The organism is Mucilaginibacter humi (assembly GCF_013087555.1).
The window spans coordinates 1-51,987 of record NZ_JABFCR010000009.1 but is presented as its reverse complement, the minus strand read 5'-3'; the positions used below and the strand labels follow the sequence as shown (position 1 = coordinate 51,987).

General features: G+C 47.7%; 77 protein-coding genes and 10 pseudogenes. 44 read left to right on the top strand and 43 right to left on the bottom strand.

The genetic code is table 11. The features are described from left to right. Positions 1–407 precede the first annotated feature (407 nt). Complete coding sequence (locus tag HK413_RS03235) at positions 408–1,475, top strand: hypothetical protein (protein WP_175269118.1); 1,068 nt, start codon at positions 408–410, stop codon at positions 1,473–1,475. A gap of 26 nt (positions 1,476–1,501) precedes the next feature. Here the strand turns inward: HK413_RS03235 and HK413_RS03230 are convergent, their stop codons facing one another. The 8 genes from HK413_RS03230 to HK413_RS03195 form a co-directional block, all read right to left on the bottom strand. Beyond that, entirely contained in the window at positions 1,502–1,846 is a 345-nt protein-coding gene (locus tag HK413_RS03230; RefSeq protein WP_175269117.1) for a hypothetical protein, read from the bottom strand. A 100-nt stretch (positions 1,847–1,946) separates the two neighbouring features. Next, a complete protein-coding gene (locus HK413_RS03225) occupies positions 1,947–2,408 on the bottom strand; it encodes a hypothetical protein (protein WP_175269116.1) in 462 nt (153 codons plus the stop codon). A gap of 29 nt (positions 2,409–2,437) precedes the next feature. Next, on the bottom strand, positions 2,438–3,067 hold the full coding sequence (locus tag HK413_RS03220) for a hypothetical protein (protein WP_175269115.1): 630 nt from the start codon (positions 3,065–3,067) through the stop codon (positions 2,438–2,440). A 29-nt stretch (positions 3,068–3,096) separates the two neighbouring features. Continuing rightward, positions 3,097–3,657: a hypothetical protein gene (locus tag HK413_RS03215; RefSeq protein WP_175269114.1), complete on the bottom strand. Its 561-nt coding sequence runs from the start codon at positions 3,655–3,657 to the stop codon at positions 3,097–3,099. A gap of 3 nt (positions 3,658–3,660) precedes the next feature. Next, positions 3,661–4,989 carry a hypothetical protein gene (locus HK413_RS03210; protein ID WP_175269113.1) on the bottom strand — a complete coding sequence of 443 codons (1,329 nt, stop codon included), beginning with the start codon at positions 4,987–4,989 and terminating at the stop codon, positions 3,661–3,663. Between the two features lie 5 nt (positions 4,990–4,994). Beyond that, the gene (locus tag HK413_RS03205) at positions 4,995–5,183 is read right to left on the bottom strand and encodes a hypothetical protein (RefSeq protein WP_175269112.1); all 189 of its coding nucleotides are present in this window, start codon (positions 5,181–5,183) and stop codon (positions 4,995–4,997) included. Positions 5,184–5,193: 10 nt separating this feature from the next. Continuing rightward, entirely contained in the window at positions 5,194–5,475 is a 282-nt protein-coding gene (locus HK413_RS03200) for a hypothetical protein (RefSeq protein WP_175269111.1), read from the bottom strand. A 50-nt stretch (positions 5,476–5,525) separates the two neighbouring features. Next, the gene (locus tag HK413_RS03195; RefSeq protein WP_175269110.1) at positions 5,526–5,894 is read right to left on the bottom strand and encodes a hypothetical protein; all 369 of its coding nucleotides are present in this window, start codon (positions 5,892–5,894) and stop codon (positions 5,526–5,528) included. Positions 5,895–6,558: 664 nt separating this feature from the next. On the opposite strand from HK413_RS03195, the gene HK413_RS03190 reads away from it, so the two are divergent. From HK413_RS03190 to HK413_RS16425, 11 genes and pseudogenes are all read left to right on the top strand, one after another. After that, positions 6,559–7,011 (top strand): pyridoxamine 5'-phosphate oxidase family protein, encoded by a 453-nt coding sequence (locus HK413_RS03190; protein WP_175269109.1) that lies wholly within the window; start codon positions 6,559–6,561, stop codon positions 7,009–7,011. 128 nt (positions 7,012–7,139) lie between these two features. Continuing rightward, complete coding sequence (locus HK413_RS03185; protein WP_175269108.1) at positions 7,140–7,397, top strand: hypothetical protein; 258 nt, start codon at positions 7,140–7,142, stop codon at positions 7,395–7,397. Between the two features lie 230 nt (positions 7,398–7,627). Continuing rightward, on the top strand, positions 7,628–8,008 hold the full coding sequence (locus tag HK413_RS03180) for a hypothetical protein (RefSeq protein WP_175269107.1): 381 nt from the start codon (positions 7,628–7,630) through the stop codon (positions 8,006–8,008). A 144-nt stretch (positions 8,009–8,152) separates the two neighbouring features. Continuing rightward, positions 8,153–8,338, top strand: a complete 186-nt coding sequence (locus HK413_RS03175) for a hypothetical protein (RefSeq protein ID WP_175269106.1) — start codon at positions 8,153–8,155, stop codon at positions 8,336–8,338. Beyond that, a complete protein-coding gene (locus HK413_RS03170) occupies positions 8,328–9,098 on the top strand; it encodes an MlaE family ABC transporter permease (protein WP_175269105.1) in 771 nt (256 codons plus the stop codon). Before HK413_RS03175 ends, HK413_RS03170 begins: the two co-directional genes overlap by 11 nt. Positions 9,099–9,102: 4 nt before the next feature. Then, positions 9,103–9,390 carry an ATP-binding cassette domain-containing protein gene (locus HK413_RS20625; protein WP_317169240.1) on the top strand — a complete coding sequence of 96 codons (288 nt, stop codon included), beginning with the start codon at positions 9,103–9,105 and terminating at the stop codon, positions 9,388–9,390. 4 nt (positions 9,391–9,394) lie between these two features. Beyond that, positions 9,395–9,577: an ATP-binding cassette domain-containing protein gene (locus tag HK413_RS20620; RefSeq protein WP_317169239.1), complete on the top strand. Its 183-nt coding sequence runs from the start codon at positions 9,395–9,397 to the stop codon at positions 9,575–9,577. After that, positions 9,574–9,837, top strand: a complete 264-nt coding sequence (locus tag HK413_RS20615) for an ATP-binding cassette domain-containing protein (RefSeq protein WP_317169238.1) — start codon at positions 9,574–9,576, stop codon at positions 9,835–9,837. The genes HK413_RS20620 and HK413_RS20615 overlap by 4 nt, the downstream gene beginning before the upstream one ends. Positions 9,838–9,997: 160 nt before the next feature. Then, positions 9,998–10,129: pseudogene (locus tag HK413_RS16435) on the top strand (MlaD family protein); the annotation flags it as partial. Between the two features lie 132 nt (positions 10,130–10,261). Further along, entirely contained in the window at positions 10,262–10,588 is a 327-nt protein-coding gene (locus tag HK413_RS16430) for a hypothetical protein (protein WP_246229639.1), read from the top strand. Continuing rightward, positions 10,540–10,845, top strand: coding sequence for a hypothetical protein (locus tag HK413_RS16425; RefSeq protein WP_246229624.1), 306 nt, complete (start codon positions 10,540–10,542; stop codon positions 10,843–10,845). The genes HK413_RS16430 and HK413_RS16425 overlap by 49 nt, the downstream gene beginning before the upstream one ends. Positions 10,846–10,874: 29 nt before the next feature. Here HK413_RS16425 and HK413_RS03155 read toward each other — a convergent pair whose 3' ends face one another. The 7 genes and pseudogenes from HK413_RS03155 to HK413_RS03145 form a co-directional block, all read right to left on the bottom strand. Next, positions 10,875–11,450, bottom strand: a complete 576-nt coding sequence (locus HK413_RS03155) for an HdeD family acid-resistance protein (RefSeq protein ID WP_175269104.1) — start codon at positions 11,448–11,450, stop codon at positions 10,875–10,877. Continuing rightward, positions 11,432–11,779 (bottom strand): putative PEP-binding protein, encoded by a 348-nt coding sequence (locus HK413_RS14640; RefSeq protein WP_217452015.1) that lies wholly within the window; start codon positions 11,777–11,779, stop codon positions 11,432–11,434. Before HK413_RS14640 ends, HK413_RS03155 begins: the two co-directional genes overlap by 19 nt. Further along, positions 11,751–11,951: a hypothetical protein gene (locus tag HK413_RS14635; RefSeq protein WP_217452014.1), complete on the bottom strand. Its 201-nt coding sequence runs from the start codon at positions 11,949–11,951 to the stop codon at positions 11,751–11,753. The genes HK413_RS14640 and HK413_RS14635 overlap by 29 nt, the downstream gene beginning before the upstream one ends. A gap of 43 nt (positions 11,952–11,994) precedes the next feature. After that, the gene (locus HK413_RS14630) at positions 11,995–12,768 is read right to left on the bottom strand and encodes a PEP-utilizing enzyme (RefSeq protein WP_217452013.1); all 774 of its coding nucleotides are present in this window, start codon (positions 12,766–12,768) and stop codon (positions 11,995–11,997) included. Further along, positions 12,765–13,624 (bottom strand): annotated as a pseudogene (locus HK413_RS16420) (PEP/pyruvate-binding domain-containing protein). The gene HK413_RS14630 and the pseudogene HK413_RS16420 overlap by 4 nt, the downstream one beginning before the upstream one ends. Then, positions 13,624–13,824, bottom strand: a complete 201-nt coding sequence (locus HK413_RS19180) for a PEP/pyruvate-binding domain-containing protein (RefSeq protein ID WP_262886759.1) — start codon at positions 13,822–13,824, stop codon at positions 13,624–13,626. The pseudogene HK413_RS16420 and the gene HK413_RS19180 overlap by 1 nt, the downstream one beginning before the upstream one ends. A 30-nt stretch (positions 13,825–13,854) precedes the next feature. Next, a pseudogene (locus HK413_RS03145) lies at positions 13,855–14,612 on the bottom strand (SDR family oxidoreductase). 160 nt (positions 14,613–14,772) lie between these two features. On the opposite strand from HK413_RS03145, the gene HK413_RS03140 reads away from it, so the two are divergent. The 4 genes from HK413_RS03140 (at position 14,773) to HK413_RS22565 (ending at position 17,404) form a co-directional block, all read left to right on the top strand. Further along, positions 14,773–15,354 carry a Crp/Fnr family transcriptional regulator gene (locus HK413_RS03140; RefSeq protein ID WP_217452008.1) on the top strand — a complete coding sequence of 194 codons (582 nt, stop codon included), beginning with the start codon at positions 14,773–14,775 and terminating at the stop codon, positions 15,352–15,354. A gap of 52 nt (positions 15,355–15,406) precedes the next feature. Then, complete coding sequence (locus HK413_RS03135) at positions 15,407–15,910, top strand: cupin domain-containing protein (protein ID WP_175269102.1); 504 nt, start codon at positions 15,407–15,409, stop codon at positions 15,908–15,910. 76 nt (positions 15,911–15,986) lie between these two features. After that, on the top strand, positions 15,987–16,889 hold the full coding sequence (locus HK413_RS14605) for an MBL fold metallo-hydrolase (RefSeq protein WP_217452007.1): 903 nt from the start codon (positions 15,987–15,989) through the stop codon (positions 16,887–16,889). A gap of 56 nt (positions 16,890–16,945) precedes the next feature. After that, complete coding sequence (locus HK413_RS22565; RefSeq protein ID WP_246229623.1) at positions 16,946–17,404, top strand: MBL fold metallo-hydrolase RNA specificity domain-containing protein; 459 nt, start codon at positions 16,946–16,948, stop codon at positions 17,402–17,404. Here the strand turns inward: HK413_RS22565 and HK413_RS03125 are convergent. From HK413_RS03125 to HK413_RS03115, 3 genes are all read right to left on the bottom strand, one after another. Further along, the gene (locus tag HK413_RS03125) at positions 17,343–17,777 is read right to left on the bottom strand and encodes a sensor histidine kinase (RefSeq protein WP_175269101.1); all 435 of its coding nucleotides are present in this window, start codon (positions 17,775–17,777) and stop codon (positions 17,343–17,345) included. The genes HK413_RS22565 and HK413_RS03125 overlap by 62 nt on opposite strands. 70 nt (positions 17,778–17,847) lie before the next feature. Next, a complete protein-coding gene (locus HK413_RS21910) occupies positions 17,848–18,033 on the bottom strand; it encodes a histidine kinase dimerization/phospho-acceptor domain-containing protein (RefSeq protein ID WP_394353120.1) in 186 nt (61 codons plus the stop codon). 234 nt (positions 18,034–18,267) lie between these two features. Then, positions 18,268–18,417 carry a PAS domain-containing protein gene (locus tag HK413_RS03115; protein WP_175269099.1) on the bottom strand — a complete coding sequence of 50 codons (150 nt, stop codon included), beginning with the start codon at positions 18,415–18,417 and terminating at the stop codon, positions 18,268–18,270. Positions 18,418–18,736: 319 nt separating this feature from the next. Here HK413_RS03115 and HK413_RS16410 point away from each other — a divergent pair, with 319 nt between their 5' ends. From HK413_RS16410 to HK413_RS03075, 11 genes are all read left to right on the top strand, one after another. Next, on the top strand, positions 18,737–19,183 hold the full coding sequence (locus HK413_RS16410; protein WP_246229621.1) for an efflux RND transporter periplasmic adaptor subunit: 447 nt from the start codon (positions 18,737–18,739) through the stop codon (positions 19,181–19,183). Beyond that, positions 19,111–19,752, top strand: a complete 642-nt coding sequence (locus tag HK413_RS03110) for an efflux RND transporter periplasmic adaptor subunit (protein WP_317169242.1) — start codon at positions 19,111–19,113, stop codon at positions 19,750–19,752. Before HK413_RS16410 ends, HK413_RS03110 begins: the two co-directional genes overlap by 73 nt. Positions 19,753–19,757: 5 nt before the next feature. Then, positions 19,758–20,402 carry an ABC transporter permease gene (locus HK413_RS14590; RefSeq protein ID WP_217452004.1) on the top strand — a complete coding sequence of 215 codons (645 nt, stop codon included), beginning with the start codon at positions 19,758–19,760 and terminating at the stop codon, positions 20,400–20,402. Further along, positions 20,320–21,009: an ABC transporter permease gene (locus HK413_RS14585; protein ID WP_217452003.1), complete on the top strand. Its 690-nt coding sequence runs from the start codon at positions 20,320–20,322 to the stop codon at positions 21,007–21,009. Before HK413_RS14590 ends, HK413_RS14585 begins: the two co-directional genes overlap by 83 nt. Continuing rightward, positions 21,006–21,128, top strand: coding sequence for a hypothetical protein (locus HK413_RS19175; RefSeq protein WP_262886757.1), 123 nt, complete (start codon positions 21,006–21,008; stop codon positions 21,126–21,128). Before HK413_RS14585 ends, HK413_RS19175 begins: the two co-directional genes overlap by 4 nt. Beyond that, complete coding sequence (locus HK413_RS03100) at positions 21,094–21,609, top strand: ABC transporter ATP-binding protein (RefSeq protein ID WP_246229620.1); 516 nt, start codon at positions 21,094–21,096, stop codon at positions 21,607–21,609. The genes HK413_RS19175 and HK413_RS03100 overlap by 35 nt, the downstream gene beginning before the upstream one ends. A 158-nt stretch (positions 21,610–21,767) precedes the next feature. After that, on the top strand, positions 21,768–22,460 hold the full coding sequence (locus HK413_RS03095) for a universal stress protein (protein ID WP_175269097.1): 693 nt from the start codon (positions 21,768–21,770) through the stop codon (positions 22,458–22,460). 339 nt (positions 22,461–22,799) lie between these two features. Continuing rightward, the gene (locus HK413_RS03090; protein ID WP_175269096.1) at positions 22,800–23,636 is read left to right on the top strand and encodes a universal stress protein; all 837 of its coding nucleotides are present in this window, start codon (positions 22,800–22,802) and stop codon (positions 23,634–23,636) included. A 184-nt stretch (positions 23,637–23,820) separates the two neighbouring features. Further along, complete coding sequence (locus tag HK413_RS03085; protein ID WP_175269095.1) at positions 23,821–24,174, top strand: cation-transporting P-type ATPase; 354 nt, start codon at positions 23,821–23,823, stop codon at positions 24,172–24,174. Beyond that, positions 24,165–25,679: a cation-translocating P-type ATPase gene (locus HK413_RS03080; protein WP_175269094.1), complete on the top strand. Its 1,515-nt coding sequence runs from the start codon at positions 24,165–24,167 to the stop codon at positions 25,677–25,679. Before HK413_RS03085 ends, HK413_RS03080 begins: the two co-directional genes overlap by 10 nt. Positions 25,680–25,922: 243 nt before the next feature. Beyond that, positions 25,923–26,480, top strand: coding sequence for a cation transporting ATPase C-terminal domain-containing protein (locus HK413_RS03075; protein WP_175269093.1), 558 nt, complete (start codon positions 25,923–25,925; stop codon positions 26,478–26,480). Here HK413_RS03075 and HK413_RS03070 read toward each other — a convergent pair. Together HK413_RS03070 and HK413_RS03065 are read right to left on the bottom strand one after the other, a co-directional pair. Beyond that, positions 26,385–27,545 carry an AI-2E family transporter gene (locus HK413_RS03070; RefSeq protein ID WP_175269092.1) on the bottom strand — a complete coding sequence of 387 codons (1,161 nt, stop codon included), beginning with the start codon at positions 27,543–27,545 and terminating at the stop codon, positions 26,385–26,387. The genes HK413_RS03075 and HK413_RS03070 overlap by 96 nt on opposite strands. 132 nt (positions 27,546–27,677) lie before the next feature. Continuing rightward, positions 27,678–28,136 carry a hypothetical protein gene (locus HK413_RS03065; protein WP_175269091.1) on the bottom strand — a complete coding sequence of 153 codons (459 nt, stop codon included), beginning with the start codon at positions 28,134–28,136 and terminating at the stop codon, positions 27,678–27,680. Positions 28,137–28,263: 127 nt separating this feature from the next. Between HK413_RS03065 and HK413_RS03060 the strand changes: the two genes are divergently transcribed. The 6 genes and pseudogenes from HK413_RS03060 to HK413_RS03050 all read left to right on the top strand — a co-directional run bounded on the left by HK413_RS03060 (position 28,264) and on the right by HK413_RS03050 (position 31,290). Further along, the gene (locus tag HK413_RS03060; RefSeq protein ID WP_175269090.1) at positions 28,264–28,410 is read left to right on the top strand and encodes a hypothetical protein; all 147 of its coding nucleotides are present in this window, start codon (positions 28,264–28,266) and stop codon (positions 28,408–28,410) included. 152 nt (positions 28,411–28,562) lie between these two features. Further along, positions 28,563–29,401: pseudogene (locus HK413_RS21905) on the top strand (HAD-IC family P-type ATPase). Between the two features lie 17 nt (positions 29,402–29,418). Continuing rightward, positions 29,419–29,904, top strand: a complete 486-nt coding sequence (locus tag HK413_RS16395; RefSeq protein WP_246229615.1) for a hypothetical protein — start codon at positions 29,419–29,421, stop codon at positions 29,902–29,904. A gap of 94 nt (positions 29,905–29,998) precedes the next feature. Further along, positions 29,999–30,457 (top strand): HAD-IC family P-type ATPase, encoded by a 459-nt coding sequence (locus tag HK413_RS16390; protein ID WP_246229613.1) that lies wholly within the window; start codon positions 29,999–30,001, stop codon positions 30,455–30,457. A gap of 10 nt (positions 30,458–30,467) precedes the next feature. Next, positions 30,468–30,944 carry a cation transporting ATPase C-terminal domain-containing protein gene (locus HK413_RS16385; protein ID WP_246229611.1) on the top strand — a complete coding sequence of 159 codons (477 nt, stop codon included), beginning with the start codon at positions 30,468–30,470 and terminating at the stop codon, positions 30,942–30,944. A gap of 184 nt (positions 30,945–31,128) precedes the next feature. After that, positions 31,129–31,290 carry a hypothetical protein gene (locus HK413_RS03050; protein ID WP_175269073.1) on the top strand — a complete coding sequence of 54 codons (162 nt, stop codon included), beginning with the start codon at positions 31,129–31,131 and terminating at the stop codon, positions 31,288–31,290. Between the two features lie 47 nt (positions 31,291–31,337). Here the strand turns inward: HK413_RS03050 and HK413_RS03045 are convergent, their stop codons facing one another. The 9 genes from HK413_RS03045 to HK413_RS20600 form a co-directional block, all read right to left on the bottom strand. After that, on the bottom strand, positions 31,338–31,895 hold the full coding sequence (locus HK413_RS03045) for a universal stress protein (RefSeq protein WP_175269089.1): 558 nt from the start codon (positions 31,893–31,895) through the stop codon (positions 31,338–31,340). Continuing rightward, positions 31,892–32,200, bottom strand: coding sequence for a universal stress protein (locus HK413_RS03040; protein ID WP_175269088.1), 309 nt, complete (start codon positions 32,198–32,200; stop codon positions 31,892–31,894). Before HK413_RS03040 ends, HK413_RS03045 begins: the two co-directional genes overlap by 4 nt. 274 nt (positions 32,201–32,474) lie before the next feature. Continuing rightward, positions 32,475–32,558: a hypothetical protein gene (locus HK413_RS21900; protein WP_394353119.1), complete on the bottom strand. Its 84-nt coding sequence runs from the start codon at positions 32,556–32,558 to the stop codon at positions 32,475–32,477. Positions 32,559–32,652: 94 nt separating this feature from the next. After that, positions 32,653–33,039 carry a DUF4142 domain-containing protein gene (locus HK413_RS19165; protein ID WP_217452002.1) on the bottom strand — a complete coding sequence of 129 codons (387 nt, stop codon included), beginning with the start codon at positions 33,037–33,039 and terminating at the stop codon, positions 32,653–32,655. A 58-nt stretch (positions 33,040–33,097) separates the two neighbouring features. Continuing rightward, positions 33,098–33,637, bottom strand: a complete 540-nt coding sequence (locus tag HK413_RS03030) for a hypothetical protein (protein WP_217452001.1) — start codon at positions 33,635–33,637, stop codon at positions 33,098–33,100. After that, positions 33,592–33,858, bottom strand: coding sequence for a hypothetical protein (locus tag HK413_RS14575; protein WP_217452000.1), 267 nt, complete (start codon positions 33,856–33,858; stop codon positions 33,592–33,594). Before HK413_RS14575 ends, HK413_RS03030 begins: the two co-directional genes overlap by 46 nt. 44 nt (positions 33,859–33,902) lie before the next feature. Continuing rightward, positions 33,903–35,135 carry a sensor histidine kinase gene (locus HK413_RS20610; RefSeq protein ID WP_175269087.1) on the bottom strand — a complete coding sequence of 411 codons (1,233 nt, stop codon included), beginning with the start codon at positions 35,133–35,135 and terminating at the stop codon, positions 33,903–33,905. Between the two features lie 64 nt (positions 35,136–35,199). Then, positions 35,200–35,559: a winged helix-turn-helix domain-containing protein gene (locus tag HK413_RS20605; protein WP_317169237.1), complete on the bottom strand. Its 360-nt coding sequence runs from the start codon at positions 35,557–35,559 to the stop codon at positions 35,200–35,202. Beyond that, positions 35,556–35,879: a response regulator transcription factor gene (locus HK413_RS20600; protein ID WP_317169236.1), complete on the bottom strand. Its 324-nt coding sequence runs from the start codon at positions 35,877–35,879 to the stop codon at positions 35,556–35,558. Before HK413_RS20600 ends, HK413_RS20605 begins: the two co-directional genes overlap by 4 nt. A gap of 115 nt (positions 35,880–35,994) precedes the next feature. Here HK413_RS20600 and HK413_RS03015 point away from each other — a divergent pair, with 115 nt between their 5' ends. Further along, positions 35,995–36,495 (top strand): cytochrome b/b6 domain-containing protein, encoded by a 501-nt coding sequence (locus tag HK413_RS03015; protein WP_246229609.1) that lies wholly within the window; start codon positions 35,995–35,997, stop codon positions 36,493–36,495. A gap of 235 nt (positions 36,496–36,730) precedes the next feature. Here the strand turns inward: HK413_RS03015 and HK413_RS16370 are convergent, their stop codons facing one another. The 13 genes and pseudogenes from HK413_RS16370 to HK413_RS02965 form a co-directional block, all read right to left on the bottom strand. After that, positions 36,731–37,318: a DUF3570 domain-containing protein gene (locus HK413_RS16370; RefSeq protein WP_317169235.1), complete on the bottom strand. Its 588-nt coding sequence runs from the start codon at positions 37,316–37,318 to the stop codon at positions 36,731–36,733. Between the two features lie 47 nt (positions 37,319–37,365). Then, positions 37,366–37,983 (bottom strand): DUF3570 domain-containing protein, encoded by a 618-nt coding sequence (locus HK413_RS16365; RefSeq protein ID WP_246229607.1) that lies wholly within the window; start codon positions 37,981–37,983, stop codon positions 37,366–37,368. 17 nt (positions 37,984–38,000) lie between these two features. Then, positions 38,001–38,228, bottom strand: coding sequence for a DUF4266 domain-containing protein (locus HK413_RS03005; RefSeq protein ID WP_175269086.1), 228 nt, complete (start codon positions 38,226–38,228; stop codon positions 38,001–38,003). 4 nt (positions 38,229–38,232) lie between these two features. After that, the gene (locus HK413_RS20595; protein ID WP_317169234.1) at positions 38,233–38,604 is read right to left on the bottom strand and encodes an FAD:protein FMN transferase; all 372 of its coding nucleotides are present in this window, start codon (positions 38,602–38,604) and stop codon (positions 38,233–38,235) included. Between the two features lie 8 nt (positions 38,605–38,612). Then, a pseudogene (locus HK413_RS20590) lies at positions 38,613–39,127 on the bottom strand (FAD:protein FMN transferase). 221 nt (positions 39,128–39,348) lie between these two features. Further along, positions 39,349–39,570 (bottom strand): thioredoxin family protein, encoded by a 222-nt coding sequence (locus HK413_RS16360; RefSeq protein ID WP_246229605.1) that lies wholly within the window; start codon positions 39,568–39,570, stop codon positions 39,349–39,351. Positions 39,571–39,952: 382 nt separating this feature from the next. Beyond that, positions 39,953–40,786 (bottom strand): universal stress protein, encoded by an 834-nt coding sequence (locus HK413_RS02990; protein ID WP_175269085.1) that lies wholly within the window; start codon positions 40,784–40,786, stop codon positions 39,953–39,955. Between the two features lie 340 nt (positions 40,787–41,126). Beyond that, a complete protein-coding gene (locus HK413_RS02985; RefSeq protein ID WP_175269084.1) occupies positions 41,127–41,951 on the bottom strand; it encodes an alpha/beta fold hydrolase in 825 nt (274 codons plus the stop codon). A 62-nt stretch (positions 41,952–42,013) separates the two neighbouring features. Further along, a pseudogene (gene arr, locus HK413_RS21895) lies at positions 42,014–42,426 on the bottom strand (NAD(+)--rifampin ADP-ribosyltransferase). Between the two features lie 207 nt (positions 42,427–42,633). Then, positions 42,634–42,801 (bottom strand): hypothetical protein, encoded by a 168-nt coding sequence (locus HK413_RS16350; protein WP_246229603.1) that lies wholly within the window; start codon positions 42,799–42,801, stop codon positions 42,634–42,636. 249 nt (positions 42,802–43,050) lie between these two features. After that, positions 43,051–43,476, bottom strand: a complete 426-nt coding sequence (locus HK413_RS02975; protein WP_262886754.1) for a L,D-transpeptidase family protein — start codon at positions 43,474–43,476, stop codon at positions 43,051–43,053. A gap of 71 nt (positions 43,477–43,547) precedes the next feature. Then, positions 43,548–43,835 (bottom strand): annotated as a pseudogene (locus tag HK413_RS21890) (L,D-transpeptidase family protein); the annotation flags it as partial. A 216-nt stretch (positions 43,836–44,051) separates the two neighbouring features. After that, a complete protein-coding gene (locus HK413_RS02965) occupies positions 44,052–44,678 on the bottom strand; it encodes a L,D-transpeptidase scaffold domain-containing protein (RefSeq protein WP_175269082.1) in 627 nt (208 codons plus the stop codon). 289 nt (positions 44,679–44,967) lie between these two features. Between HK413_RS02965 and HK413_RS02960 the strand changes: the two are divergent. Both HK413_RS02960 and HK413_RS02955 read left to right on the top strand, forming a co-directional pair. Then, positions 44,968–45,774, top strand: a pseudogene (locus HK413_RS02960) (universal stress protein); the annotation flags it as partial. Between the two features lie 239 nt (positions 45,775–46,013). After that, complete coding sequence (locus tag HK413_RS02955) at positions 46,014–46,370, top strand: response regulator (protein WP_175269080.1); 357 nt, start codon at positions 46,014–46,016, stop codon at positions 46,368–46,370. An 11-nt stretch (positions 46,371–46,381) separates the two neighbouring features. On the opposite strand, the gene HK413_RS19155 is transcribed toward HK413_RS02955, so the two are convergent. Beyond that, complete coding sequence (locus HK413_RS19155) at positions 46,382–46,510, bottom strand: hypothetical protein (protein ID WP_262886753.1); 129 nt, start codon at positions 46,508–46,510, stop codon at positions 46,382–46,384. A gap of 202 nt (positions 46,511–46,712) precedes the next feature. On the opposite strand from HK413_RS19155, the gene HK413_RS02950 reads away from it, so the two are divergent. The 8 genes and pseudogenes from HK413_RS02950 to HK413_RS02915 all read left to right on the top strand — a co-directional run bounded on the left by HK413_RS02950 (position 46,713) and on the right by HK413_RS02915 (position 51,816). Next, positions 46,713–47,054: a CHASE3 domain-containing protein gene (locus HK413_RS02950; protein ID WP_175269079.1), complete on the top strand. Its 342-nt coding sequence runs from the start codon at positions 46,713–46,715 to the stop codon at positions 47,052–47,054. A gap of 29 nt (positions 47,055–47,083) precedes the next feature. Beyond that, positions 47,084–47,404, top strand: a complete 321-nt coding sequence (locus tag HK413_RS02945) for a hypothetical protein (protein ID WP_175269078.1) — start codon at positions 47,084–47,086, stop codon at positions 47,402–47,404. 261 nt (positions 47,405–47,665) lie between these two features. Beyond that, entirely contained in the window at positions 47,666–48,082 is a 417-nt protein-coding gene (locus HK413_RS02935; protein WP_175269076.1) for a sensor histidine kinase, read from the top strand. 265 nt (positions 48,083–48,347) lie between these two features. Next, positions 48,348–49,043 (top strand): hypothetical protein, encoded by a 696-nt coding sequence (locus HK413_RS16340; protein ID WP_246229601.1) that lies wholly within the window; start codon positions 48,348–48,350, stop codon positions 49,041–49,043. A 144-nt stretch (positions 49,044–49,187) separates the two neighbouring features. After that, positions 49,188–49,412: pseudogene (locus HK413_RS20585) on the top strand (DUF4114 domain-containing protein); the annotation flags it as partial. A gap of 39 nt (positions 49,413–49,451) precedes the next feature. Next, entirely contained in the window at positions 49,452–50,348 is an 897-nt protein-coding gene (locus HK413_RS16335; RefSeq protein WP_317169241.1) for an LruC domain-containing protein, read from the top strand. Positions 50,349–50,498: 150 nt separating this feature from the next. Next, positions 50,499–51,310 (top strand): annotated as a pseudogene (locus HK413_RS02920) (glycosyltransferase family 2 protein). A 125-nt stretch (positions 51,311–51,435) separates the two neighbouring features. Next, positions 51,436–51,816, top strand: coding sequence for a response regulator (locus HK413_RS02915; RefSeq protein WP_175269074.1), 381 nt, complete (start codon positions 51,436–51,438; stop codon positions 51,814–51,816). Positions 51,817–51,987: the final 171 nt, after the last annotated feature.

Here is a 51,987-nt window from a genome sequence, read left to right as displayed (position 1 = left end):
TCGCCGGGAGATCGCCAGTAATTTCACTTGGCGTATTACGGAATTATTCCGAAGTAAGGTGCTCAAATCCTTATTACTGTGCACCCGAATTTTTCCAGGCGATTGATAAAATGCGCTTGAATGCTGAGCAACATATATTGTTGAATTTTGGGGTTTCAATGAAATGGTCAATTTACGTTATCAAATTGACCGGCTTCAAAACGACAATTACAAAGGCATCCCGATCATTTCGGTAGAATTTGTCAATTATTCCGTCATGGAAAGTGGCTTCATCGTGATGTTTAAAGCGGCGACTTTGCACTTCAAAAGTTTGATTTCAGCACCATATCGGATGAAGAAATCGAACGATTTGCTTTATACCCGATCAGCGTACGTCACCAGCTTTATGTTATAGTCAACAGATTCAGATGCGCAATACCGAAATATTTTATTGGTATGAGATGGCGGATTATCTAACCACATTACTCAATCACTTTACAGCACCTGCATGGCTTGAGCCAGTCGTTGTTATAGAAAATTACTTGCTCAAAATATATGATTGCAGCCGAACTATATTTAAAAAGGTTGCAACCGGCGGCTTTGAATTATTAACCGTGCCTATCATTCAGGCAAAGTTCATAGAACAGCCGGAAAAGGTTTTTTTGTTAGAGCAATGGCTTTATCTTAATAAGGATAAAGAAGTGGCTGTCATTGCTCAACAGTTGCAAGCTGATATTGAAATTTACAAATCATCGTGGCAAACGGGAAATGGTGAGGGGGCGGTATCTGGATCTTTAGCGGATGCTGTGCCCTCACTGGCTCAACTCCCTGCTCATGCTTTAACAGAATTTGACAAGTTTGTTGTGGCTTACACGGCAGATCAAACCACTGACGTTTCATTGATTTTGAAAAAGCAATTCAACGATTTGACTAATGGATTAAAGGCTGTTAGCACTTATAGTTATCCAGAGATAAACAAGGCATTCAATACGATACTATTTTATTCGCTTAGGTTTTTGGAACTTCGCATGGATAACACAGGGGCCAATCATTCTAAAGCAAAATATTTATTTCAAGCCGAGTCCTTTCCAAAAGAGGATGTGCTCCAAGCTGACTATTTCGAGTACATGCAACCTGTTATGTTGAGAGGAAAAATAAAGGTGGAAGAAATGGATGTCGCTGGTGGCCGTGCTGACGTCTACTTTGAGTATCTTTCGTTTAATTTTTGTACTGAAGTTAAAAGGGAATTTAAAGACACCTCTTTCGACGCGCTGAAGGAAAAGTATCTAGGTCAGGCTAAGGAATATCAAAATACATCCGCGAAAGTCGGCATTTTGTTGGTACTGGACTTGTTGCCAAAACCTAACGGGATAGGCTCATTTGAAAGTAATATTAAGTTGGAGATAGTTTCTACCGTAAAAGACCCTGAACCTCGCGGCATCGTAGTGATCAAAGTTCCGGCAAACCGCATTACACCTAGCGCTATTGTCCTTTAATCACCAAACTGAATTTATTTGACCACTTAAAACTGGATCATACATTTCTTGTATGCCAATCTAGGTTCGAACTTTTTCCATTCAAGCTCGGAAACCCATAAAAGATCTTTTAGCATTTCGCGTTCAAGGGTTACTAAATGTTTATACTTAACCACAGCGTAACCATCATCGATCAAAATGATTTTACCATAATAATACTCCTCAGAGTAAGTCGCTGATTGATTTTCCCAGCTTGTTCGCGTAATGATTTGTTTTTTGACTTTATCCTCGACATTTAGCTTTTTCCAATCATCATTGAACCTAATAACAGGCTCGACCGTACTACCTTTACCAGCCGATAATCGAGACAAAACACGAAATAATAAATTCATTTTATAATTGTCAGTGTAAAGAAATTGTAGTCAGCAAAAAGACTTGCTGAACTTGCGCCATTAACTCGATACAATATAAACGGCATCCCGTTTGATCAAACTATTTATTTCGAGGAATCAAATGTTCTATTGAAAAGAAATATTGGTCCGTTGTGATCGGCTCTCTGGTTTCGTTATCAAGAACTCGTACAGGAACCCTAAATTTCTCCCCGATTAACGCGCTTGAGTCTTCTCCAGCGAAATATTTATCAGTCATATTTTCACTTAATGAGAGATCTTGATTAGGCGCTTGCATGAAAAATTGTTCGACCGTGATCGTGGCGGTGGCCCTTTTATTCATAAAATCGATCATTCCATAAGTGTTTTTCTTCAGATCTTCGTTGTTATCAATACGATAGTGAGGAGAGTTGTAAAGGGTCGCACCTCTTCTGATCAATGCTGCGTTGAATTCCTCAACAAATTTTTGGGCATCATTGTAATTGGATACAATGAAGGTCGACATGAAATGTACAAGCGCATTATAATGCGTATCAAGAAAGCGGACGTCGTAAGCAAATTCCATAAATAAATAATAATATTAAAGTACCGATTTTAGCTGTATTTTGATTCCAGTTTATCTTTGAAAACGTCGAGTTGCCCCGGTAGTGTAGCCTGGTGCGCGAAGTCCATATTTTCTTTGATAAACCAATGGGGCGAATAGCATTCCAAGAAAATGCGTAAGAACATGGGCACTGAAATCTGAAAGGCTGGCTTGTCCGGGTCGTGTGGTTGAAAAAGAAAGGCAAAGTTGGGTTGATCTGACGGTAACATTTCATAACCTCGTTTGAACGCGTACTTTCTCATAGGTTCAGTATCCAGCAACATCATCACCACAAAATCACCTTGCAGAAATGCCAAATAGTCCTCTGTGCGCTGGAATATTTTAACAAACGGTAAGCAGGCTGTCTCTGTAAATTTGTGTTCGTTAAGCGAGAACATATAAGGTGCGGAACTAAAGCTCTTTAATATTTCGTCCGGCGGCTCAAACCGAAATCCGGCCCAATAAACTAATCCCTTTTCAGGTTGTCCAAAGTGAGAGCCTGTTTCCCTGCCTATAGCGATATATTCATTAAGTTGATCGATGTAATGTTTAGTCTTCGAAGTTTGAGTCAACCGGATGCGCTGTCCATCTATCCCGGGGACAGGAACTGCCATCGGCTCGTCATCGATTAAATAATCCATCAAAGTCTTGCCTGCAGCTATCTGCCGTTTTACGCGCGCGTTTCCGTCTTTTTTTTCCCGGATTTAAGTTCCAGCGGGAGCCAAACGTTATGATCTTTGATGATGGTGATATCAAAGTAACGCAGGTAATTAGTCAGGTCATTGAGGATGGCTATAGCTCCGCGATTGAAAGCCAGTCGCAGTACCTGTCGTTCGAACCGGTTACCTTTTTTGTTGCTTATAAAACCTGCATGTTGCTTTTCCGAAAGCGGTTTGATATCATGCCGGCTAATAAAGGTATAGGCCATGGCGTCACCAATGGACCGGTAAACGAATAACAAACGTTCACTCAGGTCAATCTGATCATTCTGGTATTCGATTTCTTTTTTGAGTGCGGTGGCGATTTCCTTGGAATGTTTATTCGTTAGCTCGTGTTTAATGCGTTTGATTCCCGCCCTTGCCTTACGGATACGATTTTCGGTATCCGTGATCTGCACGATCAGCCGTTCCTGAATAGACAGCCACAACGCACCGCTTTTCAGCGGTTTTTTTTCCGCCTCGTGCAGCAAATCAATAGTTTTCCGTAACCCCGGAAGATAGCGTCCAAACATGGTTTAAAATCGTTTAATCTCTGAAAGTTCATTGACATCACCCTGCTGATAGAAATCAGAATACATAGCCAGGCGTATCATTTTTGTTTTCAGTTTCCAGCGAACATCAATATTGAATTCCAATGCCAATATCACTGAAGTGTCGAGTACTTCGGGCTTCTCATTTGGAAATAGCCCTTTGAGCGCCGGATGTTCATTTAGGTCGATCACAGCACCATAAAGCTGGTGACGTACGCTGATCGGGTCTAAAGCAAATCGTTCGATTTCTTCATCCGGCGGTGCTGAGAAATCAAATGAAGGCAAGTCAGCTTTACGCATCACGATGAAGCCACTTTCCATGACGGAATAATTGACAAATTCTACCGAAATGATCGGGATGCCTTTGTAATTGTCGTTTTGAAGCCGGTCAATTTGATAACGTAAATTGACCATTTCAATTGAAACCCCAAAATTCAACAATATATGTTGCTCAGCATTCAAGCGCATTTTATCAATCGCCTGGAAAAATTCGGGTGCACGAAGTAATAAGGATTTGAGCACCTTACTTCGGAATAATTCCGTAATACGCCAAGTGAAATTACTGGCGATCTCCCCGGCGAAAAAGGAGTCATAATTCAAATAGGTAACACCCTGATCCGCTGCAAACGCTGCTTTTTGATAGAGCATATAGCCTCCGCGCAATTTATTGGATTCATATTTTTCCGTGATCGGGAGCGCGTTTTGAATGTTGCTATAACTATCGATGCGAGCACCAATGATTTGCGCCGATGTAGCTTTAAATTGGGCTTTCTTTTCTTGTTCTGCTTGTTGCTCCATTTCGGTGACGTTATAAGCCGCCTGAATATTGTTCAACAATTTTTCAAGTATATCCGAAGGTTTTGTTTTATGATGGTGTTCTGCCCACGCATCAGTAATTGGCTCGTAGTCAACTGCTTTCAATAGTTCGGTTTCTTGCTGAATTTCTTCCACCAGTTTTTTGAAATAAGGTAGCTGGCGAATCCGGGTCGTCCTTTCCTCTTGAGTGGTGGGGCCCCGGGGAATCGAAACGGGGTCATATCCGTAGGTTTGCGAAACCAAAAAGTATTGGCGGATGAATAGTAATGCAGTGTACTTGGCTATGTATTCGCGGCTTAGAAACTCTCCCTGTATACCATCCTGCCCGGGGAATTGAAAACGGTTGAAATAAAATAACCCGTCATTGCGCCAAAAGCGAAAAAATAAGTTGAGCACCATGCCCATCGTCATCGGCAACAATTCATACCGTACCGGGATGCTGGTGGTATGGTTTAATAATCGTTTAAGCAAACGATAGCGTTTTTCATACAGCAGCATCGCGCCTAGGCAGTATGAAACTCGAAGAATTTTTCCAGTTCTAATTCTCTCTGATCAATCTCTGCTTGATTGCTGATGATGAGTGGATTTTCTTGGTCATACTGCCATGGAATGCGTTCCAAACCAAACCGGATCAGTTCATGCGAATTATGCCAAAATTCCTCGACAAAGTCTTCGCGGTCAACCCGCAACATTAACTGGAGGTTATTCCAAAGCCGCATAGGTCAGGTCATCTATGTGCGTGTACTCGTGACCACCGATGAGCCAGCGCCCACTTGCCGCTGCAAAACCAACGTTGCCCACTTTCCAATAGTCAGTTTTACTGCTATTATAAATCGTATCATAAACCATTTCATAATATGCAACCGGGTACTGTACAGGTTTACCATCAGCATTTCGGCGGAATTCTTGAAATAACTGGCTAAAATGTGCTCTCAATGTGGCCACTAATTGCTCGTCCTGAATTTCAATACCGAAAAACAGCAAGCGCGTTAGCGCTTTGAAAATCGAAAAATCCTGGTCGTCCTTCTTTTTTCTCAGCCAGAAACTAGTGATGAAGGAATATAAAATTGGATGATACGCCGGGTAAAGAGGAAAAAGGCGATTATCAGAAACGCCGTAACAATCGCCAGCAAAATTTCTGCCCAATCATGATAATAAAACAGCATTTTCTCTGGTGGAACCGGCTTCCAGTTGATGATCCAAACCACCTGAACAGCGACAGTAACAATGGCGGCGATCAGCATGCCCTGAAAAAACAAAAACTCTCTTGACCTCCTAAATCGTTGGACAATTAAAATGCTTTTATACTTCTCATCCAAGCGTGTGATAGCGGGTAAGGAAACCGGGTATGCCAGTCCCAAAATGGAAATGATAAAATAAATACAGGCATCGCTGATAGGCATCGGTCGGAGAAATATTAACTATCGAATATACTTTATAAATTAATATTTTTAAGGTATAAAACAGCATTTTCTACCATAATGTTATTTACGGGAATTTTGTAATGCAAAGGACAAGCTGTACACTCTGGATATTGATCTGCTCAAATTTAAACGCAAAGCATTTTCACAAACGAAAACAACGCTTAGGTTTGCCGGGGCATCTATTTTTATAAATAGAAGGGGATTTTGAAACACAGTTGTTTATATTCTGTAAACTCATTGCATTTTTGCAGAGTAATTTTTAAATTAGCATTGTATTAGTTCTTTAAAACAACTCATAATTACTCAAATTATACGGTGACCTTTAAGGTGGCTTTATTGGTTTTTGAGATTATAAATAATTGATATTCAAACATATAAAAGAATGGTTCGAGTCCCGTCCATTCCGCTAAGAAGCCCTCAAAGCTTCGTAAAAGCGCTTAGATAATTGTTCTAAGCGCTTTTTTATATCCCAAATTCCATAGTACCCTCAGGACTTATGACGCAGCGAGATAGCTACCGTGGCCTCTTTATGAAAACTTAAGATACGGTGAGCTAAAGTGATCAAGATCACCCGGCCAGTAGTTTTTAGTCATCATCCTGCTCAGAGAATAATCGTATTTTTGGTATCAAAACGCGTACAGCCATGTTAGGAAAATTGAACGAAACAGAGATCGACCACTTGCTGAAAGAGCAGGTGGTGGGCAGGATCGCCTGCCAGTCAAAGGGGGAGATCTACCTTGTCCCAATTAATTATGTTTACCGGGATGGTTGTATTTACGCGCATTCCGGTGAAGGGAAAAAGATCCGGATGATGCGGGAGAATCCGCATGTCTGCTTTGAGATCGATGATATCATCAATGTATTCCAATGGAAAAGCGTGATAGCTAAAGGAGTATATGAGGAGATTACCGATATCGATGAAAAACAACAGGCCATGCAGGGCATCATTCACCGGATTATGCCGTTGATAACAAGCCCCGAGGGTCATCCTTCACATGGCATCACGGAGAAGGATAGCGATGTGGGTAACACTGTAGAACTGGTGGTTTACCGGATACGGCTGGAAGAAGTAACAGGCCGTTTCGAACAAAACTAAAATACTGCGCCCTTCCCGGCCGAACACTTTAGCTCTATTAGACCGATCCTGTCGCATCAGGACATTTAGTGCCGGAAATCATTTTTCCGCAATGGTGCTCCCTGTACCTTTAGGTAGAATCTTACAACATGATCGCTTTACGCTACAATTTCGACCACCCTTTTCAGGGCAAAGTTATCTTGCGCAAAACCGGCTATAAGCATGCCCGGTGCCGGGCTATATATTTTGACAGCGCGGACGAGCATGACTTTAATATCACACTGCAAGTTGACGGGGACGGGACCTACCAGGTCGTGCTTAACTGGGAATTTGAGGGGCGTTCGTTTTCGCATGAATCCTCCGTCACCGTTAAAAACGGGCAGCATATCCACGAGGATATTTATTAGACATTTTAAATTACCGGGTCGCCAAAACCGAATTGTTTCGTTATACAGATAGCGGATAGCTTCGGAAAAAATAGATCATGACCCTGCCTGCGCTATATTGTTGACCGGTTTCGTCTTTTGGTTTTTATTATAAAAGACCGGCAAATTTCGGCCTAGCTCAATGACCAGTGTCAGCGGACAAAGTGCGGGCGGTCATTTTTTGCCGCCGACCTCGGTACTAAACTTGCAGGATGAAAAAGACAAATATCAAACATTTGACGTTCGCGCACCGGGGATGTCTGCGCGGGCTGGAATTTTATGAAATAGAACTCCGCTTCTTACAGGAAAGACTTGAAGAGATCGCTGCAGACAATACCGGGCACGAGGTCTCAGAACGGGTAGAGCATTTTCAGAATCAACTGATCATTCACCGTGACCAGATCGATCAGCTGAAACACCGCATTCACGTGAATCTGGACGAAGTTGCGGCCGAGTTACAGCATTCCGAAAACTTTATCCAGCAGGCTACCGTTGATGCAGCTGACCAGATCGGTGCTGACTATGAGCAGGAAGAGCAGCTATTTAAAACACTTCGGCAGGAGTTTAACCGTTTTGCCGCGGAATGGATGTAACCATGAAGGCTATCGCTTGTATGACCGCGGCAGAAGCCGGTCAATTGGTACACGCGCGATGTCGCGAATAATGAACACGGGATCATGTGCCGATCTTTCTGAGCCAGATCCCGGCGTTATTTCGAAAAAAGGTACTGTCGATCGATGGCCGAAGACGGCAAACTGATGATCGCCCCGCCATCCAGATCACCCGGGAAACGTTGGACCGGGCCTGCTTCAAACGCTTCGCCAGTACCTGATGCCGATCACTTATCGGGATGCCGGGCGTCATGGGATGGGCCGCGCTACTCCGCTAATTTTATGACCAAAAGCATAGTATATGGCACTTAGTAAAAATATTGAATCGTTCCCGGAACAAACCGGGCTGATCGGGCGCTTTACCGGGCGCTTCTTTTCTTCCGGGCTAAAACCGCGGTATGAATTTCGCGAATTTTTGGCTCAATGCTATATGATAGGCTACGAATCCCTGCCGCTGGTTGGCCTTACCGGCTTTATTATGGGGCTGGTATTAACCATGCAGCTGCGGCCCAGCCTGGTGGAATACGGGGTGCAGTCGCAGTTGCCGGTCATGGTGGGAATCGCCATCGTCCGCGAGATCGGCCCGGTAATCACCGCGCTGATCTTCGCCGGCAAAATCGCCAGCAGCATCGGCGCCGAGCTGGGCTCAATGAAGGTGACCGAGCAGATCGACGCCATGGAGGTAAGCGGGACGAACCCATTCAAATATTTGGTGGCCACCCGGGTATTGGCCTGCACGCTGATGCTACCGGTGCTTACCCTACTGGGGGATGCAATCTCTTTAACCGGTGCCTATATTGGCGTCAATATCCGCTCGGTAACCAGCTTCCGGCTTTTCTTTGACCAGGTGTTCGCCAGTTTGAGTTTCGGGGATATACTGCCCGCGGTAGTTAAAACCTTCTTTTTCGGTTTTGCCGTTGGCGTCATCGGCTGCTATAAAGGTTATTTTTCCAGTAAAGGTACCCGGGGCGTGGGAAACTCCGCTAACTCTGCGGTGGTACTTGCTTCTGTGGTCATTTTTATTATCGACCTGCTGGCCGTTCAGTTAACGGACCTGTTGGGTTTAAATTAAAGCTATGGAACCCCGCGAACCTGTCATTGTTGTCGAGCACCTGTACAAAAGTTTTGGTGCGAATAAGGTCCTGCAGGATTTTAACCTCACCGTTCATGCTAACGAAAACGTCGTGGTGCTGGGCAAGTCAGGCTCGGGTAAATCGGTGCTGATCAAATGTATCATCGGCTTGTTAAGGCCGGAAAGCGGCCGTATCCTGGTCTTTGGTAAAGATATTCCCGGTCTGGGAGAGGAAGAGCTCGACGAGATCCGGGTGCGGATAGGCTTTCTTTCCGGGGAACGCGCTTTATGATTCGATGACCGTCCGGGAGAACCTCGAATTTCCGCTCAGACGCCACCGTTTACAACAAACGCAGGCAGAAGTGGACCGGCTGGTCATGGAAGCACTGGAGAATGTGGGCCTGCCGCACACCGTCAATATGATGCCGGTGGAGCTTTCGGGCGGCATGCTTAAGCGCGTAGCCCCGCCCGGACGATGATTCTTCAACCGGACATCATTTTATACGATGAGCCAACCACCGGCCTGGACCCGGTCACCGCGCGCGAGATCGACCGGCTGATCGTCGAGTTGCAACATAAATACCATACGGCATCGATCATCATTACGCATGATATGCATTGTGTAAAAAATACCGCAGATCATGTGGCCCTGCTGCTGGATGGCCGGGTGTATACCGAGGGCACCTACAGCGATCTGGAAAACTCCGCCGATCCGCAAGTCAAACAATTTTTCGAATAGTTATCATGAGCAAACAAGGCATTAATAATTTGAAATTAGGGGATTTATCCCGGCAGGCTTATTTGTCCTGATCCTGTCCTTTTATTTCATCGGTAAGAACAAGCATCTTTTCGGTACGAAATTTAAACTGCGCGCGCGTTTTACGAACCTCAACGGCCTGATGGAAGGGAACAACGTGCTCTATGCGGGTATCCGTGCGGGAACGGTCAGCTCGATCAAACTTGTCAACGACACCACTATAGAAGTGACGCTGCTGATCGATAAGGCGGTGAGGGCGCATATCCACCAGCGGTCCGTCGCCTCCATTGGCACCGAGGGCCTGATGGGTAATAAGATCGTGAATATCATGCCGGCGAACGGTAATTTCCCACCAGTCAATGACGGGGACCAGCTTGCCGCCCGACAGGTGGTCAACACCGATGAGATGCTGCAAACCTTATCCCGCACTAACCAGAATATCGCTGGTATTTCAGAAGCGCTGAAGGTATCTGTACTGCGGATCAACCAAAGTAAATTGATGGCCTTGCTGGATGACCCGGCTATCGGCATCCGCCTTAGATCGGCGCTTAAAAACATAGACCGTACCGCTGCCCGTGCCAATTACCCGGCCGGCAACCTGAACAAAGTTGTAGATGAGATGAAGGGAGGGAAAGGTTTAGCGGTACCCTGTTGGCCGATACGGCCCTCGCTGTCGACCTGCGCGTGTCTCTGGCGAATATCCGCCAGTCGACTGCGAATGCCCAAAAACTAACCAGCGACCTGAACGGCCTGGTGAGTCAGATCAATGAGGAGCTCATTGCCGGAAAGGGATCATTGCATTTATTACTCCGGGATTCTGTTGCCGCTAAGCATATCCGGAAGAGCCTGAATAATATTGAGCAGGGCACCGACGGATTCAATCAAAACATGGAGGCTTTAAAACACAACTTTCTTTTTAAGGGGTTTTTCAAAGACCAGGCAAAAAGGCGAAGGCCGCTCCGAATCCATGATCGGGCTAAACTAAGCTGACTGATCAGCTGGGTCGAGACGAACCCATTTCATTGCCCATGAGCAGGTGTTTTAAAGTTCCGTAAGCGGAAACCCAGATATACACGGAATAGGCCCGCGATAACGAAGCCGACTCCCGTGTGTAAAATGATATCTTCATTACCCCAGATCATATTAGTCAGCAGAACGATGCCGGTAACCAGCACCAGCAAACCACAGATCGATAGCCGTGGCCCGGTCTTCCCGGCCGTGGTCACGCAGGTGCCGGCACTGGCGATGGCCAGTACCCCGCGCAACATGAGCCAAGAGCCCAGTATGACCGGGACAATGATCAGGGAAATGAGCGGGTAAAACCAAAGATAAATGCCAATGAAGAGATCGACGAAAGCACCAAGCAAGGCCCAGCGAACTACACCGGATGCCCTCCTGGTGGATATGACGAACATCAGCTCTATAAAACCTGTCCCCGTGATCCCTACGGCGAACAGCAGAGAGATCGAAAGGTAGGCCGATAATTGTTCTGTAAATATCCAACTGCCCATCGCAATCAATACCACCCCGCTTACCGGAAGCAGCCACCAATGCCTGATGTCTGGCTTCCCATTTTTTAAACCCGAGGCTGACATAGTTTCTGATCGGCTAAAACACGGTTAATATTGTCTATCCCGTTCAGCAGGGCGTCGGGATTAAAGGCGATGCTATCGATGCCGGCTTCCACCAGCACCCGGGCAAAGGCCTCCGAATCACTGGCGGCCTGCCCGCAAAGGCCGACGTGCTTATGCAGGCGGTTCGCCTTTTCGATCATCAGCCGGATAAGCTGCAAACTGGCGGCATCCTGTTCGTCAAACTCGTCGGCAATGAGCGCGCAGTCGCGATCGATCCCGAGGGTCAATTGGGTCAGGTCATTAGATCCTATGGAGAAACCGTCAAATAACCGGGCGAACTCCTCGGCCAATAGTACATTGCTGGGGATTTCGGCCATCACCGATCTCCGTGCCATTTTTACCTTGTTTCAACCCGTTTTTGGCCATCAGCTCAATAACCCGTTTGCCTTCAGCAACGGTCCTGCAAAAGGGGATCATCAGCTTCACATTGGTCAGGCCCATATCTTCGCGCACCCTTTTCATAGCGGCGCATTCCAACCGGAAACCTGCCCGGTAACGTTCATGGTCATACCGAGGCGCCCCGGAAACCGATCATCGGGTTCTCTTCATCCGGTTCAAAATATTTGCCGCCCAACAGGCCGGCGTATTCATTGGTTTTGAAATCGCTCATCCGTACGATCACCTCTTTCGGGTAAAATGCAGCGGCGATTGTGGCTACGCCCTGCGCGAGCTGGTCCACAAAAAAGTCCGCTTTAGTTGCGTAGCGGTTGGTCAGGTTTTGTATCCTGATCCGGTCCCCTTCGTCCGTTACCTGGTCAAAATGCACCAGCGCCATCGGGTGGACCTGCACTTTGCGGGCAATGATAAATTCCAGTCTCATCAAGCCTACCCCATGATTGGGAAAAAACGACAATTCGAACGCCTGTTCGGGATCGCCGACAATAAGCTGTGCTAATGGCTTTTGGGGCAGCCGGACCGACGCCACATCGGTTGCTATCTCTGTCCAGTTTAGCTTGCCGCGGTATACGTTCCCGGTTTTTCCTTCCGCACAGCTGAGTGTGATCACCTCACCATCCTCGATACGAGCGGTAGCGTTTTCCGTGCCTACGATAGCGACCGCGCCCAGTTCCCGGGCAATGATTGCCGCGTGGCTGGTGCGCCCGCCTTTATTAGTGACGATGCCGGCTACTTTCTTCAGCACCGGGTCCCAGTCAGGGCTTGTGGTATCCGCAATAACAATATCACCCGCGCGGAGCTTGCCGATATCGGCAGGGGAGTTCAACAGGCGGGCAACCCCGCTGGTGATCTGATGGCCTACCGCGGCCCCGCTGGTGATCAATTCCCCCGCTCCACGATCCGGCAGGTTTTGACCTGTAATTTTTTATCGAGGCTGTGAACTGTCTCCGGCCGTGCCTGTATCAGGTAGAGCTCACCGCTGTGCCCATCCTTCGCCCATTCAAAATCCATAGGCTTTTGATAATGTGTTTCGATGAGTAAGGCCCGTGATCCCAGCTTCAAAATATCCGGATCTTCCAGCACAAACTTTTCCCGTAACTCCCGTGGCGTATCCTGATTTACCGTGGTATTGGTTTCGTTCTCTTCACGGGGGTAGACGAGCATTTGGCTTTTGCTGCCTAATGTCTTTTGGATGATCGCGTCCTTTTGCGCACGCAATGTTGGTTTAAAGATCAGGAACTCGTCCGGAACGACGGTGCCCTGTACCATGTTTTCTCCCAGTCCCCATACCCCTGAAATTTGAATAACTTCCCTGAAGCCGCTTTCGGGTTCCAGTGTGAAGCCGACACCCGAGCAACCCAGTCGGCCCTGATCATTTCCTGTATACCTACTGATAGATATACCTTATCATGCGCAAACCCTTTGTCTTCGCGGTACTTGATCGCCCGGTCCGTATAGAGAGAGGCAAAACATTGCTTGACTGCGGACACGATTGCACCATGCCCGGTGATGTTCAGATACGACTCATGCTGGCCGGCAAAGCTGGCGTTGGGCAGGTCCTCGGCGGTGGCGCTGCTGCGCACAGCGACGGCCTGCTCGCGGAAGTCGAACACGTAATCATATTCATCGGATATAGCCATTTGCAGGTCATTGGGCATTTGGGCATCAAGAATCAGGGTGCGTGCCTTTTGCCCGATCGCTGCAAGGTTGGTAAATTCTTTCCGGTCAAGTTCCGCCATCAGCCGGCCAGGGGCTGCTCCAAATGGTTACTGCTAAGAAAGTGCCGGTAGCCCGCGGCGGTGACCGCAAAGCCATCAGGTACCGCAATGCCCTTAGGTTCCAACCGGGCGAACATTTCACCGATCGATGCATTTTTACCGCCAACCTCGGCAATATCGCGCAGGCTGGTCTCTCTGAATTTTTTGATATATCGTTCCATATTGCTCAATTTTATGAGGTTAATGATTGGTCAGTAGGCTGTCCACCCACCATCAGCGACCATGACGGCGCCATTGATGAATCCGGAAGGTTCCGAGGCGAGGTATAGCGCCAGTTCGGCGATCGCATCCGGCTGCGCGCTATCCGGCAGGTTGCCCGTCCCGGCAGTCATGCGCTCCAGCCCGAAAGGTTCCGGCTCCATGCCCTGCAGGATATTGGTTGCAACCCCGCCCGGGGCAATCGCGTTGCATTTGATCCCTTTTCCGGCGTACTGGTAGCCAATGTTGCGGGTAAGGCCAATCAGGCCATGTTTGGAGGTGGTGTAAGCTGCCCCGGCGCGGCCGCCGTAAAGACCGCCAATTGAGGCAATATTGATGATGCGACCGCTTCCTTTCTGCAGGAACACTTTTAATGCGCTGCGACACGTGAAGAACGGGCCGTTAAGGTTGATTCCGATGACTTTGCTCCATAGTTCATCGCTGACCCCGGCTGCCGGCGTAAAATTATCCATGATCCCGGCATTGTTAACCAGGATATCCAGCGTTCCATAAACATGTAGCGTTTGTTCTACCAGAGTTCGACATCAGCGGACTTCGAAATATCGACGGCCATGCAACTGGCCTGCCCTCCCTTGTCAGTGATGGCTCTTGCTACCGCTTCCATATTTTCCTGATGAAGATCGGCCAGCATCAGTTTCGCGCCTTCTCTGGCAAAACACTCGGCAATGGCTTTCCCGATGCCGGACCCTGCGCCCGTAACCGGGGCGACCTTGTTTTTAAGTAAATTCATGGCTCCTTTTATTTTCGAAGATCGGGATCGGGCCTGGTATAAGCCATGATGAAGGTCAGGATTATAATTGATCTTAGGCAGTTACATGATATCCCTTGAATGTCAGCTGTTGCTTTATAATAAAATGCTTGCTAATTTAGTTCCGTTTGCACTTTGTATCATGGATACCAGTATTTTTCTTAGTCACCTGCGTTCCTACGTCACTGTCCCCGACACAGATTTTGAGGAGTTTTTAAAGCTGCTGGTACCACTCACGCTTCAAAAAGGTGGCTATTTTTACCGGGCAGGCGAGGTGCCGCGATACAGCCCGTTTATAGTTAAGGGTTGTTTGCGGCAATTTATATTAGATGAGTCCGGTCGCGAACAGATTATTTTATTTAATGAAGAGGGCAACTGGGCCGGACAGTTAGGCAGCATGCGCAGCCGAAAGCCCACCAATGTTTACCTGCAGGCACTTGAGCCTTGCCAGATATTAGGCATTACCATTGAGAATGTTGACCGCGCCATGGCAATGTTCCCATGGTATCAGCAGTATTTTTTAAAGAAATACCCAACTGATCATGCCCGGTTATTGGAAGAGGCGAACCGCTTAAAAAGTGAGCCGCCCGAAGTGCTTTACCGCGAGTTGATGGAAGCCAGGCCGTCGCTCCTGCTCCGTGTGCCTCAGCACTATATCGCCAACTACCTAAGCGTGCGGACCGAGACGCTCAGCCGTATCAAAGCCAGGCTGCTGCGAAATTAATTTGTTGATCCAGGTCAACATATCGCAAAATAGGATAGGGTAACTTTACGTTATGCAAGCATCATCAACCGTATACCAATTAAAAAACAGACTGGAACGAACCCGCTATTACATGGGCGGTTACTGGGTGTTTTTAGCCACCGCCGCCGATACCGGGGGCCGGTTCAGCCTGATAGAAGCAAACCTGCGTCAGGGCATGGAGCCGCCTGCGCATGTGCACACCTATGAGGATGAGTCCTTCCAGCTTCTGGAAGGCGAAATCGAATTCATTGCCGATGGCAAACCGTATTTGCTCAAGGCAGGCGAGTTCCTGCACCTCCCGATAGGCGTTCATCATACTTTTAAAGTATTGAGTCCAACCGCCGTGGTACTCATTCATCTTGTACCGGCGGGGTTGGAGGCGATGTTTCTTGAATTGAGCCAGCCCGCAACAGAGTTAGACTATCCGCCAGCACCAGCAGGCCCACCGCCGGCAGAATGGTTGGCGCGAGTGGCCCAATTGCAGCAAAAATTTGGCATCCGTCATATGGATAACCGGCAGATCAAGGCACAATAACGTTAATGCCAACCATCACGTGAAAGGGTGACCCGCGTCAATTTTCCTGTAGTATTGGAGCACGATATTCGTCTTCATGGAAAAGAAGCAAAACAGCAGCCTGCCGGCAATTTATCTCCAATCGCTGGGGGCAGCCGGCACAGTGACCGGCTCTAAGCACTTGTTGATCACACCGTCGATAACGGTCATGGTCGACTGCGGACTTTTTCAGGGCATCAAAGCCCTGAGGGAGCATAACTGGGCTAAGCCCTCGGTAAACCCGGCAAGCGTTGGCGCAATAGTGCTTACCCATGCCCATTTAGATCATTGCGGCTATATCCCGCTTTTTGTCAAAAATGGTTACCACGGTCACATCTATATGAGCGGGCCAACGCGTGACCTGGCAGAGATCATCCTGAGGGATTGTGCGAAGCTGCAGGAGGAAGATGCCGCGCGCGCCAACAGGCATGGTTTTAGTAAGCATCATCCTGCGCAACCGCTTTATACGGTTGCCGATGTGGAAGCCGCGCTGCCGTTATTTAAGGTCTGTGCTACGGAAACTAATATTAGCCTTCAGGAACAATTGAGCTTCAAGTTATATCCGGTAGGTCATATCCCGGGAGCCTGCTCTGTTAAATTTGACTGTTATGGTAAAAAAGTACTCTTCTCGGGAGATATCGGCCGCGAACATTCTGAACTGTTGCCTGCCCCGGAGTCTTTACAAGACGCTGATTTCGTGGTGATGGAAACGACCTACGGCGACCGCTTACATTCGGCAAGCGATACCGGTCAGGAAATGGCTATGGTTATTAATGATACGCTCTTTAATAAAGGAAATATACTGATCCCTTGCTTTGCCGTGGGGCGTGCCCAGGAAGTTATGCACCTGATCTATCGTTTAAAGCAGCAAAATGCCATCCCCGGGCCATCCCGGTTTACCCGACAGCCCGATGGCTGCTGCCGCGGGCAAGGTGCTGCTGCATCATCCGCAGTGGTTTAAGATCGATGAAAAGGAATGCGAACGCATGTTCAGCGGGGTGACTATCAATTCAGATTATGAACAAACCAAAAGATCATTCGCAGGCGCGGCAGCAAGATCATTCTGGCGGCCAGCGGCATGCTGACCGGAGGCCGCGTATTGGAATACCTGAAGCATTACCTCCCGGACAGCCGGAACATGATCTTATTGATCGGCTTCCGGCGGAAGGCACGCGCGGGCGAGCCCTGCAGAACAAAGCGGGCGAATTGAAGATCCATGGCAATTATTACCCGGTCAAATCAGCTGTTAAAGAGATCGAAGGTTTGTCTGCTCATGCTGATCAACGCGAGCTGCTGAACTGGTTGCGGCAATTCGCGGTGAGCCGTCCGCGTGTTTTCCTGGTACACGGTGAGCCCGGGGCGCAGGATGTATTCCGGGTTAAGGTTAAAGATGAACTGGGGCTTGATGCGCTCATCATGCAAACGGATGTACCGGTGCTGCTGTTTCAGGTAACCGCAGCGGGAAAGACAAGCTAAACGTAGTTCCCTTATTTTCACGACTTTTTAGGGTGATCTCCCCACCAAGCTGGTGAACGTAATTTTTAATGATATGCAGGCCCAAACCGGTGCCTGCTATCTCTAAAGCGTTAGAAGCTCTGAAAAAAGGCTCGAACAGCTTTTGTTGTTCATCAGCCGGAACACCAATTCCCCGGTCGCTGACCACAATCGTAAAACCTTCCGCACCGACCTCGGTTCTAAGTACTATCCTGCCCGGCTCCGCGGAGTATTTTACAGCGTTGGATAGCAGGTTGACCGCGCAATGCTTTAGCAGGTTGCGGTCAGAACAAATGATATGTTCTTTTCCGCTGTGCTGATAAATCAATTCATGTCCACCGGCAACCAGTTGCATCTGGGCGCGCACTTCCTCCCCGAAGTTGATCAGGTCGAATGATCTGAGTTCCGGCTGAAAGGTTCCCGCTTCAATACGCTCCGGGGGACAAGAAATCGTTCAGAGTGTCGGTCATATCATTAACAGCCATTCTTATCTTTTGCAGGTGGGACAGGATCTTATCCTGGTCGAGGCGCTGGTAATACCGTTCGACCAATGAGGCGGAAAGCTGGATCTGGCTGAGTGGCGAACGGAACTCATGGGAAGCCATAGACACCAACCTGCTTTTCAGCTGGCCCCGGTGCTGTTCCCGGGCCAGCAGGCTCGCATTGCTTTTTCCCGGCTCAGGTCATGGACCTGCCCGGCATAACAGACCTTAGCATGATCAATTACTTCAGCCAGCGACAATCGTAGCGGGAACAAGCTGCCGTCTTTTTCCGGCCGGTAACTTCCTGTGCGGTACTATTTGCCGGTAACTGGTGAAGTGGCTGTCCGATATCCAGTAGTTGGTCTAAGTTGATACCTGCGTGGTCGCCCGGGGGATGCCAAACAGCATCCAAAACGCCGGATTAGCCGACAGAATGATCCCTTCCCTGTCGGTAATCAGGAGACCGTCAGCAGCACGTTCAAACAATGCCTCGAGTAGGGTTAATCTGTTCATTGCTAAAAGGATTAAGGTTATAGTGGATCCACCGTTAGCTGTGTCCAAAAAGAAAGCTGAACGGTTTGATCTTCTTTGGGCAGCGCGATTTCTGATTCATTCATATCCAAATATCGGTGGTCCTGCTCCGCGGTTTACTGACCAACAACAGCGGAAATACTGATCCTGGTCATTCTATGGGCGCGTCGGCTAATACTATCTTTACAGCATGGTCTTATGATCCTTATCCGGTGTTAGCTATGATAAAAAGTTATTCTTATTGCTGAGTTTTATCTCCTTAGCAGCCTGTAAAAAACAGCAAATTACCTACCCGAGGCGCATGACGATCGTACAAACGGTTTATGCTTCCGGCAAGGTGATGGCAGACAGTGAATATACTGTCGGCACACTGATATCCGGCACGGTCGACCGCAAGCTCGTTCAGGAAGGTGACCAGGTCCGTAAAGGGCAGGTAATCTATATTTTACGGCATACTTCGCCGGCGGCAAAAATGGAAGCGGCCAACAGCGCTTTGCGGAATGCTACAGAGAACATTTCGGTTAATTCCCGCCTGCTGAATGACCTGAAGATAGCCGAACAAAACGCCGGTCTCAAATTCACTAATGATTCGCTGCTATACAGGCGGTATCAAAATTTATGGGCCCAAAATATAGGCACACAAGTGAACCGGATAATGCACGGACACAGTTTGACATTTCTTACAATCAAAAAAGATCGGCACGGGAAAAGTACCGGTCTGCCGTCAACGACCTGCAACTGGCCATGAAAAATGCGAAAAGTCTGGCGGTAGGGTCCAAAGCCGACCTCGAGAACTATTTTATCCGGGCCGAAAGCAACGGCACTGTTTACCAATTGCTCAAAGAGCAGGGGGAAGCGGTCAGAATGAACGAACCGGTAGCGTTGCTGGGACGATCAGGCGCACGGCTAATTCGACTTTCGGTCGACCAGGAGGACATTCGCCAGGTCAGGACCGGGCAAACGGTGCTGTTAAAAACGGATGTCAGCGGCGACCGGATCTACCAGGCCAAAGTCAGCCGGGTTTACCCGGTTATGAACGAAGCCGATCAGACCTTCCGGGTAGACGCCCTGTTCACCGGCGGATCTGACCCGGCTTATATCCACAGTTCCGTGGAAGCGAATATTATCATCGCCAAAAAAACGAAATGTCTGACCATCCCGCTGGCAATGCTGCTCCCCGGGGATAGCATCCGTGTGCGGGAAAATGGAAGGGTCATTACCAAACCCGTCAAAACCGGTCTCCGGACCGCTGACGAAGTAGAGATCACCGGCGGTGCGGACACCAAAACAGCGATTGTTGACCCGTTAAGCCAGTAACCAGTATGACTGTTAACCTGCTCATAGCAAAACGGCACCTTATGGCCGGAAAAAAGCAAACCCCGGTGGCCATGCTGGGTGTCACTTTCGGGATCGCCATGTTCATCCTGATGATCAGCTTTATGGTCGGTGTGAATCAGTTCATGGAGAGCACCATGCTTTCCTTTACGCCTGATATACACCTATATAATGATATTAGCACTGACTATCGTTTTTCGGTCGCCGGAGAGTACTTCAAGGGACAACCGGTATTGGTCAGCGTCGCCCATCCGAAACCACGGCAGGTCAGGCTCAATCTCAAAAATGCCGCTGCCATATTGGCCGGGCTCCGGCAAAACCGGGCGGTAGCCGGGATTTCTCCAATGGTCAGCACACTGGTATTTTATAATTACGGCCCTGTGCAGATCAATGGCAATATCAATGGGGTCAATATAATGGACGAGGCGAAGATGTTCGGTCTAAAAGACAAAATGATCAGCGGCGCAGCCGAGAACCTGTTATCTGCCGATAAGGGCATTTTGATGGGCAGCGGCCTGGCGGAAAAATTGAACGTACACCGGGCGACCAGTGAGCCTGGCGACGCCGAACGGCAACCTGATGCGTTTTCGGCTGGTCGGTCTGTTCCGGATCGGTATCAGCGCGATCGATAACGTGCGTAGCTACGTAAGCCTTTCCAGCGGACAGCAGCTGCTGGGCAAGGATAAAAGCTATATTACCGACATCAGTGTAAAGTTACACGACCACGGACGGGCCGCTTTGACAGCTGCAGCATTTATTAAGAAATATGGCTACAAGGCCGATGACTGGGAAACGGCCAATGCTTCCGTAAAGACCTCTAACCCGGTAAGAGACACGCTGACCTACGTCGTGAGCGTGACGTTACTGGTCGTTGCGGGCTTCGGCATCTACAACATCATGAGCATGACCATTAACAATAAGATGAAGGACATCGCTATCTTAAAGGCACAGGGATTTGCCGGCAGGGATATCCTGCAGATTTTTTTAAGCCAGGCGGTGTTTATCGGCCTGTTGGGTGCGCTAAGCGGTATGCTGCTGGGCTTTCTTTTAGCTTATACGCTCTCTAATGTGCCTTTTCCGCCTAACGAATATGTAGCGCTGAAATATTTCCCGGTCGCTTTTGAACCGGCACATTATTTTTTCGGATTATTATTCGGGGCGCTCACGCCGCTTGCCGCCGGCCTGATGCCGTCGATCAAGGCTGCGAAAACTGACCCCGTAACCATATTAAGAGGATGAAAGCAGCGCTGATTACTGAGAAGTTAAACAAGTATTTCCACGAACCCGAGGAATTCCGGGTGCTGCAGGATATTTCTTTCCGGGTTGACCAGGGGCGAATTCGTACCGATCATCGGTAAGTCTGGCTGCGGTAAATCGACCCTGCTTTACCTGCTCAGCACTTTGGATACGGATTACACCGGCTTGATTACAATCAACGGTGAGCAGGTCACCGGGCTTTCACAAAACGAACTGGCTGCCTTTCGGAACCGGCACATCGGCTTTGTTTTTCAATTTCATTTTTTACTGCCTGAATTTACCGCGCTGGAAAATGTGATGCTTCCCGCTCTCAAACTGGGACGGTGGAGTAAGGCGGAAATAGAAGAGCGTGCCTTGCAGCAATTGCGGCAACTGGAGATGGAGTCCTTTGCGCGTCAACTATCAGGAAAGCTTTCCGGCGGGCAGCAGCAACGGGTGGCCATTGCCCGCGCATTGATCAATGAGCCGATGATCATCATGGCGGATGAGCCTACGGGTAACCTGGACAGCGGCAATACCAAACTGGTGTTCGATATCTTCAGCCGGCTGGCCCATGAAAAAATATCGCCGTACTGGCCGTAACGCATGACCTTGACTTTGCTGAGCAGGCGGACCGCGTGATCGAAATGAAGGACGGCCATATCGTACCCCCGGATGCGCGACATCAGCAAAATACCTGACGGCTATCATTCTTATGTATTGTGTTATTGACCACTTTTATGGCATTAATTCACAGCATCATGAAAAAGATTCTTGTTTTAACCGATTTTAGTGCTACTGCAGCGCATGCCGCCCGGTATGCGCTGCAGCTGGCCCAGCAACTACATACCGGTATCCTGCTCTACCATGTGGTTCAGTCCATACCTATCGTGCCTAATTATGCCGGTGGCGGATTTGTAACAGAAACAGAAAACCTATTCGCTGAAGAAAGCCGCGAAAATTTAACAAAGCTCAAAGACCAATTAACGGCAGGCCGGCAAGATGGTCCGGCGATCGACACCCGGACCGGCGAAGGCGACCCGGGCAGTAATATTAAAGCATTACTGCGCGACGAGCCCATCGAACTGATTGTTATGGGCGCACCGGAAGGCAGCGTTGTTGAGCATCTGCTGATTGGTAGTGAAACCCGGGCGGTCATTAAAGCCAGCGACAGGCCCGTTTTAGTCGTCCCGGCTAACGAGCAGTTCAATTCTATTCAAAAGCTTGTACTGGCGACCGATTATCGTTCGGAAGATCTCTGTGCTTTACGTTATTTAAGTAACTGGGTCGCCAACACCGGCGGTAAGCTGGATGTGGTCCATATTCAAACAGCCGGCGAAGAGGCATTGTTGAACGCGCAGCAGAAAAAGGTTTTTGAGTTATTTTTGGATAACCTGGGGCAAACAAATGTACATTGTCATGATCTGCGCGGTAAAGAGATCCGGAAAGCCTGAACCGGTTCTGCGCCGATAAAAAGACGGATGTTCTGGCGATGGTCAATTATCATCATGACTTTTTCAGCCGGGTATTCGGTACCAGTAAAACCTTCAGCGCGTTGCATCATTTACAGTTACCGATCCTGGTCATCCCGTCGAGCTTTAGCGATGAAACGATCTGCATGATTTAAAAACGCTTGTTATGATAATGGTGGACAGGCGTTATTTCAGCAAGTGATGCGGATCATTTAGAGTTATGCCACTCATCATTAGCCATTTCTGGGATTTATGAAATATTTGTACCTTACCGTTAACCAAACCGGTTAGGAGTCTATTATTTAAACTATCGCCGACGACATGAAAAAAATAAGCGCAGTATTTGACGGATTAAATTTCTCGGACAGTGCCTTGGCCTACGGCATTAAACTCGCAGAAAGCAGCAAAGCGTTATTGTCCGGCGTCTTTCTGGAATCCTTTCTCTATAACAGCTACCGGCTGGAGGATCTGATCGGGCGCCATGGGCTGTCATCTGTTAAAATGAAGCATCTGCTGCAAAAAGACAAAGAGACCCGGTTAAGATCGGCCAGTATTTTTGAGCAGGCCTGTAAAAATGCGCATATTAACTTTAATGTGCACCATGATCAAAACCTGGCTATACTGGAAGTGCTGAAAGAAAGTATATATAGTGATCTGCTCCTGATCAGCGCCGCAGAAACACTCAGCCGCCAGGCCGAAACCCCGCCAACGAATTTCATACAGGAACTGCTGGAAGGGGCACAATGTCCCGTATTGCTCGTGCCGGGAGTTTACCGGGAAATCGAGCGGGTGGTACTGCTTTATGATGGTAAACCGGCGTCGGTACATGCGATCAAGATGTTTAACTACCTGATGCCCTGGTTGCGTGGTAAAGCCACGGAAGTGATTACAGTGTCAGGCACGGGTGATGACGATGTGCCTCCAGAAGGTGCCCCGGTAAAAGAATTTATCAGATGCCACTATCCTGCTGCAAGCTATACGCTCCTTAATGGCGACCCGGAACAGGAACTGATCAGCTATCTGAACAGTGGTAGTAAAGACTGCCTGGTTGTTTTGGGGGCCTACCAGCGCGGGCGGATATCGCGCTGGTTCAGATCGAGCATGGCCGATAAGCTCATGCAGCAGGTGGATGTGCCATTATTTATTGCCCACCATTAATTGTAAAGTTATGGAAAAGATACTTATTGCCAACGACCAATCATGTTCACCCACCAATCGAAGTCTTTTATTAAAAAGCTGCCCTTCCCATCCAATGCAAAATCCTATTCATTCTATAGCAAGATCCCCTTGCTTACTTTCAGGGAGGAAACAAAATAAGCCCCGTCGTTAACTCCAGGCGATCATGAAATACCCTTTAGCGCAACCGTTTTCTTTATCCGCAGCTGAGGTAGTCTCGCTGATGCGAACGGACAGCGCAAATGGGCTGGGAGAACATGAGGCGGGCAGGCGCAGGAATAAATTCGGTTCTAATACCTATCCGGGACAAGAGCGGAAGAATAGCTGGCTAATCCTGCTGGAACAGTTCAGAAGCCCCATTGTTTACCTCCTGTTTTTTGGTGCCGGTGTCTCTTTTTACTTTAAAGATATCCCGGAGGGGGCGTCAATCCTCGTCGTTATTCTCATTAATGCACTGATTGGTTTCCTGATGGAGATGCAGGCGCGCAGCTCCATGAATGCCTTAAAAAAATGGAGGTGATAACGGCTAAAGTGGTCCGGGAGGGAAAGACACGGTCCGTTTCGGCTGAAGAGTTAGTCCCCGGCGACCTGGTCGTTCTGGAATCTGGGGATATCATACCGGCAGATGGCCGGCTGATGATGGTTAACCGCTTTCAATGTGATGAGTCATCGCTGACCGGCGAGTCGTTGCCGTGTGATAAGGGGACCAGTCCCCTGTCAGCGGACACCTTCCTCGGCGACCAAAAGAACATGGTTTTCAAAGGTGCCGCTGCGATCAATGGCCATGCGATGATGATCGTAACGGGCATCGCGGCAAACACACAGTTAGGCAAGATCACTGCCTTGGTGGAAAGCACAGGGGACACACTAACACCACTGGATAAAAAGCTGAATGCCCTGAGCAGGAAGCTGATCTGGATCACATTGGCAATGACAGCTGTCTTTGCTATATCGGCCTGGCTACAGGGCAAGGCCCTGTTAACCATTATAGAGACTTCAATAGCGCTGGCTGTGGCCGCTATTCCTGAAGGTTTACCTATAGTAGCAACGGTGGCCTTATCTTACGGCATGTTATTGATGGCGCGCAGAAACGCGATAGTAAAACATTTACAGGCAGTAGAGACATTGGGCAGCACCGGGGTGATCCTGACGGATAAGACCGGCACGCTGACCGAAAACAAGATCACTATTGACAGCCTTTCCTTTCCGGAGGAAAGTGTAAAGGTGCGCATTGAAAATAATCTCCTGAAATTCCCGAATGGGGCGATCAGGCACAGTTCGGTCAATTTTGAGCAATTATTGCGAGCTGGTGCTTTGTGCAACAATGCCGAAGGTGGTAATGGAGACCCGGTAGAAGTATCGCTACTTCAAATGGCCTTTGCCGCAGGCCTGGATAAAGCCACGCTGCAAAAGCAGTATCGTCGGATCGCCGAGGTGCCTTTCAGTTCCGAGATCATGATGATGGGTACTTTGCACAAGGGCCCATCGGGTTATGTCATTACCGCTAAAGGTTCAGTTGAACGCTTGCTGGAAAAATGCGACCGGTTCCAATCTGGCGACCGTATTGAAAGTTTAACAAATGACAGCAGAAACGCGATCCTTACCAGGTCCGAAAAAATGGCGGCCAGCGGTCTTCGGGTACTGGCTTTTGCTTACCGGGCAGAGGAGGTGCTGCCTGCGGAAGATTACCTGCATGAACTGGTTTACGTAGGTATGGCCTGTTTTCTTGACCCGCCCCGGACTGATATCAAGGGAGCCATCCTTAATTGCAGGGCGGCAGGTATCAAAATAGTAATGATCACCGGCGATCACCCGCAAACAGCCCTGAACATTGCCCGTAAAGTGGGGCTGATCGATGATCAGGACAAAGCCGTTCTTACCGGAAAGGAACTGCCACCTGCCGGGCTGCTGACACCCGCCTGGCGCCAACGCATTTTGAATACCGCAATTTTTGCCAGACCACCGCCCAGCAAAAACTGGAAATTGCGGATGTATACCAACATGGGGGCTATATTGTGGCCATGACGGGTGATGGGGTTAATGATGCACCTGCGTTAAAAAAGCAGATGTGGGCATCGCCATGGGTATGCGGGGTACACAGGTAGCAAAAGAGACTGCCAGCATTATCCTGAAAGATGATTCGTTTACCTCCATCGCCCGGCGGTAGCCCATGGGCGCGAAATCTTCCAGAACATTCAGAAGTTCGCGGTCTACCTGGTATCCTGTAATCTGAGCGAGATCTTCATTGTAACGCTGCTGGGTATTGTTATGCCAGGCGCTACTTTATTACCACTGCAGATCCTATTTCTCAATATGGTGACCGATATCTTCCCGGCGCTGGCCCTCGGCTTAGGCACGGGTGACAGAACGGTGATGGACAGGCCCCCGAGAGATCCCGGGAAAGACATCGTGACAGGCAAGAAATGGCTGGTCATAGCCCTTTATGCCACCGCAATCACCTCGGCGGTGATCATTGCGGTGCTTTACGGGCAAAAAATACTGCATGGCAATGACCGCACCTGCAATAATATGGCTTTTATCACGCTTACCTTCGCCCAATTATTTCATGTATTCAATATGGCTTCGGAAGGTTCGGGACCGTTTAACAACGAGGTTACCCGCAACAAATGGATATGGCTTGCGATACTGGTGTGCGGTGCACTCCTGTTGATGGTCTTTGCCGTGCCCAGCCTGCGACTGGTTTTAGGGTTATCGGTGCTTTCCTTTCCGCTATGGGTAACTGCGGTGATGATAAGCCTGCTGCCATTGATCATTTTCCAGATCTACAAATCTGCACGCAAAGCAGCACATCAAACAAGGCATTAAAATTTCACCGCCCCCTGGCCGGCCGCTCATCACCCAGCAATACCCCCACTGCCGGTATTTTTTGCTGCGGTCGAACACGATCTTTAAGATGGAAAGCACCGGCATGGCCAGAAACATGCCGGAGAGCCCCGCCATGACCCCACCGACGATGATGCCAACGATGGAAACGAGTGGATTGATCTTGACCTGTGAGCCCACGATACGTGGCATCAGGATATTGTTATCCAGGGACTGTACAATGGTAATCGCACCTAAAACTATCAGCACATCTGCCGGGCGGTCTGATGAGGCCAGGGTAAGTAATACACCCGGGATGTTACCGATCAAAGCACCCGGGTAAGGTATCAGATTCAGAAAAGCAAAAATGATCCCGATCAGTAAGGCGTTCTGTATGCCAAACAGCCAAAGAATACCTCCCAGAAGAATGATGATATAAGTGATCTGGATCAACAGCCCGAAAAGATAGCTTTTAACCATTTGCTCAGTTAACAGGATGGCTTCTTCGACATTTGGATACTCTTCTTTCCTGAACCACATCAGGATGAACTTGACGAAAAGGTTACGGTACAGCATTATCAGGTAGATATAGATGGGCAACAGACCCAGAAAAATGATCATACCTGACAACGATCCTGCCGCCGTACTTAAGATACCGCCAAGGGAACTGAATAATTTTTTACTCTGTACGTTGATGAATTTCAGCTGTTCTGCGGGGGAATAGCCAAATGACCGGCTGATCCATATGCTCAGGTCATCGAGGTGTTTGGCTACGGTTCGCTGGATCTGCGGGAAATCGTCTAAGAGTGCGCCCACCGGCTGGAAAACAACCAGACCACGAAGGCGACAACGATCGTTAATAATAGTATAGGGAGAAAGACCGCTATCGCTTCCGGAACTTTTCGCTTTCTGAAAAAACGAAATACAGGTAAAAGCATGAGGCTGAAAAAAAAACGCCATCAAAAGGGGCATAATAACGGTACTGCCGTATACAATTATCCAACCTAAAACGAAGAGCCCGCAGAGTTCTATGGCTCGTTTAACAGTAACTGGCATTTCTTTTCCCATCGTTCTTTTATATTGTGCTCTTTCTTTTTATAAGGCAACTTACGCTGTATAGAAAGAGGCTATACCAACAGGTATGCTGAAAACTTACCGTCATCCCAAGGAGATCAATCATCCTTTGTCCTGCTCGCTCCCTTATCCGTCGGGACTTGATTGGTGCCAATTTCGGTATGCCTGATCTGTCCACCTAAATAGCCTGTCCGGGCTACCAGGGGCAAAGCCAATAAAAGTCGTGATCAATACAATCCATGCCAGTGGCCGGGCCAGTGACAGGTTTTTTAGGGTAGCAAAAACCCCGATCGCCGCAATAAAGCCGATCACTATCAATGCAATCAGCGAGACCTCAGCAGATTCCGCATGTTCCTCAATTACCCTTTCGGAGAATCGTTGTAAATGTTCCACGCTTTCTTCTGCTCCCTCGCCCGTTATATAGGCGATGCCCGCTCCCAAAGCCGAAAGGATCAGGATGTTATAGGCAGCGATAAAAGTTGAATTGCTTTTTCTCCATAACCCATGGATCAAAACGAATGCACCCAGAGCTGTGCCAATAATTGGCAGGTGGGTGATGAGCAGGTGGATATGGGTTTCGTTCATGACATTTTTTTATCGAAGATAGTCATTTGTTCCTCCCGGTTAAATAATAGTCGTCAAGAGGAATTTTGATTCTAATCATTTGTATTCAACAGATAAAGGCTAAATTTATGATCTAACGAATACTGCTATGCAAACGATACTGATGCTCACCGACTTTTTGGAAAGCGCGAACCATGACGCCAAAGCCGACCTGGACTATCCGCCTATGCCGCTGTTCGTTATCCCGCCCGACATGATCGACACTGACGGCGGATCAGCGGGAGGCTCCGTTTAAGATAAAAGTTATGGCAGCGAATAATTATGGTATACAGGGCTTAAGTGACCACGAGGTTATTAAATCAAGGTCCGCCCATGGAAAGAACGATCTTTCTTTAAAAAAAAACGAACGGTTTTATTGATGCCCTGAGCGGAATTGCCAAAGAGCCCATGGTGCTGTTGCTGCTGGTTACGGCTTGTGTTTATTTTATCAGCGGCAAAACAGGTGACGGTATTTTCCTGGCCTCGGCAATTATACTGGTTGCCGGCATTTCTTTGTTCCAGGACTCAAGGAGCCGCAACGCGCTTGAAAAATTAAAGGACTTCTCGCAACCTCAATGTAAAGTGATCCGGAACGGGGAGGTGACTGCCATAAAAAGTGAAGAATTGGTTGTGGGCGACAGCCTGATGGTCGAAGAGGGCAATTTGATTATGGCGGATGGCATGATCGTACATGCCAATGATTTCTCCGTCAACGAAAGCGTGCTTACCGGTGAATCCCCGGCGGTTTATAAAGATAGCGCAACGCCAGATCATTTTATTTTTCACGGCACTACCGTAGCCAGCGGCTTGGCTATCGCTACTATAACCGCTATCGGCAACCAAACCCGTTTAGGCAAGATCGGTAAAAGCCTGGGAAGCTATAGCAGAAGAAAAAACACCCCGGAACTACAGATAAACAATTTTGTAAAAAAATGGTGATCGCGGGACTAATCGTATTTGTAGGCGTCTGGAGCATCAACTATTTTCGTTCGCCTAACCTGTTGGATAGCCTGATCAAAGCGCTGACACTCGCGATGAGCATCTTACCCGAAGAGATACCGGTGGCATTTACCACCTTTATGGCGCTGGGCGCCCGGCGGATGATGAAAATGGGTATCGTAGTTAAACAAATGAAAACAGTAGAGACCACGGGCAGCGCGTCCGTCATCTGTGCTGATAAGACCGGTACGCTAACGGAAAACAAAATGAGCCGGCTAAAGTGTATACGCTGCAAGCAGATCGTATAACCGATGCAAGTGAAAAGATGCCTGGCGGCCCGGAGCTGGACTCGGTGAGGCTGGCCATGTGGGCCAGTGAACCGATACCATTCGACCCGATGGAAATCGCATTGCATGAAGCGTATGCGGGTTTGTGTAACCGGGACGAACGACCCGATTACCGGATGGTGCATGAATATCCCACGGGCGGCCAGCCGCCCATGATGACACATTTATTTGAGAATAAAAGCGGAGAACGCATCATCGCGGCTAAAGGCGCACCAGAGGCGTTGCTGGCGGTCTGCGATTTAACGGAAACCCAAAAGACGCAAATCGGGGTGGCAATCAACGCCATGGCTGATAAAGGCTACCGGTTGCTGGCCGTTGGGGAGGCCGCGTTTAGCGGGAGTAATTTCCCGGCCAGGCAGCAGCAGTTTCGTTTTACGTTCAAAGGCCTGGTGGGCTTTTATGATCCGCCTAAAAAAATATACAGGCGGTGCTGCAAGGGTTCTATATGGCCGGGATCAGAGTGAAGATCATCACGGGCGATAACGCGGCAACTACCGGCGCGATCGCCCGTCAAATTGCGTTTCAGGGGAATGGCCGATCGTTGAGCGGGAGGCACTAATGCAACTGTCTGATCAGGAACTTCAGGAGGAGGTGGGAGCGGTGAATATTTTTACCCGGATGTTTCCTGATGCCAAGCTAAGGATCATCAACGCGCTAAAAGCCGGGAACGAGATAGTGGCCATGACGGGCGATGGGGTAAATGACGGCCCGGCCTTAAAAGCGGCACACATTGGTATAGCCATGGGTAAAAAAGGTACGGAGATTGCCAAAGAGGCGGCTTCACTGATCTTGTTGGAAGATGACCTGTCTAAGATGGTAGATGCTGTTGCCATGGGCAGACGTATCTATACCAACCTGAAAAAGGCCATACAATACATTATTTCCATTCACATTCCCATCATACTGACCGTCTTCATCCCGTTGGCCCCGGGCTGGATCTACCCTAATATCTTCTCGCCGGTGCATATCATCTTCCTCGGAGCTGATCATGGGGCCGACCTGCTCTATTATCTATGAAAATGAACCGATGGAAAAAAATACGATGCTGCAAAAGCCGCGCCCGTTTAGCACCACCTTTTTCAATTGGAAGGAGTTAGCAACCAGCGTCCTGCAAGGACTGGTTATCACCTCGGGAACGCTGCTCATCTATCGGTACGCCGTTGGTAACGGCTTCAACGAAGCGGTTACCCGGACCATGGTATTTGCCTGCCTCATCAGCGCGAACATTTGGCTTACGCTTGTTAACCGCTCATTCTATTACTCGCTGTTTACTACACTCGGATATAAGAATAACCCGGTATTAGCGATCATAGGGATAACTGTGCTGCTTTCCACAGCATTGATCTATATTGCTCCTTTAGCCAATTTCTTTGGTTTCGAACCCTTGTCAGCCGCTCTGCTGGGAGTTAGCGCGGGCGCTGGGTTTATCGCCGCGGTTTGGTTCGAGCTCGTGAAATGGCGGAATCGGTCCCACATGGCTTCACTTATACCCGGGAATCGTTAGCAGATCACTTGTGTCGGTGCGCTCCGTCATGTTTTCGCTGCCGGTAAGCTACTAATTTCGTTGTATGACATTAGCAGGTGCGGGGCCGGCAACTTCTTGGCATATTGCCAATCTATCTGCCAGTATCTGGACATGCCAGAGGTGAAGGACTGAAATGGACAGCTGAATATTAATATAACAGATTATGAAGATCAATAAAGCCTGGCATGCGGAGAACGTCATGCCGAAGAACGCAACCCCGGACCAGCGGATCACCCGCACTGGCGCATCAGCAATACTGCGGTTGCCGGCCAATGCCGGAAAAATTAAAAGCCATGATCACCGGGGCAGGTACAACGATCAATGATATGGATAAAAATTAAGCGGTAGCCCTGCAGCTACCGCCTGTATCCTTTATTTATCGGCGATGGCGGCCGGGACGATAAGTACCGGCAGTTGCTGATTATCCAGCAAGGCCTGCGCCTGGTTTTGTTTCAATAGCCGGTTAAGCCAATTATGACGGTCATGTACCAGCACCAGCAGGTCGCTGCCATTAGCTGCACACAGGTGGCTAAGGCGCTTTATCAGGTCTTTGCCGCCTACTTCCCGGTAGCTGATGTCCGGGAAATTATATTTGGCCACCTGCTGCTTAAATGCTGTTTTGAGGGGATCGCTCACTGGTTTTTCGCCCCATAACGACACGTGAACGATGTCAAGGCTGAAGCCGAATATGCGCCCTATACGGGTGAGGTAATGTACCGCTTTTTGATCGGCCTGGTCAAAATCGGTAGCCACAGTAACTTTCTGCAACTTTTTCAAAGGCCGGCTCTCCGGGTGAATGAGTACCGGACGGCTGGTATGTTCGATCACTGCCGAGGTATCACTGCCCATGAGCAGGTGTTCCCGTGCTTTGCCGGTACGCGCGCCCATGATGATCAGTTCTATCTGGTCCCGTTGTAACAAGTTTTTCACTGGCTGCCCGGGCTACCCGAGGCATGACGGTCATCGATGCTCGGGTGGTGATCGCCTGCCGGCAACTGTTGGACCAGTTCCCGGAGGTCTTCTTTCAGAAACTTCAGTTTTTCTTTGCCTTCATCGGCCCACATCAATTGATCTACCGGCCGGGGTGCACCGCCATATTCCGACATGACCGGCTCACTGACATAGGTATTAAACAAGATGATATTGGCATGCAGCTTTCCCGCAAGGGTTACCGCGGCTTCAGCGGCCCGCCTGGCGTTGTCGCTGAAATCGGTGAGTACTAATATCTTTTTCATGATTTGCTGTTTGATGGTTAAAGATCGCAGCAATCAGAAAGATAAAACATGACGGGCATCAGGGAATATGCTGATAGCCAACACGAATTAATTCTTCATTTCCCGGAGGCGTACGGTATCCGGGACCCGTATCTCGCTGCCTTTCCTTTCGATGAGTCCTTCTTCTTTGAAATCGGTCAGGCATAAATGGCCACCTGTTCGGCACTCGCATCAGATTATCGGGTGATGTTGATCACTTGAGGTCAATTCCCTAAAAGGGGGTTCACGTGGTGTTTCACTTCAATTGATCATTAAGATTAGCTGCCATTTGTAGATGATGTTGAAGCGTAGGCACACCTTTGGCGGCAAAGGCTTTAATTTCAGGATCCTTACCGTCCCGGCTTCTTTTTCAAACTCGCTGATGTCTTCCTTATGATCACCCACCATAAAACTGATATAAGCTTTATCAAAAGCTAAGCCCTTTTTGCCGTGATTTCATCAATGTGTTTTTGAAAGTCGCTGCCGGTTCGGGTCGGAATGGTAATGTGTTTCGCTGTAGCCAAACTGGTAAGTACTGCCTTATCCTTGGCATGATCCGTAACCATGGTCTGACCAAATTTCTTAACGCCCGGCGTTGCGGCATGTTTTGCTGCATACGAACCCAATTCCGTTTCCATGGTAACGCCACTGGTTGCCTTTACTACAAATTTTGTATCTGTTTCAATTTGTCTAATAGACGTGTCACGATCAGCTTTTTGACTGTTCTGGTGATCGGCGATCTTCTCACTATCAGTTGTTTGATGACAGGCGCTTACCATTACTGATAGCAAGCCCCAAATAAGTATGTTTTTCCGCAGCATAATCCCAATATTTAATTAAAAAGGGCAAAAAATATGCCAGCTATGATCATTAAGACTATTAAAACCGGCGGCCGAGGATCAATTTGACAATAAGCTTGTCGGTAACGGAGGTAAAGCCGTAGCCGATACCGACATTGCATTCCCAATTGGGGTCAAGATCGAGATCGGTGGCGGCAAAAAGCTGGTGTTCCTGCTGCTGATAAGGATAATAATGAAAAAAGGGCCCGGTGCTGCCATAATACTCCAAACCAATGGCCACGACTTTACTCAAGTTGTAACTGCCTTTAATATTCGGTGAAAAGATAAATCCGGTATTGGCGTCGGGGCCGGCAAAGCTTTTCTCCACTGTCGGGTTCAGCGCGAGATAGACCTTGTTCCATGTTTTGTCTACGATTGGCCTGATCTCCAAAGAGCAGGTGTTTGCATCAAAGGCTAGTTTTTGGAACCCAAATTCGGTAGACAAGCTTACCCCAACTGGCCAGTGCCATTCTACAGGCGCAGTAACGCGCGGCCGTATATGGGAGCCTACATAAGCGGTGCGGCCATCATTTCCTATTGAATTAAAAATATAGAATCCGGTTTCGAACCAGTCGTCCAACCATGCGTGAGTTCGATAGTTTCATGAAGGACATGATTCGTGGGCAATTCCGGGCCTGAACCGAATTTACTGCCGTTAGTTGTATAATTACTATGCAGTTCGACCATGGTTCGGCCTTTTTCAACTGTTGGCGAGCCGTAGACCTCGATTTCATAATTATCCTGGGCCTGTACGCTGAGCACAAATAATAATGCAGAAAAAAAGAGATAATATTTTTTCATCGATAAGGGAGGCATCTTCAATTGCTTAAGGAATGCTCCCGAAACTAACAGGTAATTCTGAGTATAATCTGAAGTCTGTCGATATCGTTTTGCCCTATCTTAGAAAGTGATTGTAAAGGTATGCCAGTCCCGGCGAAATCATGCCGGATGTCGAAACCATTTTGCCGGCAAATGTTTTTTACCAAAGCCAGTCCCAAACCCATTCCACTGGATTGTTTACTTTTTTGAAAGCGCTCAAATATTTGTTCGCTGCCGAGCTTAATGGGCTGGCCGGTATTTTTAATGACCAACCGATCCCTGTCCAGGGAGATCTCGATCCGGCCATGCTGTTCATTATGCCGGATCGCGTTGCTGAGCAGGTTGTTCAATAAGATCTCCATCAGATATTTACTGGCGATTACCTCTTTATCCGCCAATTGTTGATGAATAAGGATATCTTTTGATCTGGCCACTTCCTGAAACTGCTGGATCTTTTCGACGATCATTTGTTTCAGGTCGACCGGCTCATCGTCCCTGATCAATTCATTATCCAATTTAATCAGTAGTAACAAGGCCTGATTCAGCCGCGTCAATTTGCTGATGGATCTGTAAATATCGTTTACCTGCTCTAACTGGTCGGGTCTTAAGGTTTCATCCTGTATAAAGGTATCCAGCTTGGTTGTGACGACGGCGAGCGGCGTCATGAGTTCGTGCGAAGCATTTTCTGTAAAAAGCTTTAAGTTCCCGTATTCCGCTTTAACCCGCTCGTACATGTCGCGAATGGCGGCATTCAGCTCTGTGAATTCATCGACTTTGCTGCTCTTAAATGAAAACTGCGTATTGCCGGCCACATCGAATGTTTTGATTTCCCTGAGTGTGGTGTGGAAAGGCTTCCAAAGTCCATTCAATACATATTTATTGGTGATAAACAAAACAACTAATAAGCCGGCTATTAAACCCGGGGTGATCAGACTAATGATCCCGACCAGCGACCGGGTGCTTTCCCGGGATATGGTGATAATGACCTTATAGCGTTGATCCCCAGCCGTGACCAGGTCTTCCACAGCCCGGCCGGCTTCGGTCCGTTTTTCCCTGAAATTACGGTAAACCGTGTCAAAGTACCGCCGCTGAAAGATGCGCTGATCTGTCTTAATAAATATGACGTGGTCCTTGTCAAGGTCGTATTGCTGAGGTTGGGTAGTCGACTGGAGATAATCTTCCGCTTCATTCAGTGCTTGTGACAAGTTTCGGTCCAGTTGTACATTCGCCGTATAATTGATCGCAAAAAAATAGATCACCGCTCCTAAAAAAGTACCGCCAGGCTAATGAGCATACTGGCCTTTGTATAATGCGCGGCCAGCTTCATGGTGCTATAAATTTATACCCCACGCCATAAATGGACCTAACATAATCCCTCGAACCGGCATCCATGAGCTTTTTACGCAAATTCTTGATATGGGTATAAATGAAATCAAAACTATCATGCAAATCCATTTCATCGCCCCATAAATGTTCCGCTATCGCGCTTTTAGAAATGATACGGCCTTTATTTGCCAAAAAATACAGCAGCATATCGTACTCTTTTTTTTTAGTGAGAACAACCGGTGCGTCGTTAACCTGAACGTTTCTGCCCAGCACATCGATAACGATCTCATGAAAGATCAGTTTGCTGTTCGTATTCAATGTTTTACGCCGGAACACAGCCATAAGCCGGGCTTTCAATTCGGCCAGTGGAACGGTTTGGTCAGGTAATCATCGGCGCCTACATTCAGCCCGTTCAGCTTATCATCCAGGGAATTGCGTGCGGAAATGATCAATACCGCTTCCATTTTACCCTGTGCTTTCAAATATTCGAGTACGGTAAAGCCGTCGCCATCGGGCAGGCCGATATCCAGCAATACACAATCGTAATGATAATCCGTAAGTTTACGAAGCGCATCCTCCAGGTTGCCGCAGCTTTCGCAGATATTGCCGTCAGCGTTCAGGTAGTCCGTAATGTTTTCCCGCAAACTTTGTTCATCTTCAATGACCAGTAGTTTCAATGCTTTTTAATTAAAATAAACAGATAAATGGAGAAAATCTGAAGTTGCGGCGCGCACTTCAGATTTTCTCCTAAATTAACCAGTAATTTTCCCTATATCAAAATGTAATAAACCTATGACTGTTATAGAGCCAACCCGCAGAAACATCGAAAGACCTGATCAAATAAAGAAAAATTCTGCCAGATTGCGTTTTTGGCACTGGGCCACCGCCGCTACGATCACTGGCTCCCTGCTAACCGTGTTGATCAATTCTACTCTTACCGACCGGGCTACCATCACGCGTGTGCTGCAGAACGAATTGGGAAAAGACAGCGTAACGGTTACCGCGCAGCAGGCAGGTTCAGTAGCACATGCCTTAGGTGATAAAGTATGGGAGGTGCATACCTATTTCGGCTATGTTTTAGCGGGCTTATTTCTTTTCCGGCTGGTACTGGAAGCATTTCAACTGGCGGACCAGAAATTTCTGCGAAAACTTCGTTCGGCTTACCTTCAATTCCGGGTAATTAAAAAAAACCGGGAGATCGCCCGACATGAGTGGGCGGTCAAAAGCCTTTACGCGGGTTTCTATGTGCTGCTCGGGGTATTGGTCATCACCGGATTATTCCCCGGCTTTTGAAGACCTGCTGGCACCTTTCAAATCCATTCGCCACAGCGTCAAAGAGGTACATGGCTTCTGCATGTACCGGTTTTAGCTTTTATCGCCGTTCACCTGGCTGGCGTGTTCCCCGGCCGAACGGAAGGATAGCCCGGGCATTGTCTCGGATATGATCAATGGCGGAAAGTCTTTTTAATCGCCGTTGATCAGCTTCGTCATCAGAAAGGCGGCAACGGCGGCCGATAGTGCATTATCGTTATTTAAATTTCATGGCTAAAGTTACAATATTGGAGTTTAAACCGGTGGAACGCATATAATGACCGGCCCGGATCTCCGGGGAGTTAAAGTGCTGCCAGCCAAATACGCCATTTGGCGGCGACAACCGGATGTTTGCCCCCATAAAGTTGCTGTTAAGGGTGGAAAGATCGTAATCACTGGTATAATAGGTTTCTGACGGGCTGTGCTGGCCATAAGGCGCAAAATACCGGGTGCCTTGTTGATGATTGAAACGATAATAAGGGCTGACCGAAACAAAAGAGGTTAGTTTAACCGGGATCTCCAGTTCCGCAGTGTGCGCCCTGATTCCCCAGCTATCCGTGTAATACCGATAGAAAGTCCGGATAATAAAATGGTCGTCGAGAAAATAATTCAATCTGACAGCGACCGGAAGTTTGTAGCGAGTGCCGGGTAGGTTTTCGATACGCTCGTTAAAAATGCTGGCGGTTGGCCCTGCGCCGGTGGCAAAGTTGCCATTAAAATATACCCGCTGATATTCGGTGGCCAGCAAACCTTTCTGATAAGACGGCTCGACGATCACTGCCATTTGCAGGCGTTGCGTGATCACTTGCGAGAGGGAGAAAGATGTGCTGAATGAATTACGGGGCCGGTGGTCTACTGGGTGCCGGTCTTCGTGTTCGGACCCTGAACCGTAACCCGGTGGCCGGAGCTCCACGGGAAGAATAACTTTCCGTGTATCCGGAAGGCTTGCGCTTTAAGATCAAACTGGGTATTCTTATTTTTGGAGAGCAAAGTCAAGTTCAATCCTCCACCAAAAGACTGGTAGTCGAATTCGTGTGAATACGACGCTGTTAGCCCGAATGCCCGGCCGGTTTTGTCATCGGATATCGTCCAGTTGAACGAGGGATAAACCCCGGTATCCTGCATAGAAGCGGAGGAAACGGTGTAAGGATCGATCTTATCAGAAGAGGCTGATGTATAATGATCTACACCCAATTCAAAATTAAACGTATGTTTTTTACCACGAATACCATATTTGGACAGTTGCAGGTCAAAGGTATTCGCGAAATCTGTTAGCTTTTCAGACCCGATACCACCGGTAACCGCCGAGTTGTTGCCGTTTTGGTGGTAATAAGCAGATACAATATTGATCTCGTCTATCTTCAATTTGCGGGCTTCATAATTACTGGAGTCCCTGACCGGCTTGGTTTGAGCATGCGAGGCCGCAATACTTAAGTAAAGCGCTGCAATGCAGGTATATATTTTCCTCATCGTTCTGTTCGTCTATATTAATTACAGCCGCAGCCACCGCCGCTTTTTCCACCGTTGGCGCCTGAACCGGCTTCCCGGTACAATTGAAAGCTCTGTTCGAATTTTTGTGATTTACGGGCCACGAGGTCCATCTCGGTATCATTAAGGCGGTTTTTTTGATACGCTTTTACGGACATGCAGGAAGTCAGTCCGGATGTTACCATGATGGCAAGAAAGGCCAACAGCAGGATAGTTTGTTTTTTCATAGCATCAGTGTTTAACATTTATATTTTTAGAGGTATAGACTTGATTATGATCGTCGACGATGATACAGGCAACGTGTTGCAACTGGTCGATCAGGTTAAGGCCGACACGGACCCCCATCACGGTGACCGGAGTAGCCATGGCATCGGCAAATTCTGCATTGGGGCATATGATGCTGACGCTTTTAATGCCGCTAACCGGCAAGCCCGTTTTAGGGTCGATCGTATGCGAGTACCTTTTGCCATCAATAATGGCATATTTCGCATAATTCCCAGAGGTAGCAATCGCCATATTGCTGATATTCAACGTGGAGAAGGGCGTGTCGCATTGATCCGGGTCGGCTATCGCTATCGTCCGGGGTCTGCCGTTTGGTTGCACACCCCAGGTTACCGGTCGCCTGCCGCATTGACAATGCCACTGGTAACGCCCGCACGTTGCAGCACATCTTTGGCACGATCAGCGGCATAGCCTTTACCAATACCCCCAAAACCAATCCGCATCCCCTTTTCTTTCAGGAAAACCGAGGATGTCGTGGCATCAAGCAGGACATTCTTATAGTTGATCAGCCGGACAGCTTTCTTAGCTGTTTCGCGATCGGGTAAAGCGGTCATATGCGGGTCGAAGTTCCATAGCCGCTTGTCGATGGAGCCATAAGTAATGTCAAAGGCGCCCGGGTCAGCTCGGATATTTTGAGTGAACGGGCGATCAGTTGAAACACCTCGTCGGCTACCTTTACCGGTGCGATCCCGGCGCTTGCATTAATTTGATTGGTTTGACTATCGTCACTAAAGGTCGTCAGTAGTTTTTCGATCCTGCTAATCTCTGCGACGGCCAGGTCAATGCATTGATCAGCCCGCTGGCTGTCATCATCAACCACACTGATCTCAAAGCGGTTCCCCATCAGCTTCAGTACGCGCTTATGTACCGAAAGCTGCGTTGTGGCATCAACGGCCTGTATCATAGGTTTTGATTTGATCGATAAACTGATCCGGGGTCTCATCAGGATAGCCATCCCGGCTTTCAATACCTTACCATGTTCGTCGATCAGTAAAGTGTAGGGGAATTTCCCGTCGGGATTATACCGGTCAGCCAGTGCTTCATTGAGCTTCACCTGCTCCTTGCTTAACTGATTTTTCTTCTGCCGGGGAAATCAGCGCGTACCAATAACAGGTGCGTTGATGCATAATTTGTAAAGTTCGACGATTCCAATATTTCTTTACGCAGGCGTATACACGGCCCGCACCAGTCAGAACCGGAGAAGTTGACAAGAATAAGTTTATGTGATTTAACCGCCTCGTCCGAGGCTGTTTTAAAGTTACCTAACCAGGTCGCCGCAGTTTGCAAGCAAAAAAGCTAATCAGCAAAAGTTTCATATCATCTTCAATTATTTGACGGATCTTATCCGCCTCCATTCTTCACGATCCCACCTAAATGGAACGATATACTGCAATGGTATCATTCAATTCTGTAGTTGGGATGAAAAAGCAAGGCGTTCCTGCAATCTTAATGTCAAAAACAACTTTAGTATTCCTACGGGTTCCGGTCCTGTTTCAACTTATGCCACCGAACAGAGCACCTTACCCATCCCAGTCCATTGCGTGTTAGTGCGCAGGAGCCGCTTTATCAACGGCTCAATAACAATATTGTTGCGCTGATCGGCACATTGGTCATACCGGAAAGTGCAGAAACGATTAAACACAACTGCCCGCTGAACTGTGACTAAGCGCTACTTACTATGGGCTATAAATAAGGGCAGATCCAATGCCTCCATTAATTTATTGGCCATGCTGCTGTTGAACATGCGTGAAACGGCGCCGCGGCTATAAGCTCCCATGACGATCACTGTGCCGGGCGCGGCCTTTTTCAGGTGGGCCACCAGTGTGTCTTCCGGTTCGCCGGTTAGTTGCGTAATCACCGGCTCCTCGAAATGGCAGCGTGCATACTCGCCCACCATGTCACCCTCAGGGAGCAAGGCGAGTTTTCGTTCGTTGACATAAACGATCTCGACAGGGTATTTTGTCGTCCAGGGAAACAGGTAAGTGAACATTTTGAGTGCATATACTGACGACGGGTGCCCGTCATAAAGCACGACGACTCGCTCAATGGGTTGATGAACCGGAGGTACGACCAGCACGGGACTCTGTGCGCCTGCCAGTAATTCTTTTACAAAAGGCGTTGGCTTTTCCTGCTTAAAGTGATTCAGCGTTTCGTTTGCGCCGATAATGATGAGGTCTGCGTAAACGCTTTCTTTAAGCAAGTCAGTGATAGCGAAGCTTTTATCCTGATGAACCGTAGTTGACAGCTCGTTTATCGCAGGTGTTTTTGAATGACTCAACCGATTGTTGACGCGTCTCCTCGTCTTTTTTAACAAATGGTGCAGTTTTGTTTGCGATATGCCCCGGCTGCCTACCATATCGAACAAGTTGAAACTATGATAAAGGAAGTCTTCCAGAAAGACGCCGGCGACCACAGATTTACCCCGGATGGCAAGTTCGACCGAATAACCGAGGGTAGCTTCAGAGAATTTCAGGCCATCGAAGGCCGCGATGATCTTTTTCATATCGCTTTTATTGTTTGTCTGATCAAATATAACGTGCATGTTGTCCCGGGTAAATGACCGTGATCAGCTTAGCTGTTGATGCCTGTCACCGCAGGTCAAATTAAAAAAGAGGCTATGATCGAACGACCTATTAGCCGGAAGCACCCGGGCCACGCATGACCAGCATCAGGCAGCAAACTGATCACGGTCACGGGATCCCGGCGTGTCTATCGCTACTTTTGATCAACTGATGGATGGACGTTGGCCCTGTTTCAGCCAGTGCAACTTCGGTTGCATTGCGGAGCCGGCAGAGTCCGGCTCCGATTTTATGGGGATTTAGATCGGAAACGGCTAATCTCATTTAAATCAAATGACGTAATTTACTTAAATTAGGGTGGCTATTGTCCGGGGCAAATTCAGTCAGACAAAAAAACTGCCGTAAAAGAGTCATTAACACAGCGGGTTGTTCTCTATAAACTTCGTGACCGGCAAAAGGAATATTACATAAATTGGCGTTATCGAGCAGGTCGGCCAGTTCTGCAACGAATTTTCGTTTGGTGAGCGGGTCCCGGTCGCCACGAATGATCAGGGCATCTGCTTTGAAGTTTTTTACATCTTCGCCGGGATAACTACCTTCATTGAGCCACATTTGCACCAGTTCACGGGCCAACCGATCAAAGTCGGGCCGCGGGTTTACCTTTTCATACAATTCCACGGTTTTCGGAAACTTCTTTCTCCAGCTTTCCGCAGTTGTTCCGCTCAAAAGTTGATATGTTTCCGTTACATTGTCGCTGTGCCATCTGGCGCCAATGGTTATCAGTTTGTTGATCTTTATATTGCTATAAGCTGCCAGCCGGTACGCTACTACTCCGCCATCACTGATGCCGAAAACGCTTGCTTCTTCTATGCTTAAATGCTTCAATACCACTTCTGCGTCTTCTTGCAGACGCTCATAACTTAACACGACATTGCCCGGGGTCGACTTTCCCTGCCCACGACTATCGATCCCGATAATATGCATCGAAGAACCGATGGCATCCAGTATCGGGTTAAAATCCAAAAGGCTGCCAAACCCGCCGTGTAACAGGACAACTGCCTCTCCATTAGGATCTCCGATTTGATGGTAGTAAATTTCAGCGCCTTCAACCAAAAGGCTCGAGCCTGATTGATGATCAAATGTTTTCATAGGCTGTTAATGTGCTCTTACTTGTAAACGCACCAAAATAGCTATGGTTTTACCTTCGCCTGTCAATTGATGATCTCGCCTTGATTATTCGCCAATTTTTCGCGCCATTGCTGTAGTTGTTCCGGCGTTTGTTTTACCCAATCTGTTATCTCGCCTATGACCTTCAAAGGTTCTTTAGTCCGGTAAGAACGGGTAGGGTTGCCCGGAAACTTTTTGTTGGTAACATTGGGGTCATCCTCAAAACTCCCGTTGGCCTCAACAATATAAACGCGCTGTGGGTCGTCACCCTTGGCTAAAGCAGCCGCCGGCCTGCCCCATTGACCAGGGCAGTGAAGTAAATATGGCTCATGACCAGTTCCGGTTGGTAGTTGGATGCATATCCGGCAGTCAGCAGATCACCGACCTTTAGGCCTGCTCTGGTGCCATGATAAAAAGGGCCACTATCAGAGGGTTGACTTACCGATGCCAAAGCCAGGTCATGTTGCTGCTTTGCCTGATCAAGATCGCCCAGCGCTTCGTAACATTTAGCAATATTGGTATAATGCCGAAAAAGCGGCCTTGACCGCTTCATTATTCATACTTAAAGCCAGCTGCAATGCGGTTTCATACCACTTTAACCTATCAGCCACCTTTATTTGCCGCCTGGCGACGTACCAGGCAGCAATAAACTTTTCAAAGTCGTTTATCGCTTCGTCCCGGCTTGACGAAATAGCTGAACCGCTGTTTCGAAATTCCCGGCTTCTTCGCTTTGCATGCCCTGTAGGCAAAGCTGTACAATGGGGTTATTCGGGTTAAATTCCATGGTTATCTTTTCAGAAAATGTTCTTATTTCTTCGAAAATAGTGGGCATAACCGGTAAAAATCAGGATTTGAAGTATATTTTTTTAAGCGCACTATAGCACTTATTCCTACGTTATACTACAAATACCACAGTTTTGTAGCCAGGTAACACCTCGCTTTCAGTTATACCATGTTGGCTAAGCGTTACTCTTAGGGACATGTACTAAGAAACAGCGACTTCATGACCGCTATTTTTGATAAAATTAAGCCAGCGCCTGTTGCTCTGAATGATCGTGGTTAACGATCAGCATGAGAGCGATCATTCATTACCTGCAATAAGTAAGGCCTGAAGCAGGCGTTGATCCAGCCCATAAATATCTTTACGGAAATTTAGCCGCCCGGACCGGTCGACAAATGCTGTAAAGTAAGCGATGAATACTGGGGTGGCCCGACTAAGTGTGAGGAACTTTTCGTTGCCGGCTTTCCTGTAGGCATTTATTTTTTCCGGCGACCAATCCGGGCGATCCTTCAATAAAAAAGCGGCCAGCCGCCCCGGTTCGCTAATCCGTATGCAACCATGGCTAAAAGCCCGGAGGTTTTCGTCGAACAGCGATTTGGATGGCGTGTCATGCAAATAGATATTGTAGCTATTTGGAAAAAGGAACTTGATGGATCCCAGTGGGTTATCCGGCCCGGGTTTTTGCCTGACGACGGGCAAGCCGTCTTTGTAGCCGGTGATCTCCATGTGGTGGCTTGCCGGTAATTCACATCACGGCGTAAGGCCGGTACCACCTCTTCCCGGAGTATACCCGGTGGCACGTTCCAGTAGGGGCTAAAGACGATCTGTTTCAGTTCGCCGTAAAATACCGTCGTCCGGTGCATGGTTTGGCCGACCACCGCATTGCAGCTCCAGAGCAAACTATCGCCATGATAAACATGCAGCTTAAATTCAGGGATATTGACCGCCAGGTAATCACCGCTGAGCTCGACTGGCAGCCAGCGGCTGCGCTCTATATTCACGATCAGTTGACCGATCCGCTGTTGAATAGGTACATTCAGTTCCGTCAAGGTTTCTTTATTTATTACACCATTAACCTTCAGCCCATGCCGCTCCTGAAACTGCGCAACTGCTTTTTCAAGCCTTCGTCGTAGCGCGAACCGGTCGTATCACCCACGAAATCCTCCAATTGCCAGAGGCGCACTTTGATCGCCGGAACGAATCGGGAGGTATCTCCCGGGTGAAGATCTGCGGGTGGCCGGAGAACCGGCCAGGTTAGCGTTGACAAACGCCGGTATTTGGCCGGGCGCTGGCGTAAAAGCTCATATTGGCGATATACGGGAGCCTTGCCGCCGCGGTTGGTCGAACGTGCAGCGAGCAACGTATCCGGTATTGTTCATAATCGATCTTTTTACGCGGCAGGTTCCAATCGAGGGCACGGCTGAATGCCACATCCTGGCCTGTCCGGCAGTTTTGGCAAACACGAAATACTGCGCTGTTAGCATCAATTCAAGCTCAGTATTGGTTGCAGACCCGGTAAACATCAATGAATCAAGCTGCCGCTCATAAGGTGCATGTTGGTTTAACCCTTCCATCTCCGGATTGAGCACGCGGTTGACCAAATTAGAGGCTTGTTCAATAAGCTGACCATGATCAAACCAGGCATAGGCATACTGACGGTGACTGTAAAAAGCATGTATTACCGCAGCATACGGCTTGAAAGCTGTATAAGTAAGCATGAATCGCGCTATCCGGATACTATCGAAAGCAGGCTGGACCTGATTGAAGGCATTAGGGGTGGTTTGATCCCGATTGCTTCGAAGGCTGGCCGCCTTGTTGCCTCTTGCAGGAGGTAGCTGGCTACAGGCAGGCGACGATAGGAACAAGAGCAATGGTGCCAGGCACAACAGGCGATAAATGACTTTTTTAGAGCGCATTGTTTTTTTCATGGCTTAAAAATAGGTTTCCCCATCCGTACCATAAATGAGCATAGTCCCTCAAAATTATGATCTTCCACCGTTTCAGCATAAGTTTAGTAAACAAACTGTGCGGACCTTTTGGCCATGACCAGAAAATACCGCTTCTGGTTTTCCCATACCAGCCAGAGAACTGCCGCATAACACGCGTTAAGGTGACCGGCGTCACGTAATGTTGTAAAGGTCATCCCTAAATTAGCTAAATGAGAAGCGTAATCATTTTAACAGATTTCTCGGCTGCGGCCGGTGCGCTGCTGAGCGGGCAATGGTCATCGCAGCACAGTTTGGTGCCGGGGTTTGGCTGGTCAACGTATATCCCATCACACCCTATTTACCGCCGGTAGGCACAACCGCACTGCCGGTGCTGACTGCGGATGAAAAGCGCCGGGAAAGCATGAGTAAGCTAAACCGAGAAGTGCGGCGGCTGGATCGCGTAAAGTTCCGTGAGCTTTCCGGTCAACGTCCGGTGGTTCGCCCCATTGCGATGGAAGGCCAGTTGGCTGAACGGGCTGCCGCTTTAGCGCATCGAAAGAAAAGCCTTTTGATCGTCATGGGACTTTCGGAAAGGTCATATGGCGACGTGCTGTTCAAGGGCGAGGTAAAAGCTGTACTGCAGCAGGTTCGCTGCCCCGTTCTGGCATCACCCGTGGATCTCGTTGACGCGGGCGTCCATCATATCTTTTTCGCCACCGATCTTGCAGCGGAAGATGAGCCGGTGATTGGTGAGTTGGTCAATTTTGCAGCCCGGCTGAAAGCCAGACTGACCGTTGGTCATGTTTCCCGCCCGGTGCTGATACCCGACTTCGCGGAAGAAAGCCGCTCTTTAGCCTTTGGTGAAAGAATGCGGAGTTTGCATCCCGCGATCCGGTATACGAACCCGAGGGCATCCAACGTGACCGACGCGCTGGAAAAAATCAACACAGAAAAGCGGATCGATATGGTCGCCTTGCGCTATCGCGAACATCCCTTCTGGTATCACCTGTTTCATGAAAATCCGTTAAAAGAGCTTCTCAAACAGGGAAAAAGCCCTTTGTTGATCTTTCCGGAAAATGCAATGCGCCATGAATAATTTTACCCAGCGCACCTTGACAGGCATCAGGGACGAAAGTCGCCGGCCCCGGAACGGTTATCACTGGCTATTGGCAACCCTGATCTGGTGCTTTTCTCTTTTTTCCGAATAAGGCTATTTGACATAACTTACTGATAAAAAGCCCATATAAATTGTTTACCACTAATAAGAATATTTTTAACTTTACTATCTGGTTGCTGAATAACGTATTATTGAATTTGCACTAATCCATAAAAGTTATGAGAACGATCCTGCTGATAGAAGACAATAACGATATCCGGGAAAATACCTGCGAGCTGCTGGAACTTGAAGGTTACAAAGTAATCCCGGCGCTCAACGGGAAAACCGGCTTGACCACGGCCTTCGAACACCTGCCGGACCTAATCCTTTGCGATATCATGATGCCCGAGGTTAACGGTTACGAGGTGTTTGTGGGCTTACAAGCTGATCCGGCTACTCGCGCGATCCCGTTTATATTCCTGACCGCCAGTGCAGAAAATAAAGAAGTGGCCGTCGGCCGGAGATGGGTGCCAGCGGCTATATCCGCAAGCCGTTTGACCCTGAAGAGCTTTTTGAAGTCATTAGGCAGTCGTTGAAAATACCCATTCTATAGGTTCAGGTAGTAATGCCGGATACAATTCAAACGCTCATCCAGTTCGTAGATCCGGGGGACCGCGGTCGGAATATCCGGTTCGGTTACCGCTTCATCGCTCAGGTTCTCGATATATTGCACCAAAGCCCGCAAGCTGTTGCCCTCTCCATACTGCTCTACGACCGCCGCCTTGTTAAGACCTTATAACGCGCCCATAGAAAATGTTCGTTGAGCATCTAAGTACGGCATGCTGATCCTCGCTATGCTTACTATCTCCTGAAAAGGTGTTTCAGATCATTTTTCCCCGCCGGCAATCGCCGTATTCTTGAGGGTAAATATAAATAGGATGAGATCCTCTAAAGATGGCGACAGCCGGGGTTTTTTAAACGGAGGTCAACGAATTTCCGTCAGGCGGTTATCGCCCAAAATGCTGAAAGGCTTCCGGTTATTCTTTTATCTCGGTTGCGCAACTTCCATTGTACTCGTTATTGTGGTTGGTATGGTATCTTATGAGGCCCTAAACAGGCAGCAAGTGCTGGAAAAATGGGTGGAACATACCTATAAAGTGCTGAGGAAATCAGATTCGATCAGCATGTATTTTAACCAATGCTTATTGCCCGATGTTTACGTGAAGGCGCCGCATCACAAGGATAGCGCATTTTTCAGTACCCGGAACATCAACATTTAACCCGGCAAGTTGGCGAACTAAACACTTTGGTGAAAAACGACCGCTTACGGTCAAAAGAGATCCAGCTATTGCAGGGACAGATTGATAATCTCTGCCACTACGTAAACAAGGAGAGCCGGCAATTCCGTGCACAGATCGGCAAGATTAACGAAACCCTGATGCGCATGAAGCTGCTTGAAGAATCTCTTCTGACTGATCGCGAAAACGCCTATAAACGATCAGGCAGACAGACCCGTGTTATCATTGTAGTGGGCTCGTTGCTGATCCTGGTTATCGTATCCTGTTTGATCTATGTGATCCTGACCGAACTAAAAACCGGATTCGGGCTTATCAGGAAGAACATGAATTGAACCAATTGAAAAGCAGCTTTATTACCCCGGCATCGCATGAATTCCGAACGCCGCTTAGTTCGGTCCTGTTGTCGGCTACGCTGATCGAACGATACCGGAACGCAATGAAAAAGAGCCGGTGGTTAAACATGTTACAAAAATCAAACAGGTTGTGCATAACCTCGAAGGGATGCTGGAGGATTTTCTTTCACTTGAAAAACTGGAAGAAGGTTTAGTGACCGCTGAATTCAGCTCGTTTGACCTTGGTGAAGTTTGCCAGAGATGATGTCCGCCTTTGGATCAACGGCAAAATCCGGGCAGCAGCTTAGCTATGTTGTACCTGCCGAGCCGCAATCCGTGAAACTCGACCGGACACTTTTAGAGAAATCATTGAGCGGCCTGCTATCTAATGCGATTAAATATGCCGGGGACGACGCCCATATTTGCTTAACAACGGAAGTCACTGCCGGCAACGTCATCATCAGCGTTAAAGACGATGGCATTGGGATCGCAGAAGAGGATCAGAAAAAGCTTTCTACCATCTTTTACCGGGTAAGCAACACCGGCCATATTGCCGGCACGGGACTGGGCCTAAACCTTGTTAAACGCTATGTTGAACTCATGAACGGAACGTTCAGGTTCTCAAGTGTTCCGCACGAAGAGACCTGTTTTACGATGACCTTTCCGGTTAAAGAATGAATACCCAATAGTCCCTGACTCCTCCCATTATTATTACTCACATGTGGGAATATCTTCCACATCCAAATATTTATTGGGCAAAATTTCCAGCAGCTGATGACTTTGGAACTTTTTTTGCTGAATATCGTATAAATACTTAAAGTTAAAATTCAGTCTTTATAATTAAATGATGAAAAAAATATCTACATTTTTATGCCTTGCTGGTTTATTTATTTTAGTTTCATGTAAAAAAGATAATTCGCAAAATAATGATACTGAGCCGAATGTGACCAAAATAGCACCTGACGGCTTTAATTTTTCTACCTCGAGGAATGTAAATTTGAGCGTTAGCCTGCGTACTAATAATGATCAGCCCCCGGCTGGCGTGGTAGTAAGTGTTTATGCTCCTGATAAAGTTGATTCAGGGGATCCGGTATTTAAAGGCATAACTAATAATGCGGGCATTTTAACAGCAATAGTTACTGTACCCTCGTACTATGGCAAACTGGTAATTGATCCTGCGTATGTTGGTTTATTGCGAAATGCGACAGCCACAATTAATAATGGTAGTATCTCGGTAATAATTGGTGGTAAGGACGGTTATAGCGGCGATATTGTGGCTGATGCCGTTAATAATAAGGTTGAAGTTACTCCCGGTAATGGTTCAATAAAAACCAATGGATTTGTGTCTACCGAAATTGGCTATCCCAGCGGCTATACTGTTTCAAATGCTTTTACGTCGCCTACTAATTTAGGGCGCCCAGTATACCTTGAGGCTACAAGTGATGTAATAGACGCTTCATTATTATCATACATTAATGCATCATTGCCCGAAAGCAAACCACTAAGCACCACCCATCCGGAGTATCTGAACAATAAGGTGAACACCATTAATATAACGGCGAAAGCTGATGTATGGGTTACTTGTTTCGGAAGGTGCGGGTTTTCAAAATACTTTGGCATATTATACCTACAATACTAACAACCCACCATCAAGATCAAGCGGAGGCACACTCTTTGACGGCATTGATAAAATAACTTATGTGTTCCCTAACGCCTCGGGAAATGGTTCGGGGGAGGCTTAAAATCAGGCGACAAAGTTAAACTTGGCACTTTTGATGCCGGAACAACTGTTGCTTTTGTGCTGCTTCAAAACGCCTGGACGGGAAGTGGTGTAAGTACCAGCACAACCAAATTCTACAGCCAGAGCGATTTCAATCCCGAAACTACTGCTGCCTTACGTCAACACTCGGTTGTGCTGTATGATGATATTCACAAGCTTTACCTGATGGGCTTTGAAGACCAGAACCGGGCGAATTCTGATAATGACTTTAATGACCTTGTAATTTATGCTACTGCTAATCCTATCACAGCTATTAATAACGCCAATGTGGCTGTTATTGATAAAGGCGGAGACACAGATGGCGACGGTGTGCAGGATGAGCAGGATGCGTTTCCTAATGACGCCAGCAAAGCTTATATCAGCTACTATCCATCAAAAGACACCTACGCTAATATTGCTTTTGAAGACAACTGGCCTAAAAAAGGAGACCTCGACCTAAATGACATGGTTGTAAAATATCGCTATACTTTCATCAGTAATGCCAAAAATCAAGCGGTAAGCATGACAGGCGACTACGCGGTAACAGCGGCAGGTGCTTCATTTAAGAATGGCTTTGGTGTACAGCTACCGGTAAGTGCGTCGGCAGTACAATCTGTTACAGGTTATAAACTGTCAGCGGGCAGCTATATTACGCTGGCGGGTAACGGGGTAGAGACAGGTCAAAGCAAAGCTGTTATTATACCATTTGATAATCACGACCTGATGATTCATAATTTGGATTATTCGTTTTTTGTTAACACCCTGAATTCAAAAGATAAAGTAACCGGCGAGACCGCTTCTGTAACCGTGAATTTTACTTCACCAATAGACGTGTCAACGTTGAAAGTATCTGCCTTCAACCCGTTTCTTATCAGTAATCTTCGCCGCGGATATGAAATTCATTTGCCGGGCTTTGCACCAACAGATAAAGCTGACAGCAAATTATTTGGTACGGATGATGATAGATCGAGCGTTGCAACGGGCAAGTATTACCTTTCCGCCGATAATCAGCCATGGGCTATCAACTTCACTGAATCATTTAGTTATCCTATTGAAACCGTAAACATTAATCAAGCTTACCTGCATTTTGCTGATTGGGCCTTGTCAGGCGGAACAAGCTACACAGATTGGTACAGTAACGGAGCGGCAGGTTACCGTAATACGGGAAACATATATTCCAAATAAACCGGCAACATTATTAAACAAGCGCCGCTCCGGATGGATGCGGCGTTTTTTATTTAACATGAGGTGAAATATAAATTTGATCAGATCGAAACCGTTGTTTGACAGATTTCGTTTAAAGATGTAGATTCACCGTATCAATCAATCATTTCCATGAAACCAATTTTCATTCCGGCTTATATAAAAAATTATTTAAATGTAAACCGCAATGATGCTGCCAGTCTTGGTGCTATAAAAGTAGCCTACAGCAAAAACTTAACTACGGGCAAGCCTTTAATATCGGTAGTTATGCCCGCATATAACGAAGAGGAGAATATAGTGCCTACATTAGCTTCGCTTTGCAATAACATAACAAGCAACCCGGTCGAGATTATTGTGGTAAATAATAATTCAAAAGACAATACAGAGGCGCTTGTAAAAGCCTGCGGGGTTACCTGTGTAGATGAGACCAATCAGGGCATTACAAACGCGCGTAATAAAGGGCTTAGCCAGCAACAGGTACATACATATTAAATGCTGACGCGGATACTATTTATCCTAAGGATTGGATAGAAGAGATGACCGTGCCTTTAATAAATAACCGGGACGTAGCTATCACTTACGGAAGGTTCTCATTTATACCTATTGGCAGTACAGGGCGGGTTACCTATTACTTTTACGAAATGCTGGCCGATCTTAGCCGGTTTTATAATAATTTTAAAAAGACCGAAGCGGTTAATGTGTATGGTTTTAATTCTGGCTTTAGGCGCCAGCAAGGCTTGCAGGTTGATGGCTTTAATCACCCACCCGGCACTAATGAGGATGGCTACCGGGCATTAAAGTTAACCCAAAAAGGCTTTGGGAAAATGTATCGTGTAAGTAAGCCCAATGCAATTGTTTGGACCACCGACCGGCGCATACAAATTGACGGCGGATTATGGAAGGCTGTAAACAAGCGGTTAAAGCGGCTATTTAATATTAAATAAAAAAACTACCTCTCGGTATTGCGTAATAGGCAATTTTTTAACCTATATTTATTAAAAGAATCACTAACTTAAGATAATAAAAAAATCGCTAACTAAATATAACCGGCTACGTACAAGGGACAATTATGTTAGTGGAGCCAATATTTAATTTTCAAAAAAATATCATGAATTTTTCAAACAGCAGTCAAATAAAAATCCTTATAGTTGAAGACGACCAATTCATGCAGGCGATACTACAAAAATTTTTAAGTGCCACGTACGAAATTATAATGAAGTCTGATGGTATGGAAGCCCCGGCTTTTATGCAAAGCGGCAACCTGCCAGACCTCATCATATCCGATCTGAACACGCCTAAACTAAGCGGGCTTGCACTTATTGAGCAAACAAAACTGAGCGACTTTTTTAATTCGGTGCCTATCATCATTCTTTCTGGAGAGGATAGTTCAGAAAAACGAGTTGCGTGCCCTGGATGCCGGGGCCGACGATTTTATTGTAAAGCCATTTAATCCCGCCGAATTAAAATCGAGGATAAATGTTGTTTTAAGACGTAGCGGCAGATTGATATCAAATTTATGAGTGATACAGCCATGAAGGATCAGTCACCAATAATAGCATTGGTGGGATTTGATGATGAACTTACTGCAACATTTGCCGGTTATGACCTTGGTAACAGGCAA

Excerpts from the sequence above, each read along its gene's own strand:
- HK413_RS19175 (WP_262886757.1), top strand. The coding sequence starts at position 21,006 with ATGAAAGCAGCGCTGATTACTGAGAAGTTAAACAAGTATTTCCACGAA.
- HK413_RS03085 (WP_175269095.1), top strand. The coding sequence starts at position 23,821 with ATGAAATACCCTTTAGCGCAACCGTTTTCTTTATCCGCAGCTGAGGTA.
- HK413_RS03070 (WP_175269092.1), bottom strand. The coding sequence starts at position 27,545 with ATGGGAAAAGAAATGCCAGTTACTGTTAAACGAGCCATAGAACTCTGC.
- HK413_RS16395 (WP_246229615.1), top strand. The coding sequence starts at position 29,419 with ATGCCTGGCGGCCCGGAGCTGGACTCGGTGAGGCTGGCCATGTGGGCC.
- HK413_RS03180 (WP_175269107.1), top strand. The coding sequence starts at position 7,628 with ATGAAAAAGACAAATATCAAACATTTGACGTTCGCGCACCGGGGATGT.
- HK413_RS02955 (WP_175269080.1), top strand. The coding sequence starts at position 46,014 with ATGAGAACGATCCTGCTGATAGAAGACAATAACGATATCCGGGAAAAT.
- HK413_RS20620 (WP_317169239.1), top strand. The coding sequence starts at position 9,395 with ATGACCGTCCGGGAGAACCTCGAATTTCCGCTCAGACGCCACCGTTTA.
- HK413_RS22565 (WP_246229623.1), top strand. The coding sequence starts at position 16,946 with ATGAACAAACCAAAAGATCATTCGCAGGCGCGGCAGCAAGATCATTCT.
- HK413_RS16385 (WP_246229611.1), top strand. The coding sequence starts at position 30,468 with ATGGAAAAAAATACGATGCTGCAAAAGCCGCGCCCGTTTAGCACCACC.
- HK413_RS03115 (WP_175269099.1), bottom strand. The coding sequence starts at position 18,417 with ATGAACAGATTAACCCTACTCGAGGCATTGTTTGAACGTGCTGCTGAC.
- HK413_RS02990 (WP_175269085.1), bottom strand. The coding sequence starts at position 40,786 with ATGAAAAAGATCATCGCGGCCTTCGATGGCCTGAAATTCTCTGAAGCT.
- HK413_RS16430 (WP_246229639.1), top strand. The coding sequence starts at position 10,262 with ATGCTGCAAACCTTATCCCGCACTAACCAGAATATCGCTGGTATTTCA.
- HK413_RS03185 (WP_175269108.1), top strand. The coding sequence starts at position 7,140 with ATGATCGCTTTACGCTACAATTTCGACCACCCTTTTCAGGGCAAAGTT.
- HK413_RS03190 (WP_175269109.1), top strand. The coding sequence starts at position 6,559 with ATGTTAGGAAAATTGAACGAAACAGAGATCGACCACTTGCTGAAAGAG.
- HK413_RS16410 (WP_246229621.1), top strand. The coding sequence starts at position 18,737 with ATGACGATCGTACAAACGGTTTATGCTTCCGGCAAGGTGATGGCAGAC.
- HK413_RS03090 (WP_175269096.1), top strand. The coding sequence starts at position 22,800 with ATGAAAAAAATAAGCGCAGTATTTGACGGATTAAATTTCTCGGACAGT.
- HK413_RS03050 (WP_175269073.1), top strand. The coding sequence starts at position 31,129 with ATGAAGATCAATAAAGCCTGGCATGCGGAGAACGTCATGCCGAAGAAC.
- HK413_RS02935 (WP_175269076.1), top strand. The coding sequence starts at position 47,666 with ATGATGTCCGCCTTTGGATCAACGGCAAAATCCGGGCAGCAGCTTAGC.
- HK413_RS03140 (WP_217452008.1), top strand. The coding sequence starts at position 14,773 with ATGGATACCAGTATTTTTCTTAGTCACCTGCGTTCCTACGTCACTGTC.
- HK413_RS03075 (WP_175269093.1), top strand. The coding sequence starts at position 25,923 with ATGCCAGGCGCTACTTTATTACCACTGCAGATCCTATTTCTCAATATG.
- HK413_RS03155 (WP_175269104.1), bottom strand. The coding sequence starts at position 11,450 with ATGTCAGCCTCGGGTTTAAAAAATGGGAAGCCAGACATCAGGCATTGG.
- HK413_RS03170 (WP_175269105.1), top strand. The coding sequence starts at position 8,328 with ATGGCACTTAGTAAAAATATTGAATCGTTCCCGGAACAAACCGGGCTG.
- HK413_RS19180 (WP_262886759.1), bottom strand. The coding sequence starts at position 13,824 with ATGGAACGATATATCAAAAAATTCAGAGAGACCAGCCTGCGCGATATT.
- HK413_RS02985 (WP_175269084.1), bottom strand. The coding sequence starts at position 41,951 with ATGAAAACATTTGATCATCAATCAGGCTCGAGCCTTTTGGTTGAAGGC.
- HK413_RS03215 (WP_175269114.1), bottom strand. The coding sequence starts at position 3,657 with ATGTTTGGACGCTATCTTCCGGGGTTACGGAAAACTATTGATTTGCTG.
- HK413_RS03005 (WP_175269086.1), bottom strand. The coding sequence starts at position 38,228 with ATGAAAAAACAAACTATCCTGCTGTTGGCCTTTCTTGCCATCATGGTA.
- HK413_RS16350 (WP_246229603.1), bottom strand. The coding sequence starts at position 42,801 with ATGCCCACTATTTTCGAAGAAATAAGAACATTTTCTGAAAAGATAACC.
- HK413_RS14635 (WP_217452014.1), bottom strand. The coding sequence starts at position 11,951 with ATGAAAAGGGTGCGCGAAGATATGGGCCTGACCAATGTGAAGCTGATG.
- HK413_RS03210 (WP_175269113.1), bottom strand. The coding sequence starts at position 4,989 with ATGCTGCTGTATGAAAAACGCTATCGTTTGCTTAAACGATTATTAAAC.
- HK413_RS16365 (WP_246229607.1), bottom strand. The coding sequence starts at position 37,983 with ATGAGGAAAATATATACCTGCATTGCAGCGCTTTACTTAAGTATTGCG.
- HK413_RS03095 (WP_175269097.1), top strand. The coding sequence starts at position 21,768 with ATGAAAAAGATTCTTGTTTTAACCGATTTTAGTGCTACTGCAGCGCAT.
- HK413_RS02975 (WP_262886754.1), bottom strand. The coding sequence starts at position 43,476 with ATGGAGATCACCGGCTACAAAGACGGCTTGCCCGTCGTCAGGCAAAAA.
- HK413_RS03015 (WP_246229609.1), top strand. The coding sequence starts at position 35,995 with ATGACTGTTATAGAGCCAACCCGCAGAAACATCGAAAGACCTGATCAA.
- HK413_RS03080 (WP_175269094.1), top strand. The coding sequence starts at position 24,165 with ATGGAGGTGATAACGGCTAAAGTGGTCCGGGAGGGAAAGACACGGTCC.
- HK413_RS03230 (WP_175269117.1), bottom strand. The coding sequence starts at position 1,846 with ATGAATTTATTATTTCGTGTTTTGTCTCGATTATCGGCTGGTAAAGGT.
- HK413_RS14605 (WP_217452007.1), top strand. The coding sequence starts at position 15,987 with ATGGAAAAGAAGCAAAACAGCAGCCTGCCGGCAATTTATCTCCAATCG.
- HK413_RS03060 (WP_175269090.1), top strand. The coding sequence starts at position 28,264 with ATGCAAACGATACTGATGCTCACCGACTTTTTGGAAAGCGCGAACCAT.
- HK413_RS03175 (WP_175269106.1), top strand. The coding sequence starts at position 8,153 with ATGGCCGAAGACGGCAAACTGATGATCGCCCCGCCATCCAGATCACCC.
- HK413_RS03125 (WP_175269101.1), bottom strand. The coding sequence starts at position 17,777 with ATGCAACTGGTTGCCGGTGGACATGAATTGATTTATCAGCACAGCGGA.
- HK413_RS20625 (WP_317169240.1), top strand. The coding sequence starts at position 9,103 with ATGGAACCCCGCGAACCTGTCATTGTTGTCGAGCACCTGTACAAAAGT.
- HK413_RS20615 (WP_317169238.1), top strand. The coding sequence starts at position 9,574 with ATGATTCTTCAACCGGACATCATTTTATACGATGAGCCAACCACCGGC.
- HK413_RS02915 (WP_175269074.1), top strand. The coding sequence starts at position 51,436 with ATGTTAGTGGAGCCAATATTTAATTTTCAAAAAAATATCATGAATTTT.
- HK413_RS03065 (WP_175269091.1), bottom strand. The coding sequence starts at position 28,136 with ATGAACGAAACCCATATCCACCTGCTCATCACCCACCTGCCAATTATT.
- HK413_RS14575 (WP_217452000.1), bottom strand. The coding sequence starts at position 33,858 with ATGAAAAAATATTATCTCTTTTTTTCTGCATTATTATTTGTGCTCAGC.
- HK413_RS03195 (WP_175269110.1), bottom strand. The coding sequence starts at position 5,894 with ATGCCTATCAGCGATGCCTGTATTTATTTTATCATTTCCATTTTGGGA.
- HK413_RS03225 (WP_175269116.1), bottom strand. The coding sequence starts at position 2,408 with ATGGAATTTGCTTACGACGTCCGCTTTCTTGATACGCATTATAATGCG.
- HK413_RS14590 (WP_217452004.1), top strand. The coding sequence starts at position 19,758 with ATGACTGTTAACCTGCTCATAGCAAAACGGCACCTTATGGCCGGAAAA.
- HK413_RS03205 (WP_175269112.1), bottom strand. The coding sequence starts at position 5,183 with ATGTTGCGGGTTGACCGCGAAGACTTTGTCGAGGAATTTTGGCATAAT.
- HK413_RS16390 (WP_246229613.1), top strand. The coding sequence starts at position 29,999 with ATGCAACTGTCTGATCAGGAACTTCAGGAGGAGGTGGGAGCGGTGAAT.
- HK413_RS03235 (WP_175269118.1), top strand. The coding sequence starts at position 408 with ATGCGCAATACCGAAATATTTTATTGGTATGAGATGGCGGATTATCTA.
- HK413_RS19165 (WP_217452002.1), bottom strand. The coding sequence starts at position 33,039 with ATGCTGCGGAAAAACATACTTATTTGGGGCTTGCTATCAGTAATGGTA.
- HK413_RS02965 (WP_175269082.1), bottom strand. The coding sequence starts at position 44,678 with ATGAAAAAAACAATGCGCTCTAAAAAAGTCATTTATCGCCTGTTGTGC.
- HK413_RS03135 (WP_175269102.1), top strand. The coding sequence starts at position 15,407 with ATGCAAGCATCATCAACCGTATACCAATTAAAAAACAGACTGGAACGA.
- HK413_RS02950 (WP_175269079.1), top strand. The coding sequence starts at position 46,713 with ATGAGATCCTCTAAAGATGGCGACAGCCGGGGTTTTTTAAACGGAGGT.
- HK413_RS03220 (WP_175269115.1), bottom strand. The coding sequence starts at position 3,067 with ATGGATTATTTAATCGATGACGAGCCGATGGCAGTTCCTGTCCCCGGG.
- HK413_RS03040 (WP_175269088.1), bottom strand. The coding sequence starts at position 32,200 with ATGAAAAAGATATTAGTACTCACCGATTTCAGCGACAACGCCAGGCGG.